General features: G+C 66.0%; 47 protein-coding genes and 1 other RNA gene (2 of these 48 running past the window's edge). 24 read left to right on the forward strand and 24 right to left on the reverse strand.

What is annotated here, in order from left to right; translation table 11 throughout:
* A protein-coding gene (gene tex / locus AB3147_RS07115) for an RNA-binding transcriptional accessory protein Tex (protein ID WP_367351636.1) crosses the window boundary here: on the reverse strand, positions 1–1,158 show its start. It extends 1,218 nt beyond the left edge of the window; only the first 1,158 of its 2,376 coding nucleotides appear in the window; its start codon is at positions 1,156–1,158; the stop codon falls past the left edge of the window.
* A 174-nt stretch (positions 1,159–1,332) separates the two neighbouring features.
* On the opposite strand from tex, the gene AB3147_RS07120 reads away from it, so the two are divergent.
* The gene (locus AB3147_RS07120; RefSeq protein WP_367351637.1) at positions 1,333–3,423 is read left to right on the forward strand and encodes an ATP-dependent DNA helicase; all 2,091 of its coding nucleotides are present in this window, start codon (positions 1,333–1,335) and stop codon (positions 3,421–3,423) included.
* A gap of 83 nt (positions 3,424–3,506) precedes the next feature.
* On the opposite strand, the gene AB3147_RS07125 is transcribed toward AB3147_RS07120, so the two are convergent.
* Positions 3,507–4,295 carry an outer membrane protein assembly factor BamD gene (locus AB3147_RS07125; RefSeq protein ID WP_175123345.1) on the reverse strand — a complete coding sequence of 263 codons (789 nt, stop codon included), beginning with the start codon at positions 4,293–4,295 and terminating at the stop codon, positions 3,507–3,509.
* 107 nt (positions 4,296–4,402) lie between these two features.
* Between AB3147_RS07125 and AB3147_RS07130 the strand changes: the two genes are divergently transcribed.
* The 10 genes from AB3147_RS07130 (at position 4,403) to AB3147_RS07175 (ending at position 13,805) form a co-directional block, all read left to right on the forward strand.
* A complete protein-coding gene (locus AB3147_RS07130) occupies positions 4,403–5,401 on the forward strand; it encodes an RluA family pseudouridine synthase (protein WP_367351638.1) in 999 nt (332 codons plus the stop codon).
* The gene (gene pgeF, locus AB3147_RS07135; protein ID WP_367351639.1) at positions 5,389–6,153 is read left to right on the forward strand and encodes a peptidoglycan editing factor PgeF; all 765 of its coding nucleotides are present in this window, start codon (positions 5,389–5,391) and stop codon (positions 6,151–6,153) included. Before AB3147_RS07130 ends, pgeF begins: the two co-directional genes overlap by 13 nt.
* A gap of 123 nt (positions 6,154–6,276) precedes the next feature.
* Positions 6,277–7,911 (forward strand): PHA/PHB synthase family protein, encoded by a 1,635-nt coding sequence (locus tag AB3147_RS07140; RefSeq protein ID WP_175122868.1) that lies wholly within the window; start codon positions 6,277–6,279, stop codon positions 7,909–7,911.
* Between the two features lie 79 nt (positions 7,912–7,990).
* Positions 7,991–8,728, forward strand: a complete 738-nt coding sequence (locus AB3147_RS07145; protein ID WP_175137390.1) for a 3-ketoacyl-ACP reductase — start codon at positions 7,991–7,993, stop codon at positions 8,726–8,728.
* A gap of 119 nt (positions 8,729–8,847) precedes the next feature.
* A complete protein-coding gene (phaR, locus tag AB3147_RS07150) occupies positions 8,848–9,414 on the forward strand; it encodes a polyhydroxyalkanoate synthesis repressor PhaR (RefSeq protein WP_175122867.1) in 567 nt (188 codons plus the stop codon).
* Between the two features lie 222 nt (positions 9,415–9,636).
* Positions 9,637–10,173: an iron transporter gene (locus tag AB3147_RS07155; RefSeq protein WP_056569437.1), complete on the forward strand. Its 537-nt coding sequence runs from the start codon at positions 9,637–9,639 to the stop codon at positions 10,171–10,173.
* 32 nt (positions 10,174–10,205) lie between these two features.
* Complete coding sequence (locus AB3147_RS07160) at positions 10,206–10,529, forward strand: cupredoxin domain-containing protein (protein ID WP_056322182.1); 324 nt, start codon at positions 10,206–10,208, stop codon at positions 10,527–10,529.
* 14 nt (positions 10,530–10,543) lie between these two features.
* Positions 10,544–11,392 carry an FTR1 family iron permease gene (locus tag AB3147_RS07165; RefSeq protein WP_367351640.1) on the forward strand — a complete coding sequence of 283 codons (849 nt, stop codon included), beginning with the start codon at positions 10,544–10,546 and terminating at the stop codon, positions 11,390–11,392.
* 41 nt (positions 11,393–11,433) lie between these two features.
* Positions 11,434–12,858, forward strand: a complete 1,425-nt coding sequence (locus tag AB3147_RS07170; RefSeq protein ID WP_367351641.1) for a 4Fe-4S binding protein — start codon at positions 11,434–11,436, stop codon at positions 12,856–12,858.
* A 74-nt stretch (positions 12,859–12,932) separates the two neighbouring features.
* The gene (locus tag AB3147_RS07175; protein ID WP_367351642.1) at positions 12,933–13,805 is read left to right on the forward strand and encodes a PhzF family phenazine biosynthesis protein; all 873 of its coding nucleotides are present in this window, start codon (positions 12,933–12,935) and stop codon (positions 13,803–13,805) included.
* Positions 13,806–13,911: 106 nt separating this feature from the next.
* On the opposite strand, the gene AB3147_RS07180 is transcribed toward AB3147_RS07175, so the two are convergent.
* The 5 genes from AB3147_RS07180 to cphA (AB3147_RS07200) form a co-directional block, all read right to left on the reverse strand.
* Entirely contained in the window at positions 13,912–14,250 is a 339-nt protein-coding gene (locus AB3147_RS07180; protein ID WP_056567736.1) for a BON domain-containing protein, read from the reverse strand.
* Positions 14,251–14,324: 74 nt separating this feature from the next.
* Complete coding sequence (locus AB3147_RS07185) at positions 14,325–14,489, reverse strand: DUF1328 domain-containing protein (RefSeq protein ID WP_006389411.1); 165 nt, start codon at positions 14,487–14,489, stop codon at positions 14,325–14,327.
* Positions 14,490–14,516: 27 nt separating this feature from the next.
* Entirely contained in the window at positions 14,517–14,717 is a 201-nt protein-coding gene (locus AB3147_RS07190) for a CsbD family protein (RefSeq protein ID WP_006218180.1), read from the reverse strand.
* A 552-nt stretch (positions 14,718–15,269) separates the two neighbouring features.
* A complete protein-coding gene (gene cphA, locus AB3147_RS07195) occupies positions 15,270–17,840 on the reverse strand; it encodes a cyanophycin synthetase (protein WP_239212483.1) in 2,571 nt (856 codons plus the stop codon).
* Between the two features lie 59 nt (positions 17,841–17,899).
* Positions 17,900–20,515, reverse strand: a complete 2,616-nt coding sequence (gene cphA, locus AB3147_RS07200; protein WP_279973191.1) for a cyanophycin synthetase — start codon at positions 20,513–20,515, stop codon at positions 17,900–17,902.
* Positions 20,516–20,774: 259 nt separating this feature from the next.
* Here cphA (AB3147_RS07200) and AB3147_RS07205 point away from each other — a divergent pair, with 259 nt between their 5' ends.
* Together AB3147_RS07205 and AB3147_RS07210 are read left to right on the forward strand one after the other, a co-directional pair.
* Positions 20,775–23,060 carry a cyanophycin metabolism-associated ABC transporter gene (locus AB3147_RS07205; protein WP_175122861.1) on the forward strand — a complete coding sequence of 762 codons (2,286 nt, stop codon included), beginning with the start codon at positions 20,775–20,777 and terminating at the stop codon, positions 23,058–23,060.
* Between the two features lie 21 nt (positions 23,061–23,081).
* The gene (locus AB3147_RS07210) at positions 23,082–23,552 is read left to right on the forward strand and encodes a cyanophycin metabolism-associated DUF1854 family protein (RefSeq protein WP_367351643.1); all 471 of its coding nucleotides are present in this window, start codon (positions 23,082–23,084) and stop codon (positions 23,550–23,552) included.
* Positions 23,553–23,579: 27 nt separating this feature from the next.
* Here the strand turns inward: AB3147_RS07210 and AB3147_RS07215 are convergent, their stop codons facing one another.
* On the reverse strand, positions 23,580–24,713 hold the full coding sequence (locus AB3147_RS07215; RefSeq protein WP_367351644.1) for a GNAT family N-acetyltransferase: 1,134 nt from the start codon (positions 24,711–24,713) through the stop codon (positions 23,580–23,582).
* A gap of 96 nt (positions 24,714–24,809) precedes the next feature.
* On the opposite strand from AB3147_RS07215, the gene AB3147_RS07220 reads away from it, so the two are divergent.
* From AB3147_RS07220 to AB3147_RS07240, 5 genes are all read left to right on the forward strand, one after another.
* Positions 24,810–25,634, forward strand: a complete 825-nt coding sequence (locus AB3147_RS07220) for a ferritin-like domain-containing protein (protein WP_367351645.1) — start codon at positions 24,810–24,812, stop codon at positions 25,632–25,634.
* 15 nt (positions 25,635–25,649) lie between these two features.
* Positions 25,650–26,366 carry an MOSC domain-containing protein gene (locus tag AB3147_RS07225; protein WP_367351646.1) on the forward strand — a complete coding sequence of 239 codons (717 nt, stop codon included), beginning with the start codon at positions 25,650–25,652 and terminating at the stop codon, positions 26,364–26,366.
* A gap of 5 nt (positions 26,367–26,371) precedes the next feature.
* On the forward strand, positions 26,372–27,616 hold the full coding sequence (locus AB3147_RS07230; protein ID WP_438861017.1) for a lytic murein transglycosylase: 1,245 nt from the start codon (positions 26,372–26,374) through the stop codon (positions 27,614–27,616).
* A 141-nt stretch (positions 27,617–27,757) separates the two neighbouring features.
* Positions 27,758–28,171 (forward strand): YidB family protein, encoded by a 414-nt coding sequence (locus AB3147_RS07235; protein WP_175122855.1) that lies wholly within the window; start codon positions 27,758–27,760, stop codon positions 28,169–28,171.
* Between the two features lie 132 nt (positions 28,172–28,303).
* Positions 28,304–29,176: a DUF4434 domain-containing protein gene (locus AB3147_RS07240; protein WP_367353522.1), complete on the forward strand. Its 873-nt coding sequence runs from the start codon at positions 28,304–28,306 to the stop codon at positions 29,174–29,176.
* Between the two features lie 64 nt (positions 29,177–29,240).
* On the opposite strand, the gene AB3147_RS07245 is transcribed toward AB3147_RS07240, so the two are convergent.
* The 11 genes from AB3147_RS07245 to wecB form a co-directional block, all read right to left on the reverse strand.
* Complete coding sequence (locus AB3147_RS07245) at positions 29,241–30,371, reverse strand: acyl-CoA dehydrogenase family protein (protein WP_367351648.1); 1,131 nt, start codon at positions 30,369–30,371, stop codon at positions 29,241–29,243.
* A 10-nt stretch (positions 30,372–30,381) separates the two neighbouring features.
* Complete coding sequence (locus AB3147_RS07250; protein ID WP_175122853.1) at positions 30,382–31,056, reverse strand: alginate O-acetyltransferase AlgF; 675 nt, start codon at positions 31,054–31,056, stop codon at positions 30,382–30,384.
* A complete protein-coding gene (locus tag AB3147_RS07255; protein ID WP_367351649.1) occupies positions 31,053–32,546 on the reverse strand; it encodes an AMP-binding protein in 1,494 nt (497 codons plus the stop codon). Before AB3147_RS07255 ends, AB3147_RS07250 begins: the two co-directional genes overlap by 4 nt.
* Positions 32,547–32,571: 25 nt before the next feature.
* Positions 32,572–32,811 (reverse strand): acyl carrier protein, encoded by a 240-nt coding sequence (locus AB3147_RS07260; protein WP_175122851.1) that lies wholly within the window; start codon positions 32,809–32,811, stop codon positions 32,572–32,574.
* 24 nt (positions 32,812–32,835) lie between these two features.
* Positions 32,836–34,416, reverse strand: a complete 1,581-nt coding sequence (locus AB3147_RS07265) for an MBOAT family O-acyltransferase (protein ID WP_367351650.1) — start codon at positions 34,414–34,416, stop codon at positions 32,836–32,838.
* A gap of 9 nt (positions 34,417–34,425) precedes the next feature.
* The gene (locus AB3147_RS07270) at positions 34,426–35,481 is read right to left on the reverse strand and encodes an alginate O-acetyltransferase AlgX-related protein (RefSeq protein ID WP_367353523.1); all 1,056 of its coding nucleotides are present in this window, start codon (positions 35,479–35,481) and stop codon (positions 34,426–34,428) included.
* Between the two features lie 88 nt (positions 35,482–35,569).
* Positions 35,570–36,586 carry an alginate O-acetyltransferase AlgX-related protein gene (locus AB3147_RS07275; RefSeq protein ID WP_367351651.1) on the reverse strand — a complete coding sequence of 339 codons (1,017 nt, stop codon included), beginning with the start codon at positions 36,584–36,586 and terminating at the stop codon, positions 35,570–35,572.
* A 34-nt stretch (positions 36,587–36,620) separates the two neighbouring features.
* Positions 36,621–39,365: an NfrA family protein gene (locus AB3147_RS07280; RefSeq protein ID WP_218345156.1), complete on the reverse strand. Its 2,745-nt coding sequence runs from the start codon at positions 39,363–39,365 to the stop codon at positions 36,621–36,623.
* The gene (locus AB3147_RS07285) at positions 39,362–41,056 is read right to left on the reverse strand and encodes a glycosyl transferase family protein (RefSeq protein ID WP_175122847.1); all 1,695 of its coding nucleotides are present in this window, start codon (positions 41,054–41,056) and stop codon (positions 39,362–39,364) included. The genes AB3147_RS07280 and AB3147_RS07285 overlap by 4 nt, the downstream gene beginning before the upstream one ends.
* 12 nt (positions 41,057–41,068) lie before the next feature.
* Positions 41,069–43,282: a cellulose biosynthesis cyclic di-GMP-binding regulatory protein BcsB gene (locus tag AB3147_RS07290; RefSeq protein WP_367351652.1), complete on the reverse strand. Its 2,214-nt coding sequence runs from the start codon at positions 43,280–43,282 to the stop codon at positions 41,069–41,071.
* A 35-nt stretch (positions 43,283–43,317) separates the two neighbouring features.
* Entirely contained in the window at positions 43,318–44,475 is a 1,158-nt protein-coding gene (wecB, locus tag AB3147_RS07295) for a non-hydrolyzing UDP-N-acetylglucosamine 2-epimerase (RefSeq protein ID WP_367351653.1), read from the reverse strand.
* 348 nt (positions 44,476–44,823) lie between these two features.
* Between wecB and AB3147_RS07300 the strand changes: the two genes are divergently transcribed.
* The 4 genes from AB3147_RS07300 to AB3147_RS07315 all read left to right on the forward strand — a co-directional run bounded on the left by AB3147_RS07300 (position 44,824) and on the right by AB3147_RS07315 (position 49,607).
* Complete coding sequence (locus AB3147_RS07300; RefSeq protein ID WP_218345153.1) at positions 44,824–45,417, forward strand: sigma-70 family RNA polymerase sigma factor; 594 nt, start codon at positions 44,824–44,826, stop codon at positions 45,415–45,417.
* A 31-nt stretch (positions 45,418–45,448) separates the two neighbouring features.
* On the forward strand, positions 45,449–46,459 hold the full coding sequence (locus tag AB3147_RS07305) for a FecR domain-containing protein (RefSeq protein WP_218345152.1): 1,011 nt from the start codon (positions 45,449–45,451) through the stop codon (positions 46,457–46,459).
* Positions 46,460–46,728: 269 nt separating this feature from the next.
* Complete coding sequence (locus AB3147_RS07310) at positions 46,729–49,182, forward strand: TonB-dependent siderophore receptor (RefSeq protein WP_367351654.1); 2,454 nt, start codon at positions 46,729–46,731, stop codon at positions 49,180–49,182.
* A gap of 170 nt (positions 49,183–49,352) precedes the next feature.
* Entirely contained in the window at positions 49,353–49,607 is a 255-nt protein-coding gene (locus AB3147_RS07315; protein ID WP_175137404.1) for a hypothetical protein, read from the forward strand.
* 75 nt (positions 49,608–49,682) lie between these two features.
* Here AB3147_RS07315 and ssrA read toward each other — a convergent pair.
* The 5 genes from ssrA to ompA all read right to left on the reverse strand — a co-directional run bounded on the left by ssrA (position 49,683) and on the right by ompA (position 53,889).
* Positions 49,683–50,071: a transfer-messenger RNA gene (ssrA, locus tag AB3147_RS07320) on the reverse strand.
* A 90-nt stretch (positions 50,072–50,161) separates the two neighbouring features.
* The gene (locus tag AB3147_RS07325) at positions 50,162–51,340 is read right to left on the reverse strand and encodes an MFS transporter (protein ID WP_367351655.1); all 1,179 of its coding nucleotides are present in this window, start codon (positions 51,338–51,340) and stop codon (positions 50,162–50,164) included.
* Positions 51,341–51,759: 419 nt separating this feature from the next.
* Positions 51,760–52,434: an HAD-IA family hydrolase gene (locus tag AB3147_RS07330; RefSeq protein WP_175122840.1), complete on the reverse strand. Its 675-nt coding sequence runs from the start codon at positions 52,432–52,434 to the stop codon at positions 51,760–51,762.
* On the reverse strand, positions 52,431–53,159 hold the full coding sequence (gene ubiG / locus AB3147_RS07335; protein ID WP_367351656.1) for a bifunctional 2-polyprenyl-6-hydroxyphenol methylase/3-demethylubiquinol 3-O-methyltransferase UbiG: 729 nt from the start codon (positions 53,157–53,159) through the stop codon (positions 52,431–52,433). The genes AB3147_RS07330 and ubiG overlap by 4 nt, the downstream gene beginning before the upstream one ends.
* Before the next feature lie 148 nt (positions 53,160–53,307).
* Positions 53,308–53,889 carry an outer membrane protein OmpA gene (ompA, locus tag AB3147_RS07340; RefSeq protein WP_056322232.1) on the reverse strand — a complete coding sequence of 194 codons (582 nt, stop codon included), beginning with the start codon at positions 53,887–53,889 and terminating at the stop codon, positions 53,308–53,310.
* Positions 53,890–54,301: 412 nt separating this feature from the next.
* Between ompA and gyrA the strand changes: the two genes are divergently transcribed.
* A complete protein-coding gene (gyrA, locus tag AB3147_RS07345; protein ID WP_367351657.1) occupies positions 54,302–56,962 on the forward strand; it encodes a DNA gyrase subunit A in 2,661 nt (886 codons plus the stop codon).
* Positions 56,962–57,671, forward strand: partial view of a 3-phosphoserine/phosphohydroxythreonine transaminase gene (gene serC / locus AB3147_RS07350; protein WP_367351658.1) — the 5' portion only. The gene runs 421 nt beyond the window's last position; only the first 710 of its 1,131 coding nucleotides appear in the window; its start codon is at positions 56,962–56,964; its stop codon lies beyond the right edge, outside the window. The genes gyrA and serC overlap by 1 nt, the downstream gene beginning before the upstream one ends.

Genomic DNA, 57,671 nt, shown 5'->3' on the forward strand with positions numbered 1-57,671 from the left:
CGTGCCTTCGCGGTCGCGGCGCGGCTCGAACGGGTACACGGTGGTGGTGTCGACGACCTTGCCGGTCTTGTCGATGACGGCGACCTTGCAGCCGGTGCGGATGCCAGGGTCCAGGCCGAGCACGGCCTTCGGACCGGCCGGCGCGGCCAGCAGCAGGTCTTTCAGGTTGGCGGCGAACACGCGAATGGCCTCGGCTTCGCCGCTTTCGCGCAGGCGGCCGATCAGTTCGCTTTCGAATGCGGTCAGGAGCTTGACGCGCCAGGTCCAGCGGCAGACTTCGCCCAGCCAGCGCGCGCGCGGCGTGGCGTCCAGTGCGAACAGGCCGTTGCCGAGCTTCAGGAAGTTGGCGATACGGGCCACGCACGGATGCGGCGTCTGGGCTTCGAGGTCGGCTTCCAGGCCAAGGCGCAGCTCGAGCACGCCTTGCTGGCGGCCGCGCAGCAGCGCCAGGATGCGGTGCGAGGGCAGGGTGCGCAGCGGCTCGTTGAAGTCGAACCAGTCGCGGAAGTTGGCGCCTTCGGTTTCCTTGCCCTCGATCATCTTGGAGTACACCAGGCCGGTGGACCACAGGTGCTCGCGCATGTCGGCCAGCAGGTCGGCGTTTTCGGCGTAGCGTTCGGCCAGGATGTCGCGCGCGCCATCGAGCGCCGCCTTGGCGTCGTTGATGGCGGCTTCAAGATTGAGGTATTGCGCGGCCAGCGCGGCGGGATCGCAGGCGGGATCGGCCAGGATGGCGTCGGCCAGCGGTTCGAGGCCGGCTTCGCGGGCGATCTGGGCGCGCGTGCGGCGCTTGGGCTTGTACGGCGCGTACAGGTCTTCCAGGCGCTGCTTGGTGTCGGCCGTGGCGATTTCCTGCTGCAGCTCGGGCGTCAGCTTGCCTTGCTGCGAAATGGATTCCAGGATGGCGCCGCGGCGTTCTTCGAGCTCGCGCAGGTAGCCCAGACGGACTTCCAGGTTGCGCAGCACGGTGTCGTCCAGGCCGCCGGTCGCTTCCTTGCGGTAGCGGGCGATGAAGGGCACGGTGGCGCCGTCATCCAGCAGTTCCACCGCCGCAGCGATCTGGGAGGCGCGGGCGCCCAACTCGGTGGCGAGTTGAGCGACGATGCGGGCGTTGTCGACGCCGGTGGCGACGTTCGTGATAGTGGAAGTTTCAGACATCTCTATACGACGGCAAAAAGGGAAAACGAGGGGCGGATTGTGCCATAAGCCGTTGTTACGGAACGTGGCCGAAGTGACTGATCCGTCCCTCTGCCAGGGGCATTGCGGCAGGCCGCAAGCAGGAAACCGGCGCGCCAGCGGGTATCATTTGGGGCCCTACATTAGGCTGCTGTAATGCTGGACCTGGACATATCCGAATTCTTTGACGAGGACGGGCCGCTGGCCACGGCCTTGCCCGGCTACAAGCCGCGTCCATCGCAGGTGGAACTGTCGCAGGCCATTGGCCAGGCCATCCAGGACCGCGCCACGCTCGTGGCCGAAGCCGGCACCGGCATCGGCAAGACCTGGGCCTATCTTGTACCCGCCTTCATCCAGGGCGGCAAGGTGCTCATTTCCACCGGCACACGCACGCTGCAAGACCAGCTTTTCGCGCGCGATCTGCCGCGGGTGCGCGCCGCGCTGGCTGCACCCGTCACGGCCGCGCTGCTCAAGGGCCGCGGCAACTATGTGTGCCACTACCACCTCGAACGCCTTCAGGGCGACGAGCGCGCGCTCAAGTCCCGCTCCGAAATCCAGCAGCTGCGCCAGATCCAGGTGTTCGCGGGCATCTCCAAAACGGGCGACCGCAGCGACCTCGCGCAGGTGCCCGAAGACGCCGACATCTGGCAACGCGTCACGTCCACCCGCGAGAACTGCCTGGGCCAGGAATGCCCGCGCATCCGCGATTGCTTTGTCGTAAAGGCGCGCCGCCAGGCGCAGGAAGCCGACGTCGTCGTGGTCAACCATGCGCTCTTCATGGCGGACCTGATGCTGCGCGAAGAGGGCGTCACGGACCTCCTGCCTGAAGCCGACACCGTCATCTTCGACGAAGCCCATCAATTGCCGGACACCGCCACGCGCTTTCTGGGCAGCAGCGTATCCACGCACCAGTTGATGGACTTCGGCCGCGCGCTGGAAGTCGCGGGGCTGGCCTATGCGCGTGAAGCCGCGAAATGGAGCGACGTCAGCCGTCACATCGAAACCGCCGCGCGCGAATTGCGGCTGGTCTGTGCGCCGCTCGACAAGATGCCGGGGCGCAAGGCCACATTCGAGGCCATCCCCAATACCGAGGAATTCGACGAGGCGCTGCTGTCGCTGCGCGAAGCCATCGACAGCGCCACCAAGGCGCTTGGCGCCATCGCCGGAAAGCATCCGGATCTGCTCGCCGCTGCCCGCATGGGTGCGGAAATTTCGGTCAAGCTCAAGCGCTGGGCCACGCCCGGGCGCAGCAGCGGCGCGCACGACGACGAAGGCTGGGGCCGCGACGATCAGGCCCCCGTGCAGAGCCCGCTGGGCGACGGTCCGTCCACGCCCGCGGCATTGCTTGAAGGCGCCGCGCAGGCCGAACAATGGACGGGCCCGGCCGTGCGCTGGGTCGAACACGGCCTGCATCACGTGCGGCTGCATTCGGCGCCGCTGTCCGTGGCGCAGGCGTTCTCCAAGTTCCGCAAGCCCGGCCAAGCCTGGATCATGACCTCGGCCACGCTGTCGATCAACGGCGAATTCACGCACTTCACCGGCCAGCTCGGGCTGGACACCGCCCGCACCGGCAAATGGGAGTCGCCGTTCGACTACCCCGAGCAGGCGCTGCTGTTCGTGCCGCGCGGCATGCCTGAACCGCAATCGCCGCAATTCCTGGATCGGTTCGTCCAGACGCTGATGCCGCTGCTTGAGGCCAGCCCGGGCGGCACCCTGGTGCTCTGTACGACGCTGCGCGCCGTCGACAAGGTTGCCAACCTGCTGGCCGACGCCTTCGACGACGCGGGTCATGACTGGCCGCTGCTCAAGCAGGGCGAGGGCACTCGCCGCGATCTGCTGGACCGCTTCTGCAAGCTCAAGCATCCGGTGCTGGTCGGCAGCGCCAGCTTCTGGGAAGGCATCGACCTGCCGGGCGACGTGCTGACGCTGGTGGCGATCGACAAGCTGCCGTTCGCGCCGCCGGACGATCCCGTCATTGAGGCCCGGCTGCGCGCCTGCAGGGCGCAGGGCGGCAACCCGTTTGCCGAATACCAGTTGCCCGAAGCCGCGATCTCGCTCAAGCAGGGCGCGGGCCGGCTTATCCGTACCGAATCCGATTGGGGCGTGCTGATGGTGGGCGACGCGCGGCTGGTGGAAAAGCCGTACGGCAAGCGCCTGTGGCGCGGCCTGCCGCCGTTTGCGCGCACACGCGAACTGGAAGAGGTGCTGGCGTTCTACCGGCGTAAACGCGGACCGGACGACGCGTAGCACGCCCCCCCCCCCGCGCGCCCAGCAGGCGAAAAAAAGCCCTTCAGAAACTGAAGGGCTTTTTGCTTCCCATGCAGGCGGAATCAGTTGAAGGGATTCCACCAGCTCCTGTCGGCCTTCAGGCCCTGGGTCCGGAACGCGCTGTTCGGGAAGTTCTTGTCGTAGACGCGCTGGGCATCGTTCTTCAGGTCGGTCATGTTCAGTTTGTCGTACGACTGAACCATCAGGTAGAGGGCCTCTTCGGTGGCGGGGGCGCCTTCGAAGTCGGTGATGACGGTCTGCGCGCGATTGGCGGCGGCCACGTAGGCGCCGCGTTCGTAGTAATAGCGGGCGACGTGGACTTCGTTCATGGCGATGGTGTTGACCAGCCACGCCACGCGCTTTTCGGCGTCGACGCTGTACTTGCTTTCGGGGTAGCGCTTGATCAGCTCGGTGAAGGCGTCATAGGACGCGCGCAGACCCTTGGGATCGCGCTCGGCCGGATCCTGGCCGGTGATGTTGCTCATGAAGGCGCTGGCCGGCGTGAAGTTGACCAGGCCCTTCAGGTAGAGCGCGTAATCGGTGCCGGGGTGATTGGGATAAAGCTGCTGGAAGCGGTCGATGGCGGCGAGCGCCTGCTCGTTTTCGCCGTCTTTCCAGTTGACGTAGGCCAGTTCAAGCAGCGCCTGCTGCGCGTAGACGCCGAACGGGTAGCGGCTTTCGATGGCGGTCAGGCGCTCGCGCGCTTCCTTCCAGCCGCCCGACGCCATTTCGGCCTTGGCGTCCGCGTAGAGTTGTTCTGCGCTCCAGTTGGTGGTCTTGTCGTATTTGCTGTCCGCCCCGCTGCAACCGGCGATGACGATGACGGCAAAAAGCGCGATGACCACGCGCAAAACCGACCCGCTGCGGGATGCGGGGTTCGAGGGAGCTGCAGGGTGGTGAATCACGAGAATCGTATCCTTGGTGTTAGCATGGCAGGCTGATTATATGATTTGTCTCCATGTCTGATACAGCCGCCCGCGCAGATCTTGTTTCCGACGATAGCGCCGACGAAAATCTCGACGAATCCGGCCGCGGGGAGCCGCAACTTGTAACCGTGCCGTCCGACACGCGCGCCGACCGGCTCGACAAGATTCTGGCCGGCCTCCTGCCCGACCATTCCCGCAACCGCCTGCAAGGCTGGATCGAATCCGGCAACGTCCTGGTCAACGGGGCGCCAGGCAAGATCCGCCAGACGGTCGGCCCCGGCGACGAACTCACCATCTGGGCCCAACCCGCGCCCGACGCGCTGGCCTTCACGCCCGAACCCGTTGAGTTCGGCGTGGTCGCCGAAAGCCCCGACTGGATCGTCGTCAACAAGCCGGCGGGTCTGGTCACCCACCCGGGGGCTGGCAACTGGAGCGGCACGCTGCTCAACGGCCTGCTGCATCGCTACCCGGAGCTTGCGCAGGTTGCCCGCGCGGGCATCGTGCACCGTCTGGACAAGGACACCTCCGGCCTGATGGTCGTGGCCCGCAACGACATCGCCCAGACCCATCTCGTGCGCCAGCTCCAGGCGCGCAGCATGGGCCGCGAATACGTGGCCCTGGCGCACGGCTGGGTTGCCGCCGCAGGCAAGGTCGACCGCGCCATCGGCCGCGATCCGCGTGTGCCGGTGCGCATGAGCGTCGAACGGCCCGTCGCGCCCAAGCCGGCCATCACCAATTACGCGCCGGCCCGGCGCGGCTCGGTGGAACCCGGCGGCCGTGTCACCGAAGTGGTATGCCGCCTGGAAACGGGACGAACCCACCAGATCCGAGTGCACATGGCCAGCCTGGGGCATCCGCTGCTGGCCGACATGATCTACGGCGGCAAGAACATTGCCGGGGCAGAGCGCCAGATGCTGCACGCCCGCGCGCTCCATTTCGACGATCCCGGCGGCAAGGGCGACGTCCACTTCGACGCGCCGGTGCCTGCCGACATGGCGCAGGTCCAGGAGAGCATTGCATGGAACGCCTGATTGCAGACCTGCCCGTCGTGACGGGACCCGACTGGAATGGCGTCAGCTACTTCTGCACGACCCGCGCCGGTGGCGTCGGCGTGGCGCCCCATGACACCCTCAATCTTGGCCTGCGGGCCGAAGACAACCCCGAGGCCGTGGCCGAGAATCGCCGCCGCGTGCGCGCGGCAGTGCCGGCCGACCCGCTGTGGCTGCGTCAGGTGCATGGCAGCGAGGTCGTGGACGCGGACGCGATCGACGTGCCGGCCGAGCCTGCCGTGGACGCCAGCGTCACGGCGCAGCCCGGGCGCGTCCTGGCCATCATGGTGGCCGATTGCCTGCCGGTGCTCATCGCCGACACAGAAGGCAAGGTGCTGGGCGCGGCGCATGCCGGCTGGCGCGGCCTGGCGGGCGGGGTCCTGGATCATACGCTGGACGCCATGCGCGCCAAGGCGCCGCAGGCGGCCGGTTGGCGTGCCTGGGTCGGACCCGGCATCGGCCCGCAGCATTTCGAAGTGGGGCAGGACGTGCTGGACGCCTTCACGGCGGACGACCCGGCCACGGCGCGCTTTTTCGCGCCACGTGCCGGCGCGGCCGGCAAGTGGCTGGCCGACCTCGCCGGATTGGCGGATTTCCGGCTGCGGCGCGCCGGGGTACAAGAGGTGTCCCTCAGCGGCGAATGCACGGTGACGCGCAAGGACCGGTACTTTTCCTATCGCCGCGACGGGGTGACGGGACGCATGGCAATGCTGGCCTGGTTGCATCCGGTTTGACGCCGCGCAAAGGCCGGCGCCGGCCTTGCGTCCCGCGGCAGCAGCCTCCTTGTATACCCGCATTGACAGCCCTGGACCCGGAATGCAACATCAATCGCGAAGTCTCGATAACAAGGTGTCGAAGTGAATGCCAATCTCTCCGCAGGTCCCATTCCGGTGAGCGTGGCACCGGAAGTCCTGGCTGACATCCAGGCAGAGTTCGCGCGCGAATGGCAACGCCTTTGCGACGATGCCCAGCGCGGCACGCTGGCGCCGCCGTCCGATCGCCGGTTCTCGGGCGATGCCTGGGCGGCGAACGCGTCGCATCTGTTGCTGGCGCATACCTATCTGCTGTCCGCCCGCGCCATGCAGCGCATGGTCGATGCCGCGCAGGTCAGCGAGCCCATGCGCGACCGCCTTCGATTCTCCATCATGCAGTGGGTCGACGCGCTGTCGCCCAGCAACTTCCTGGCATTGAATCCCGACGCGCAGCAATCCATCGTCGAAAGCGCGGGACGCGCGTTGAACGAAGGCCTTGCGAACCTGCTGGGCGACGTTCAGAAAGGCCGCATCACACAGACCGACGAGTCCCAATTCGAGATCGGCCGCAACGTGGCCACGACCCCCGGCGACGTGGTGTTCGAGAACAAGCTGTTCCAGCTCATCCAGTACGCGCCGTCGACCGGCACCGTGCACGAACGGCCACTGGTCATCGTGCCGCCGAACATCAACAAGTTCTACATCCTGGATCTGCAGCCCGAGAACTCGTTCGTGCGTCACGCGGTCGGGGAGGGCTACACGGTCTTCCTGATTTCCTGGCGCAATCCGGTGGCGGCCGATACCGACGGCGTGGACCGCGCCACCTGGTCCGACTACCTTGACGACGCGGTGCTGCAAGCGCTGCGCGTGGCCAGCGACATCACGAAGCAGCCGCAGGTCAATGCGCTGGGCTTCTGCGTGGGCGGCACGATGCTGGGCGCGGCGCTGGCGCTGGCCGAAGCGCGCGGCGAGCATCCCGTGGCTGCGCTGACGCTGCTCACCTCGATGCTCGATTTTCACGACACCGGTGTCCTGAACGTCTTCGTCGACGAAACCCACGCGCTCATGCGCGACCATCAACTGGGCAACGGCGGCCTGATGGCGGGCCGCGATCTCGCCACCACCTTCTCGTTCCTGCGCCCCAATGAGCTGGTCTGGAACTACGTGGTCGGCAATTACCTGAAGGGTCAGAAGCCCCCGGCCTTCGATCTGCTGTTCTGGAACGGCGACAGCACGAACCTGCCGGGGCCTTTCTTTTCCTGGTATTTCCGCAATACCTACCTTGAGAACAACCTCAAGGTGCCGGGCCGCGCGCAGGCCGCCGGCCTGCCGCTGGACCTGACGCGGTTGCGCATGCCGGTCTATATCTTCGGTTCGCGCGAAGACCACATCGTGCCGTGGGTCTCGGCTTATGCGTCCACGCAGGTGCTGCGCGGACCGCAGCGTTTCGTGCTGGGCGCATCCGGCCACATCGCGGGCGTGGTGAATCCGCCCGCCAAGAAGCGCCGCAGCTACTGGGTGGCCGATGCGCTCGAACAGGAAAGCCAACCGCTTCCCGGCGACCCCAACACGTGGTTTTCGCAGGCCGTGGAGCAACCCGGAAGCTGGTGGCCGGACTGGTCGGGCTGGCTGGCCGAGCATTCGGGCAAACAGGTCAAAGCAAGGACAAAGGCAGGCAATGCCAAGTACCGGCCGATCGAGCCGGCCCCTGGCAGATATGTAAAGGTCCGGGCGGCCTGATACCGCGTATCGCGGTCCGATCCCCGGGCAGGAAGATGTTTAATCAACGAGGCGTCCGTCGCACACAGGAGGAAGTCCAATGAGCGGAAAACTGGCTTACGTAACAGGCGGGATGGGCGGGATCGGCACCTCTATTTGCCAGCGCTTGGCCAAGGATGGCTTTCGCGTCGTGGCAGGTTGCGGCCCCAGCCGCAATTACCAGCAATGGCTGGATGAGCAAGCCGCGCAGGGGTTCACGTTCTACGCGTCGGTGGGCAACGTGTCCGATTGGGACTCCACCGTTGCCGCCTTCGAAAAGGTCACGGCTGACCTCGGGCCGGTGGACGTGCTGGTCAACAACGCGGGCATCACCCGCGACGGGCTGTTCCGCAAGATGACGGCCGACGATTGGCGCGCGGTCATCGACACGAACCTGAACAGCCTGTTCAACGTGACCAAGCAGGTCATCGACGGCATGGTCGAGCGCCAGTGGGGGCGCATCATCAACATCAGTTCGGTCAATGGCCAGAAGGGTCAGTTCGGCCAGACCAACTACTCCACGGCAAAGGCCGGCATCCACGGTTTCACGATGGCGCTGGCGCAGGAAGTGGCCAGCAAGGGCGTGACCGTCAACACGATCTCGCCGGGATACATTGGCACCGACATGGTCCGCGCCATCCGGCCGGACGTGCTGGAAAAAATCGTCGCCACGATTCCGGTGCGCCGTCTTGGCACGCCCGAGGAAATCGCGTCCATGACGTCGTGGCTGGCGTCGGATGAATCCGGCTTTTCGACCGGCGCGGACTTCTCGCTGAACGGCGGCCTGCACATGGGTTGACGTGACATGGGCCGCCCCGCGGCGGCCCACTGGCGCTGTACGGCTTCGGGCAGAGGGCCGTACGGCATTACACTCACATTATTCGAAGCCTAAAGAGATCGCCCGATCCGGGGACAACCATGACGCAAGCACAAACCGGCGCCAGCCTGCGCCTGATTAAAAAATACCCCAACCGTCGCTTATACGACACCCGGACCAGCACCTACATCACCCTGGCAGATGTCAAGCAACTGGTCCTGGCGAACGAGGAATTCCAGGTTGTCGATGCCAAGAGCAGCGAAGACCTGACGCGCAGCATCCTCCTGCAGATCATTCTTGAAGAGGAGAGCGGCGGCATGCCCATGTTCTCCTCGAACATGCTGTCGCAGATCATCCGTTTCTACGGCCACGCCATGCAAGGCATCATGGGCTCGTACCTGGAAAAGAACATCCAGGCATTCATGGAGATCCAGCAGCGCATGGCCGAGCAGTCCAAGGGCCTTTACGGCAGCCAGTTCGGGCCGGAAGCCTGGACGCAATTCATGAACGTGCAGACGCCGATGCTGCAGAACATGATGAACAACTACATCGACCAGAGCAAAAACCTGTTCGTGCAGATGCAGGACCAGATGCAGGATCAGACGCGCGCGATGTTCTCGACCTTCCCGTTCACGCCGGGCAGCACCCCGGGCGCGGGCCGCAAGTAACCACCGCCGGACGCAAGGCCTGACCGGTCCGCGTCAATGCAAAAAAGCCGTCTTGGCGCATGCCAAGGCGGCTTTTTGCTGATTGAGCCAACGCAATGATCCGGCACTTTTAGTGCGGCCAGGTTCAGGGTTGTGTCAGCAAAATCCACTAAATTAATGAAAACGGTTCTTGTTTGTGTTTTGAGAGCCGCTATTTTCATTTGTGTCTCAAGGATTATGCACATGATCAAGAAAGCCTTGGCGCTGGCCATTGTCGCGTTGAGCGTGTCCGCCGCCCATGCGGCCGAATACCCCATCGGCAAGCCTGTCGAAAAGGGCGGCATGGAAATCGGCGCGGTGTATCTGCAGCCGATCGAAATGGACCCGCCCGGCATGATGCGTCCGGCCAAGGATTCCGACGTGCACCTGGAGGCCGACATCCACGCCACGGCCGGCAACAAGACTGGTTTTCCTGAAGGCGAGTGGGTGCCGTATCTGGTCGTGAATTACGAGATCCAGAAGGTCGGCAGCCAGAACGTGCAGAAGGGCACGTTCATGCCGATGGTCGCCAACGATGGCCCGCACTATGGCGAAAACGTGAAGCTCGAGGGCCCGGGCAAATACAAGCTCAAGTACACCATCCTGCCGCCGACGGCGAACAAGATGAGCCACTTCGGCCGTCACGTCGACAAGGAAACGGGTGTGGGCGAATGGTTCGAGCCGTTCGACCTGGAATATGAATTCGTCTACGCCGGCACCGGCAAGAAGGGCGGTTACTGATCGTGCGCCGCCTGCTTCGCGTACTTGCCGCAATGCTCATCGGCCTGGCCGGCGTAGCCGGCATGGCGCCGGCGCAGGCGGACGAACTGCCCACGTTCACCTTGCGATTCAAGCCGGACGGCACGTTTGAGCCGGCCACGCTGGAAGTGCCCGCGGGCCGTTTCAAGATTGAACTCATCAACGAGAGCAACGAGCCGGTGGAATTCGAAAGCATTCCGCTGCGCAAGGAAAAAGTCCTGGGACCGGGGGTCAAGTCCTTCGTGGTCATCACCATTTCGCGTCCCGGCGAGTATCCCTTTTTTGACGACTTTCACCAGAGCGTGAAAGGCACCTTGGTCGTCAAGCCCAAGGAATAACGCGGCACCAAAGCATGGAACAGGTACTTTTCATCGTCTGGCGCGAAAGCGTCGAAGCCCTGCTCGTGGTGGGCATCCTTTACACATGGCTGCGCGCCACGCCGGAAGGCAAGCGCGGGCTGCCGTACCTGTGGGGCGGCGTGGCGGCGGGCCTGGCCCTGGCCGTCGCGCTGGCGCTGGTGCTGCTGGGCGTGTTGTCCTGGCTCAGCGATGAAGGCCAGGAATGGTTCCAGGCCATCATGTCGCTGGCCGCTTGCGCGCTGGTGGTGCAGATGGTCGTGTGGATGAAGAAGCACGGCCGCACGCTCAAGGGCGAACTCGAAAGCGGGGCGCGCGCCTCCGTGGCAAACGACAACTGGTGGGGCCTGCTCGTGCTGGTCGCCATCGCCGTCGCCCGCGAAGGCAGCGAGACCGTCGTGTTCCTGTACGGCACGGTGTCGGCAGGAGAGGGCGGCAGCGACATGCTGATGCTGGCCGTCGCCGGCGTGGCCGGTTTCGCGGTGGCGCTGCTGACGTTCTGGCTGCTGCAACTGGGCGGCAAGCTCATCACGTGGCGCCGCTTCTTCTTCGTGACCGAAATCCTGTTGCTGCTCCTGGCCGGCTCGTTGCTGGTGGGCGGCCTGGACCACCTGATTTCGCTGGATGTCCTGCCGACCATCGTGGACCCGGTCTGGGACAGCTCCTGGCTGTTGAGCGACAGCACGGGCATTGGCAAGGTGCTGGCCGACTTCGCGGGATACCGCGCATTGCCCGCGTTGTCCTCGCTGCTGTTGTGGGTGGCTTACTGGATCATCGTCTGGGCGCTGCTGCGCTGGGCGGGCGGACGGCCCGCGCCCGTGGCCGCTGCCCGCGGAGCATCCTGATTCCGGTGTTTTCTCCGGACTGATTTTCTTAAGGTTTGACCATGGCTGCTGCACTCGGGAGGGCAACCTCCCGCATCGCCGACTTCCTCCGTGACCATGCCCCGCTGTTGCGCAAGCTGCAGTGGGGCATTGTCGCGTTGTACGCGTTCCTCCTCATCGTGCCGGCGTTGCTGCCGCTGCCCGACAACGCGGCCTCGGTGTTCAACAACCTGACCGTCGTGGCGCAGTTTGCGTTCTGGGGCGTGTGGTGGCCGTTCGTCCTGATCTCGATGCCGATCCTGGGACGCGCATGGTGCGGCTGGCTGTGTCCCGAAGGGATGCTGACCGAATGGGCCAGCGAGCGCGGCCAGGGCCGCGCCATTCCGAAGTGGATGCGCTGGGGCGGCTGGCCGTTCGTGGCCTTCGCGCTGACGACCATCTACGGTCAGCTGGTCAGCGTCTATCAGTACCCCTTGGCGGTGCTGGCCGTCCTGGGCGGGTCCACCGTGGCGGCCATGATCGTCGGCTGGCGCTACGGGCGCAGCAAGCGGGTGTGGTGCAAGTATCTGTGCCCGGTCAATGGCGTGTTCAACCTGCTGGCCAAGCTGGCGCCCTGGCACTTCAAGGTCGACGAGGAAAAGTGGCGCCATCCCGTCATCCGCATCGAGCCCATCAACTGTGCGCCGCTGGTGCCGCTGCGCCACATGAAGGGCGCGGGCGATTGCCACGTCTGTGGACGGTGCAGTGGCTATCGCGGCGCCATTGCACTGACACCCCGCTCGCCTGAGGAAGAGATCGTGCACGTGGCCGATGGCGATCCGTGGCAGACGGCATTGCTGTGTTTCGGCTTGATGGGCATTGCGATCGGCGCGTTTCTCTGGAGCGCCAGCCCGTGGTTCGTGACGGCCAAGCAATGGGCCGCGACCTGGCTGGTCGAGCACGACATCCTGTGGCCGCTGATGGACAACGCGCCGTGGTTCATCCTGACGCACTACCCGGACGTGAACGACAGCTTCTCGTGGCTGGACGGCGCCGGCATTCTGCTCTTTGTCGTCGGCGCCACGATATGCGTGGGCGGCGCGGCCTTCCTGTCGTTGTGGCTCGCCGACCGCATTGCGCCCGCCGCACCCGTGCCGCCGGCGCCCGTCAATTCCCATGCTGCCCATGCGCCCGTATCGCGCTGGGGGCGGGCCGGCCTGCACAAGCTGGCGCAGGCGCTGATTCCGTCGGCTGGCATTGGCGTGTTTTTGGGCCTGTCCGCCACGACGATCACGCTGCTCAAGCATGAAGGCGTGCAGGCGGCATGGGCGACGCCGGTCCGGTTCACGCTGCTGACCCTGGCGGTGCTGTGGACGCTGCGTCTTTACGCGCGCCTCCTGAATGCGCGTCCGGTCGGCATGGCGCGCAAGGTTGGCGCGGGTTTTGTGCTGGCCGCGGGCCTCGTGCCGTTCTGCATGGCGTGGGTGCTGTTCTTCGCCGTTTGGTAAGCGTTTGACGGGGCCGCTGCGATACAGTGGGGGCTTATCCGGCGTCGCCGGCATTTTCCTCACTGCTATCCGCCATGGCTTCCTACGCATTTCGTCTACTCAACGTTTTCGCCTCTTCCACATTCAGCGGCAATCAGCTCTGTGTGTTTGAAGACGCGCGCGGCATGGATGATGCCACCATGCTCAATCTTGCGGCGCAATTCAATCTGTCCGAGACCACGTTCATCCTGCCTTCGGATCAGGCCGACGCGCGGGTGCGCGTCTTTACACCGGGCTTTGAAATGAAGTTCGCCGGGCATCCGGCCATTGGCACCGCGCAGGTCGTGCGCGACCTGCGGCAGACCGGCGACGCGTTGACGCTGGAATTTCAGGCGGGTGTCGTGCCGCTTACTGCCAGTGGCGACGCGTGGACCTTCACCGCGCCGTGTCCGGGCGGGGTGCGCACCGCCGGTCCCAAGTTGGATCCCGCCGGCATCGCCGGGCTGGTGGGCCTGGGCGAAAACGACCTGCTGGCCGACCCGATCTGGGTGGATACCGGCGCGGACCAGTTGCTCGTGCCGCTTGCCAGCGTGGACGCAGTGCGCCGGGCCAAGCCGGACGCGTCGCTGCTCAGCCGCTGGCAGACCAGCAGCCTCGAACGCAAGTCGCTCTATCTGTTTGCGTTTGACGAAGGCAATGTCCAGGCGGGCCGACAGGTCGTCGTGGCCCGCTACTTTTACGCCACGCCGGGCGGTGCGATCAACGAAGATCCCGGCACCGGTTCGGCTTGCGCCAATCTCGGCGGCTGGCTCCTGCATCGCAAGGCCGCGCTGCCCGCCAGCGTGCTGGTGGAGCAGGGCGACCAGACCGGCCGCCCCTGCCGCCTGCAGCTGGATGTCTCGACCGACGGCTGCATCCAGGTGGGCGGACGCGCGCTGGAAATCGGCCGCGGCGCCGTCACGCTGTAGCAGAGCGCAAATCCCAAAGCGAGCATGTAAAAGCCAAACGTGAAAACGGCGCCTGCTTGCACAGGCGCCGTTTTCAAATCAGGCGTCGATCAGATCGATGCCTTGATTACTTGCGGTTCTTGGCCGGATCAACCTTGATGTTGTTCTTGACCTGCTTCACGCCTTCAACGCCACGGGCGACCTTGGCGGCGTGATCCGCTTCGGCAGCGGTGCCCACGGTGCCGGTCAGCGTGGCTTCGCCGTTGTTGGTTTCGACGGCGATTTCCAGGGCGCTCAGCTGCTTGTCGGCAACAAAGGCGGCCTTGACCTTGGTGGTCACGGTGGCGTCGGACGCGTATTCACCCACGGACTGTTTCGGCTTGCCGTCATCGGCGGCAAAAGCCATGGAAGTGAAGACAGCGCCCGTACCCAGTGCGGCGGCGGCGATCAGCTTGCGAATTTCCATAGTAATGCTCCTTTTTATTGGTGTTCAGCGTGTTCGTGACGCTATGACGATCTACTAAAGCTCAGATGCGGGTTCTATTTCTTGCGGAAGGCGCCGCCCAGAATGGACAGGAGAGCCAGGACCAGAAAGACGAAGAACAGGATCTTGGCAATCCCCGCGGCGCCGGCGGCGATGCCGCCGAACCCCAGGACAGCCGCGATGATCGCGATAACGAAGAAAACTACGGCGTAATGCAACATGTCAGCTTCTCCTGGTGGTTATGGGAATCAGGGATTGCGGTCGAAGAAGTCGCGGACTTCCTTTTGCGCCTCATCCTTGGTCTTGCCGTAGCGTTCCTGGATCAGACCAGCCAGACGCTCGGCGTTGCCTTCGGTGCGGGTCAGTTCGTCGTCGGTGAGTTCACCCCAAGCCGCCTTGGCCTTGCCCGTCAGTTGCTTCCACTTTCCGGCGATGATGTCGTTGTTCATGGTGACCTCTCTCTGGTTTCGTGCGGCGGCAGGTTCATGGCCTATGAAGCTGCCGGAACGCGGTGTGTTGGGAACTGATCAGCTAGGTTCTAAGCTACGAGTCGCCCCCTGGGGCTGTCAAACCACGCTGTGGAGAAATGTAACTGCGCCGCCTCTGAAAATGCCCCGGGTTTGAGACGAGAAAACGCGTTCCGGGCGCACGAAGGCCGAGTTACATTTGAGCAACCATTTGACCCCTTTTGTGCGTGGCTAGTAACCGATCCGCTCTCGAGACCCACTGCTGGCGCGGCTGGCCGGGCAGGGCGCATGCCGGTATAGTCCACACGGAACCGGCTGGCGGTTCGCCACGTAAAGGGAGAAAAGCTCGCATGACGAAACGACTTTGCAGCGCCATCTTGCTGGCGCTTGGCGCCATGGCGGCCGTGGGGTGCACGCACGTGACGGACCGGTATCAGGCCTCGGCGCCCATCGCATCCGCCCACGGCTGATGGCATCGCAAGACGAAAAAAAACGGGGCGCCTGAGCGCCCCGTCCGCATTTGCGCCGAGCCGTTCAGGGCTGGGCGATGCGCTTGGCGATGTGGTCCAGCGCTTCTTCCACCTGATCGACCAGGATCAGGCACAGATCGCCCGAATTCAGGCGCGCCAGCGCCGTGTCGATCGCCACGAACTCACCATGGATCTCGTCGATCTGCGTGGTGCGGCTGGCGCCCACCAGACCCTGCTGCAGCAGCGCCAGCACTTCGCCGTCCGCGCGGCCGCGTTGGCACTGGTCCTGGTAGAGCAGCACGTCGTCGAAGGCGGCGCCCAGGATCTCGGTCTGCATGCGGATGTCTTCGTCGCGGCGGTCGCCCGCGCCACTGATGACGACCGAGCGGCGCTTGGCCGGCATGGCGTCCACGGCACGCACCAGCGCCTGGATGGCGTCGGGGTTGTGGCCATAGTCGGCGATCACCGTGGCGCCGCGGTAGTCGAACACGTTGAAGCGGCCAGGAGCCGTCTGCGCGTCGTTGACGAACGTGGCCAGACCGCGGCGCACGACATCCCAGCCCAGGTCCAGCGCCCACGCCGCCGCAATCGACGCCATCGCGTTTTCGACCTGGAAGGTGATCGTGCCATTGCGGGTCAGCGGGATCTCGGCCAGCGGGAAACGCACCTCATCGGCACCTTGCGCCGCGACGATGGCATCGCCATCGCGGTAGACCGAACGCAGGCCCTGCGCGCGGTGCGTGGCCAGCACGGGATGATTGCGGTCTTCGGCGAAGTAGGTGATCGAACCCGGGCAGCTCGCGGCCATCTCGGCCACGATGGGATCGGCCGCGTTCAGCACCGCCATGCCCGACGGATGCACGTGCTGCACGATGACGCGCTTGACCACGGCCAGGTCCTCGACCGTGCTGATGTAGCCGAGCCCCAGGTGGTCGCCCATGCCGATGTTGGTGACGATGGCGACGTTGCAGCGGTCAAACGCCAGGCCTTCGCGCAGGATGCCGCCGCGCGCGGTTTCAAACACCGCGGCGTCCACGTCCGGGTGCATCAGCACGCTGCGCGCGCTGCGCGGGCCGCTGCAGTCGCCGGTGTCGATGCGCAGGTTGTCGACGTACACGCCGTCGGAGTTCGTCATGCCCACGCGGTTGCCGGCCGCGCCCAGCAGGTGCGCGGTCAGGCGGACCGTGGTGGTCTTGCCGTTGGTGCCCGCGACGGCCACGACTGGAATGCGGCCGTCGTCGCCGTCCGCGAACATGTTGGCGATGATGGCTTCGCCCACCGCGCGGCCCTTGCCGAACGAGGGGTTCAGGTGCATGCGCAGGCCAGGCGCGGCGTTGACTTCCACGACGCCACCGTGCTGCTCTTCAAGCGGGTATTGCACCGTTTCGGCCACCACGTCCACGCCGCAGATGTCCAGGCCGATCATGCGGGCCGCGGACACCGCGCGCGCCGCCATTTCAGGGTGGACCTCGTCGGTGACGTCGGTGGCGGAGCCGCCGGTGCTCAGGTTGGCGTTGTTGCGCAGGAAGATCAGCGTGCCGGAGGGCGGCACGGAATCGGCGTCAAAGCCTTGTTTTTTCAGCGTCGCCAGGGCGATGTCGTCGAAACGGATCTTGGTCAGCGAGGTGGCATGGCCGTCGCCGCGCAACGGGTCGGCGTTGACCTGGTCCACCAGTTGGCGGATGGTCTGCTGCCCGTCGCCCGTGACTTGCGGCGGATCGCGGCGCGACGCCGCGACCAGCGCGCCGCCCACCACGAGCAGGCGGAAATCGTGGCCTGGAATGTAGCGTTCGACGATGACCTCGGAGCTGATCTCTTCGGCCACTTCAAAGGCCTGGATCACGCGCTCGCGGGTTTCGATGTTGACCGCGACGCCACGGCCCTGGCTGCCGTCGCGCGGCTTGACCACGACCGGGCCGCCCAGTTCCTGCGCCGCTTCCCAGGCCTCTTCGGCGGTGGTCACCGAACGGCCCATCGGCACCGGCACCCCCGCGGCGTCCAGCAGCATCTTGGTCAGGTCCTTGTCCTGCGCGATGGATTCGGAGATGGCGCTGGTCAGGTCGGTTTCGGCGGCCTGGATGCGGCGCTGCTTGCTGCCCCAGCCAAACTGGACCATGCTGCCTTGCGTGAGGCGGCGGTAGGGGATGTTGCGCGCGGTGGCGGCGTTCACGATGGAGCCGGTGCTCGGCCCCAGGCGCACGTCTTCGTCCAGCTCGCGCAGACGCTTCAGGGCGTCGGCAATGTCGAACGGCGTGTCGTCGAGCGCGGCGCGCACGAGGTCCTGCGCCAGTTCCATCGCCAGCTTGCCGACTTCTTCTTCGCTGTACTCGACCACGACCTGGAACACGCCCGGTTCGATGGTGGAGGCGGTGCGGCCGAACGTGACGGGGCAGCCGGCGTGCGCCTGCATCGTCAGCGCGACGATCTGCAGCACGTGGGCGATGGACACCGCGCCCTGGTGACCTTCGGGGCGCAGCAGGCCGGTTTGCGGCAGCCGCGCGCGCAGGCGGGCTTCGAACTCGGGCAGGTTGTCGATGGAGCATTCGGCATCGCCGCAGGACACGATGGCCTCGATGGCGGTGTTCTTGCTCCACAGATTGGGGCCGCGCAATGCTCGGATTCGGGAGACTTCCATGGCAGGGTTTCCTGTCGTCTGACGCGCGTCAGCCGGGGGCGGCCGCGCGCCTAATAAGGTCAGTTTTGTTGGATCCAGCGGCGGACCAGATCGATGGTCGGGCCGGAGAACGCCTCGTCGGACTGCAGCAGGGCGAAGTCGCCGGCGCCGATGCCGTCCAGCACGCTGGCAATGGCCTTGCCGTGGTCGGGCTCGTCCTGGATGTCCTTGACGCGGCTGCCTTGCGCCAGGCCCTGGCGCAACAGCGCGCGCGCTTCGCCTTCGGGGCGCTTGCTGCGCACGGTCGCGTCGTCATACAGAACCACGCGGTCGAAGGCGTCGCCAAGGAGCTTGCCCTGTTCGATCAGGTCCGCGTCGCGGCGGTCTGCGCCGGCCGAGTAGACGGCAGCGCGCCGGGCGGACGGGAACTGGTCGATGGCCGTGAGCAGCGGACGCAGCCCCGAGGCGTTGTGCACGTCGTCCACCACGACCGTGGCGCCATTGCGCTCGAACAGCGTGAACTGCCACGGCGCGTCGGCCTGATCGATGTCGAAGGTCTCGATGCCGGCGCGGATCAGTTCCACCGGAATGTCCAGCGCCCACGCCGAACCCACGGCTGCCAGCACGTTTTCAACCTGGAAGGCCACGCGGCCGCCATGTGTCAGCGGGATGGCCGCGACGTCGGCCAGGCGTTCTTCCTGGCTGCCCTGCGCCAGCACGATGCTGCCGTCGCGCACGAACACCGCGCGTCCGTCCTGGGCCAGGTGCTGGACGATGGCGGGCAGGGCGGGATCGATGCCGAAGAAGATCACGCCGCCGTCGCAGAGCTCGGCCATTTCGACCACGCGCGGATCGCGCGCGTTCAGCACGGCCACGCCATCGGGCAGGACCACGTCCACCTGCGTGCGGAACACGTTGAACAGGCGTTCCGTTTCATTGATGTCGAAGTCGCCGAGATGATCGCCGTCGTCGATGTTGGTGACCACGCCGACCTGGCAGCGGTCGTAGGCCAGGCCCTGGCCAAGGATCACGCCGCTGTCGTTCTCGATGACGGCGGCGTCCACGTTGCGGTTCATGAGCAGGCGCGTGCCCGACGCGAAGTCGGCGCGGTCGCCCTTTTGCACGAGGCGGCGGTCCAGGTAAAGGCCTTCGCTGCACGCAAGGCCGGTGCGCTTGCCGGACAGGTGCAGCAAGCGCGCCACCAGGCGGGCGACGACGGTCTTGCCGTTGGTGCCGGTCACGCCGACGATGGGAATGCGGCCCGCGTCGCCCTCGGGGAAGAGGTGGTCGACGATCGCGCGGCCCACGGGACGCGGCGTGCCGTCGGCGGGCTTCAGGTGCATCAGCAGGCCCGGTCCGGCGTTGACTTCGACGATGGCGCCGCGCTGTTCATCCAGCGGGCGCGTGATGTCTTCGGCCACGAGGTCCACGCCGGCGATGTCCAGGCCGACGATGCGCGCGGCCAGCGTCACGGTGGCGGCCACGCTGGGGTGGACGCGATCGGTCACGTCGAACGCGACGTTGCCGCTGCGCTGCACCAGCACGCGCTGGCCTTCGGGCGGCACGCTGTCTTCCGACAGGCCCTGGCGCGCGATCTCCAGCCGGGCGGCGGAATCCAGGCGCACGGGATTGAGCGGATGGTTCTCGGTCCGGCCGCGGCGCGGGTCGGTATTGATCTGGCTGTCGATGAGTTCGGTGATGGTCGACTTGCCGTCGCCCGTCACCCACGCCGGTTCGCCGGCGGCCGCCGCGACCATGCGGTTGCCCACCACCAGCAGGCGGTGTTCGTTGCCCAGCACGAAGCGTTCGACGATGACGCCGCTGCCTTCGTCCACGGCGACGCGATAGGCGGAAACCACTTCCTCGCGCGTCGTCAGATTGGTGAAGACGCCGCGGCCATGGTTGCCGTCGTAGGGCTTGACCACCACGGGCAGGCCGATGTCCTCGGCGGCGTCCCACGCGTCTTCCTCGCTTTCAACGAGGCGCCCTTCGGGCACCGGCACGCCGCAGGTCGACAGCAGTTCCTTGGTCAGGTCCTTGTCGCGCGAAATGCCTTCGGCAATGGCGCTGGTGCGATCGGTTTCGGCCGTCCAGATGCGGCGCTGCGCCGAGCCGTAGCCGAATTGGACGAGGTTGCCCTCAAAAAGACGGATATACGGAATATCGCGATCATCGGCCGCATCGACGATGCAGGCCGTGCTGGGGCCGAGGCAGTGGCGGTCGACCAGGCTGCGCAGCTTGGCCACGGTGGCGGGCACGTCGAACGGCCGGTCCTCGATGGCGGCCATGACGAGGTCGCGCGCTTCGTTCAATGCAGTGCGGGTGACCTGTTCCTGCCAGGCGCGCACGACGACCTTGTAGACGCCGCGCTTGGAGGTTTCGCGGGCCTTGCCGAAGCCGCCGCGCAAGCCGGCCAGGTTCTGCAATTCAAGCGTGACGTGTTCAAGAATGTGGCCGGGCCACGTGCCTTCTTTAAGGCGGGCAAGAAAACCGCCCCGCACGCCGGGGCTGCATCGATGTTCGATCAGCGTCGGCAGCCATTCCGTCAGGCGCTCATAAAATCCGGGAATCGTGTTGGAGGGGTAATCCTCCAGTTCGCCGATATCCACCCATGCTTCAAGGACCGGACGATACGTCCAAATGTTCGGGCCGCGCAAAGCCACGACATCGATAAATTCAATGTCTTTCTTTTTCATGTTTTAATTCGCTCGAGAAGCAGGTTGGCACGCGCGGACGCCCCTATGCAAGACCGCGATTTTATTGGGGTTGCGCCTTAAGAATAATGCCAACGAGTGGGGGATCCCAGATGTTCCTAATTAGAAAAATCGGCTGATACTATACGACGCCTTCATGGCGTGAACTCGTTGTGTTGTAAGGAAGGGACACGTTTGCCGCCGATGGCGTCAAACCGGTTGCCGCCTAGTAGGGCAGAGTCCTGGCCCGGTATGCGTTCCAATGAAAAAACCACACCTGCTTTCCGGCCTTGCCGACGCATTTCCTGCCCGCTGGCGGGATGAAATCCGCACCGAAGTGGCGGATGACGAAACCCTTCTGGCCTGGGTCGAAATAGACCTCGATCAGCGTTTGAAATTCCAGCCGGGTCTGGTCGCCGTGACCGATAAACGGCTGATCGCCCGCCTTCCCGACGATTCCGGTTGGGAATCCTGGCCATACGGCCCTCAATTGAAGCTATCCCTTAGCGATCATGCCGGCGCCGCCGTGCTGGAGCTGCACGACGACACCGGCCGTCTGGGCGTCTGGCGATTCACGCTGGCTTGCAATCCCGCGGCGCTGCGGCTGTTGGCCCAGTTTGAAACGCAGCAGTCGATTCGTCTGTCGGGCAAGCCGGCCGAAGCGCTGGAAGAACGCACCTGCACGATCTGTAATAACGTCATTCCCGCGGGCGAGGAAGAATGCCCGACGTGCAATCAGGAACAGGCCGCGCCGTCGACCACCTGGGCGCTCTTGCGGCTGTGGCGTTTTGCGCGGCCTTACCGCGGTCCGCTGTTTGCCGGGTTTCTGCTGACGCTGCTCGGCACCGCGGCCACGCTGGTGCCGCCGTACCTGACGATGCCGTTGATGGACGATGTGCTGATCCCGTTCCAGAACGGTGCGCCCATTGATTACAGCCTCGTGCGGCTTTATCTGGGCGGCCTGTTGGGATCGGCCATTCTGGCGTGGGGGCTGGGTTGGGCGCGCACGTATATTCTGGCGTGGGTCAGCGAACGCATCGGCGCGGATCTGCGCACCACCACTTACGCGCACCTGCAGCAACTGTCGCTTGAGTATTTCGGCGGCAAGCGCACCGGCGATCTGATTTCGCGCATTGGTAGCGAAACCGACCGCATCTGCGTATTCCTGTCGCTGCACCTGCTGGACTTCGCCACCGACATTCTCATGATCGCCATGACGGCGGTCATTCTGATCAGCATCAATCCGTGGCTTGCGCTGGTCACGCTGGTGCCGCTGCCGTTCATCATCTGGATGATCCACGCGGTGCGCGACCGCTTGCGGCACGGCTTCGAAAAGGTCGACCGCATCTGGTCCGAGATCACGAACGTGCTGGCCGACACCATTCCCGGCATTCGCGTGGTCAAGGCATTTGCGCAGGAAAAGCGCGAGGTCGCGCGTTTCCGCGAAGCCAACAACCGCAACCTGGAAGTGAACGATCGCGTCAACACGACGTGGTCGCTGTTCTCGCCGACGGTCACGCTGCTGACTGAAGTTGGCCTGTTGGTGGTGTGGATCTTCGGCATCTGGCAGGTGTCGCAAAAGCAGATCACCGTGGGTGTGCTGGCCGCGTTCCTGGCGTATATCGGGCGCTTCTACATGCGCCTGGATTCCATGAGCCGCATCGTGTCGGTCACGCAGAAGGCTGCCGCTGGCGCCAAGCGTATCTTCGACATCCTGGACCACGTGTCCAGCGTGCCGGAACCCCAAAACCCCGCCAAGCTGCCGCATATCAACGGCCGCATCGAACTGCGCGACGTGGGCTTTCGCTACGGCAACCGCCAGGTCATCCGCGGGTTGAATCTGACGATCGCCCCGGGCGAAATGATCGGGCTCGTGGGCCACAGCGGTTCGGGCAAGAGCACGCTGATCAACCTGATCTGCCGTTTCTACGACGTATCCGAAGGCGCCGTGATGGTGGATGGCGCGGACATCCGTTCGGTCCGCGTGGCCGACTACCGGCGCAATATCGGGCTGGTGCTGCAGGAGCCGTTCCTGTTCTTTGGCACCATTGCCGAGAACATCGCTTACGGCAGGCCGGACGCCACGCGCGACGAGATCGTGGCTGCGGCGCGCGCCGCGCATGCGCACGAATTCATCCTGCGCCTGCCGCACGGCTACGACTCGCTGGTGGGCGAGCGCGGCCAGGCCTTGTCCGGCGGCGAACGCCAGCGCATCTCGATTGCGCGCGCCCTGTTGATCGACCCGCGCATCCTGATTCTTGATGAAGCGACGTCGTCGGTGGACACCACGACCGAGAAAGAAATTCAGAAGGCCCTGGACAACCTGGTCCGCGGCCGCACCACCATCGCGATTGCGCACCGCCTGAGCACGCTGCGCAAGGCCGACCGGCTGGTGGTCCTGGACCGCGGCCAGATCGTGGAGCAGGGGCCGCACGAAGAACTGATGGCCCGCGAGGGCGCCTACTATCGCCTGTATCAGGCGCAGGCGCGCCAGGCGGAAGCCGACGCCCAGGCGTCGGGCAGCGAAGACATGGCCGCCGTGGCCTGATGCGGAAACGGAACTCTCGCCATGACCTTGCCGTTCTTTCAATTGCGCCGCAATGCCTTCGGACGCCTGGAGTTCCAGTCGGCCGACGGCGAATCGCACGAAGGTGTCATCCCGGTGCGCGCCTTCCCGATCAGCGAGGCCGGCCGCGGCCTGTCGCTGGTGACCAGCGACGGGCACGAGCTGCTGTGGATCGAACATCTGTCCGACGTCCCCGTCGAGCCGCGTGCGCTGATCGAAGAAGAACTCGCCAGCCGCGAGTTCATGCCCGAAATCCGCAAGCTGTCCAGCGTGTCCACCTACGCCACGCCCAGCGTCTGGAAGGTGGATACCGACCGCGGTCCAACGTCGTTCACGCTACGCGGCGAAGAAGACATCCGCCGCCTGTCCGCCCAGACGCTGCTGATCGCCGACAACCACGGCATCTTCTATCTGGTGCGCGACATCCAGTCGCTGGACAAGCACAGCCGCAAGTTGCTGGACCGCTTTCTCTGACGGCAAGGCGGTCGTACAACGCCGGTGTCAGACACCCCGCCCCTTGAACGGCGTGTGCGATTCCAGTTCCCCCAGATAGTCCGTCACCGCGGCGGTTTCCTCATCCAGGAAGTTCTGGATCGCCTCGGCGAACCCCGGATGCGCCACCCAGTGCGCTGACCACGTCGGCGTGGGCAGCAAACCGCGCGCCAGCTTGTGTTCGCCCTGCGCGCCGCCCTCGAAGCGCGCAATGCCATGCGCGATGCAATAGGCGATGGACTGCATGTAGCAGGTCTCGAAGTGCAGCCCCGGTACGTATTCCGTCGCGCCCCAATACCGGCCATATAACGCGTCGCCGCCCGCCAGGTTGAGCGCCGACGCGACCGGCACGCCGTCGCGTTCGGCCAGGATCAACACGAAAGCATCGGGCTGGTCGCGGTATGCCTGTTCGAAGAACTCGCGGCTCAGATAGGGCGGGTTGCCGTGGTCGAAGTAAGTGCGGCAATAGCAGCCGTAGAAGAATTCCAGTTCCTCCGCGCCGATCTCGGCGCCGCGCAGCCAGCGGAAGGTGAGGCCCGCGGCGGCGACCTTCTTGCGGTCCTGGCGGATCTTCTTGCGCTTGTCATGGCTCATGGTGGCCAGGAATGCGTCGAAGTCGGCGTAGCCCGCGTTGGTCCAGTGGAACTGTACGCTCTCGCGGATCATGAAGCCCGCCTCGCGCAGCGCGCGCACGTCGGCGTCGGCCGGAAACAGCAGGTGCAACGACGACACGTTGACCTCTTCGGCAAACGCCACCAGGCCGCGCACCAGCGTTGCGCGGTCTTCGTCGTTGGCGGCCAGCAGCCGCGGGCCGGTGACCGGCGTGAACGGAATGGCCGACAACAGCTTGGGGTAGTAGCGCATGCCGTGCCGCTGGAAGGCGTCGGCCCACGCGTAATCGAACACGTACTCGCCGCGCGAATGCGACTTCAGGTAAAGCGGCACCGCGCCTGCCAGCACATCGTCGCGCCACAGCGCCATGAAATGCGGCGCCCAACCCGTCTGTCGCGACGCGCAGCCCGTGTCGTGCAGGGCAAGCAGAAAGGCGTGCCGCAGAAAGGGTTGGTCTCCGGCCAGCGCGTCCCATTGCCGGGCGTCGATGCGGGACAGATCGGTTTCCAAGGTAAGGCGCAGGGGATCCATCCGCGAATGATAAAGTCTTCGGCAGCGCATGGCGTGCAAGCCATGGCAACGACAGGGATTTGAGGCGTCCACGCGGCGCCCGGGAAGGACGGCAATATGGACAGCAGCAAGACTGCCCCCGGCGGGCAGGATGACGATGCGCACGGCATGCGCGAGCAGGCGCTGGCGGCGCTTGCCGCCACGGCATGGCCCGACAAGCTGGCGCGCGTGCGCGCCATCGCCGACGACGCCCGGCTGGATTGCGAGCGCGTTCTTGCGCCCGTCTCGGGACTGCCCGGCCGCCCCGCAAGGCCCGAACTGGTCGCGCCGGGCGAGGTCAGACAGCGGTCCATGGCCACGCCGGAAGGCAGGGCAGCGCTCCTGCACGCGCTGGCCCACATCGAATTCAACGCCGTGAACCTTGCGCTGGACATCATGTGGCGGTTTGCAGGCATGCCCGAGGCGTTCTACCGCGACTGGCTGCGCGTGGCGCGCGAAGAAGCGCTGCATTTCGACCTGCTGCGTCAGCGCCTGGACACCCTGGGCTATGCCTACGGCGACTTTCCCGCGCACAACGGATTGTGGGATATGGCCGAGCGCACGCAGGACGACCTGCTGGCGCGCCTGGCCCTCGTGCCACGCACGCTGGAAGCGCGCGGCCTGGATGCGTCGCCGATGATCCGCAACAAGCTGGCGGGCGCGGGCGACGCGCAAAGCGCCGCCATCGTCGACATCATCCTGCGCGACGAGATCGGCCACGTCGCCATCGGCAACCACTGGTACAAGCAGCAGTGCGCGCAGGCGGGCAAGGAGCCGGTGGCCTGCTATGCCGAACTGGCGGCGCGCTATCAGGCGCCGCGCCTGCGCGGCCCTTTCAACCTGGAGGCGCGGCGCGCCGCCGGATTCGACGACGACGAGCTTGCCGCGCTGCAGGCCGGCTGAAGGGACGACGGGAAAATGGACATCACAATCGACGCGCTGCTGACGGGCGCGGTGCGGCCGCTGGGCGATTCGGGGCGCGACAGCGGCATCGACAAGCACCCGGTCGCCGAGCGGCGCTGGCTCGGTCTGGAAGGACTGGACGGCGACGCGCAGGCGGACCGGCGCTTTCACGGCGGGCCGGAGAAGGCGCTGCACCACTACGCGCGCGACCACTATCCCGCCTGGCTGCAGACGCTGGGCGAACGCGCGGTGCTGCGCGCACCGGGCGCCTTCGGCGAAAACCTTTCCACCACCGGCCTGACCGAAAGCGACGTGTGCGTGGGCGACGTCTATCGCGCGGGCACCGCGTTGATCCAGGTATCGCAGGCGCGCCAGCCGTGCTGGAAGCTGGATCACCGTTTCCAGCACAAGGGCATGGCCGCGCAGGTGCAGGCCAGCGGCATGACGGGCTGGTATTACCGCGTGCTGCAAACCGGCTGGCTGGCGCCCGGCGACTCGCTGACGCTGCAAAAGCGCCAGCATCCGCAGTGGTCGCTGGCGCGCGTGCAGGACATCCTGAACCGACGCGTGCTGGACCCTGACGTGTTGCATGCGCTGGCGGCGCTGCCCGAGCTGTCGCCCAACTGGCGCGCGCTCTTTGAAAAGCGCGTGCGCGCCGGCGAAGTCGAAGACTGGACGCGGCGCCTGCAAGGCGATGCCGCCATCGCACCTCCCAAGGAATCCCAAGCATGAAATCCCTGTTGCGCCGCTCGCGGTCGAACACTGCTGTAACTCGCGCGTTGACCGCCGCCGCGATCACGACCGCCGCGCTGATCCTGCCCGCGCCTGCGGCGCTGGCCGCCGGCGACTTTGCCGCCTGCCTGTCGCAGTTGCGCGCGCCCGCCTTGAAGGCCGGCGTGTCGGCGGCGACGTTCGACACGCACACGGCAAACCTCTCACCCGACATGGCGGTGATCGACCTGCTGGACGCGCAGCCGGAGTTCAAGACGCCCATCTGGGACTACATGGCGGGCCTGGTGGACGACGAACGCGTGGCAGATGGAAAGGCCGGCATGGCGCGGTGGCAGGCCGAACTGGACCGGGCGTCGCAGCGTTACGGCGTGGACCCGGCCACGATTGCCGCGGTGTGGGGCGTGGAAAGCAACTTCGGCCGCACGCTGGGCGGACGGCCGCTGCTGACGTCCTTGTCGACGTTGTCGTGCTATGGCCGGCGCCAGGCGTATTTCCGGGGCGAATTCTTCTCCACGCTGAAGATCATCCAGGACGAACACATCGCACCAGAGCGCCTGGTTGGCTCGTGGGCCGGCGCGTTTGGCCAGACGCAGTTCATGCCGTCGACCTATCTGCGGCTGGCGGTGGACTTTGACGGCGACGGCAGGCGCGATCTGGTCGACAGCGTGCCGGACGCGCTGGCGTCCACGGCGAATTTCCTGAAGCGCGCGGGCTGGAATCCGGCGCTGGCGTGGGGCTACGAGGTCAGGTTGCCCGCGAAGCTGGACACGTCCGGCGCGGGCCGCAAGAACAAGCGGCCCATGTCGTCGTGGGTGAAACAGGGCGTGACGCGCGCCGATGGACAGGCGCTGCCAGGCGGCGATACGCCGGCCGGTCTGCTGCTGCCGGCGGGCCGCAACGGTCCGGCGTTTCTGGTGACGCGCAATTTCGATGCCCTGTATTCCTACAACGCCGCCGAAAGTTATGCGCTGGCCATTGCGCATCTGTCCGACCGCCTGCGCGGCGGCGGCCCGCTGACCCAGGCCTGGCCCACGGATGATCCCGGGCTGTCGCGCGCCGAAAGGCGCGAACTGCAGCGCCTGCTGATCGCGCGGGGCTATGAACTGGGCGAGCCCGACGGCATGATCGGCGCTCGCACGCGCCAGGCCTTGCAGGCCGCCCAACGCGAACTCGGCCTGCCGCCAGACGGACGCGCCGGCCAGAAGGCACTTAAGGCGCTCAGGACGTCGACAGCCACGCCGAAGGGATGAACCGAAAGCCCTATCCAAAAGCATGAGCCGCCCGCGCGATTTACAACTTTTGCAAAGTCGTCGCGGGCGGCAACAGCATTGCCGCGCACCGCGCTTTTCATCGGCCTATACTGATTTCCCGACTTTTTCAGGAGCGCGGCAATGAGTCTATTGGACACTTTGGCCTCGATGGCCGGCGGTGGTCAGCAGGGCGGTTCGGCCTCGCTGCTGCCCGCGCTGATCGAGCAACTGAACAAATACCCGGGCGGTCTGACCGGTCTGATCGCCAGTTTTCAGAAGGGCGGGCTGGGCGAAGTGGTGGCGTCCTGGGTGGGCACGGGGCAGAATCTGCCCGTCAGCCCTGACCAGCTCGGTTCCGTGCTGGATCCCGGCGTCGTGAACGAACTGGCGGCCAAGACGGGGCAGGACACCACTTCCGTGCTGGATTCGCTGTCGGCCCTGCTGCCGCAACTGGTCGACAAGGCCACGCCGGAAGGCGCGGTGCAGCCCGGCCAGCCATTCAACCCCGCCGATCTGCTGGGCTCGCTGTCCGGCATGTTCGGCAACCGCGGATAAAGGCTGGGCAGTCCCCTGATACCCCCGCAGCTCAAATCCCCCCTGCGCCGGCGCCTCTTTCAGGCGCTGGCGTTAAGCGCCCTGGCGCCGCTGGCGGCATGTTCGCCGCCGCTTTCCCTGAACGCCACCTTCCTGCAGCTCTGGCGCAGCCACGCGGACCTGACGCCCGAAGACTGGCGCCAGCGGCTGCGCAGCTTCCGGCGGCTGGGCTGCCGCGAGATCTTCCTGCAATGGACCGGACTGGAAGGCGGGCGGCCGGACGACTGGATGGCCCCCGGGGCGCTTCTTGCGACCCTGTTCGACGAAGCCGCGCACCAGGGCATTGGCATCCACGTGGGCCTGCCGTACGACCAGCGCTGGTGGGACGTGCTGGCCCGCGCCGACACGCCCGCGCTGGCCGCCTTTCTGGACCAGACGCGCGAACGCGGCGCCGCGTACATGCGGGAGTCCGGCTGGAATCAGCGGCGCGCGTTCCGCGGATGGTATCTGCCGTACGAACTGGAACAGTACAACTGGGCGTCCGCCGAACGGCAGGCGCTGCTGGTGCCATGGCTGGACGCGTTGTCGCGCGCGGCGCAAGAGACCAGCAGCAGCGTGCCGTGCATCTCGACGTATCACAGCCGCCTGCCGGGCGACGGGTCATTGGTGAAGTTGTGGAGCCATGTTCTGGACCACGTGGGCATACACCCCATGATCCAGGACGGCGTCGGCGTGGCCGGGTTGGAGAACCTGCGGGCGCTGGAACCGCTGCACGACATGCTGCTGGCGCGCCACGCGTCTTTCGACCTGATCCTGGAACTGTTCGAGGAACTGCCGTCGGGCGCCACCGATGGCTCGACCTTCAAGGCGCGGTCCGCCGATTTTGAGCGGGTGCGTGAGCAGTGGGAGGTGGCGCGCGGCTACGGCGCCAAGCGCATCGTGGCCTTTGCGCTGGACCCGTGGGTCATCGACGACACGCCGGAGGCGCGCGCGCTGATGCAGGCGTGGATGGACGCCCGGCTCTGAAGGTTGCTTTGGCTGCGCGGCCCTGCAGTGCGCCTCTGGGATGCGCGGCGTCAGGCGCGCCGCGTCAGTTGAAGCTGCGGCCGATGATTTCCAGCATGACTTCGTTGGTGCCGCCGAAGATGCGCAATGCGCGCGCGTCGGCCCACGCGCGGCCGATGCCGTATTCCGCCATGTAGCCGTAGCCGCCATAAAGCTGCAGCAGATCGTCCAGAATGCGGCCCTGCATTTCCGTCGCATTGAGCTTGGCGATGGCCGCCGTCGTTGCATCCAGCTCGCCTTCCATCATGCGCGCCAGGCAATCGTCCAGGAAGACGCGCAGCATGGTGCTCTGCGCGCGCGCATTCGCCAGCTTGAAGCGCGTGTTTTGGTAGTCGATCACGCGGCGCCCGAACACTTTGCGATCGCGCGTGTACTGCGCCGCCTGATCCAGCATGCCTTCCTGCGACGCCGCTGCGCGCAGCGCGATCGCCAGGCGTTCGCGCGCCAGCTCGCGCGTCATGATCTCGAACGCATTGTTCAGCGGACCCAACAGGCAGTCGGCAGGCAGGCGCACGTCGTTGAAAAACAGTTCGCAGGTGTCCTGGCTGTGCTGGCCGATCTTGTGCAGGGGCGCGCCCTTCGTGTAACCCGGCAGGTTTTCCTCGACGCAGAACAGCGACAGCCCGCGCGCACCCAGATCGGGATCGGTGCTGGCCAGTACGATGGCCAGGCCCGCGTTCACGCCGTTGGTGATGAAGGTCTTCTGACCATTGAGCACGAAGTGTTCGCCATCGCGCCGCGCGCGCGTGCGCACGGCCTTCAGGTCACTGCCTGCGTCTGGCTCGGTCAGCGCGATGGCGCCGATGGTCTCGCCGCGCGTCATGGCGGGCAGCCAGCGCTGTTTCTGCGCGTCGGTGCCGACGTTCAGCAGATACGGCGCGACCATGTCGGAGTGGATCGAAAAGCCGATGCCCAGGAAATTGGCGCGGGCCAGCTCCTCGATCACCACGGCCGAATGCCCGAAGTCGCCGCCCGCGCCATAAGGATCCGGCAGCGCGCAATTGAGCAGCCCCTCGTCGCCGGCCCGCCGCCACAGCGCCCGCGGGGTCACGCCGGCGTCTTCCCATTCGGCATAGCGGGGCGCGATCTCGCTCTCGATGAAGCGCTTGACCTGGTCGCGGAAAAGTTCGTGGTCGTCCCGGAAAACGCGGCGCATGATGGCCTCCCTATTTCTTGTACGCGTCCGTGCCGCTGGTCTGGCCACGCAGCACGGGGGCCTCGGGCGTCCCGGTCAGAAACAGGCTGTAGTGGTCGCCCGGCTGCAAGGCCGGCAGCGGCAGCGCCTGCGACGCGGCCGTGCCGCAGCCGGCGGCCAGCGTCGCGCTGACCGGATTGATCGCGCGCGCGGCGGACGCGCCGGGCTCGACGTCCTTGAACAGAACCGGGCCCGACGGACTGACGGACAACTGCCCGGCGGGGCAATCCGTCGCCAGGTTGTAGAAGCGCAGCTCGGCCTTCAGCGCGTCCTGCGCGCCGGCGTTGTCGTCGATGACGCTGAACGACAGCCTGCCGCCGTCACGCCGCGGCACCAGCGTGCTGAACGTATCGGGCGCCACCTGCAGCGTGCCGGCAAGCTTGCCGTCGATGCGCACGTCGAAGGGCTGATTGCCCTTCACGATGGCGTAGGTGGTGGCCTGCCGGTCCGGTCCGATCTCCTGGACCGGACCTTGGGCGACCTGCGCCTGCAGCGGGTTCACGTGCGGATTGACCACCCGCACGAACGAGGAACCCGCCGGCGGGCGGGCGGCATACAGTTGCGCCAGCACGCCTTCGGCGGCGGCGCTGGCGGAGCAGGCCGCCAGCGTCAGGGCGAGGGCGAGACGAAAAGTTGTGCGAGTCATGTTTGCGGCTCCGGTTTCTTGCTGAGGCGCGTTTCAAGATACAGGCGTTCGAGCTGCTTGCGGTCCGCCTTGTCCGTGCTGGTGGTGGGAAAGTGCGGGCAGGCCACCAGTTCTGACGGAATCATGTACGGCGGCAAACGCCGGCCCAGCGTGACCTTCCAGTCTGTCAGATCAGCGGGCAGCGGCTGCAAGCCGGCGGCAGGGGAGTGCGTACGCTGGCCGTTTGCGGCGGGTTCGACAAAGCCGATCAGCCTGACGATAGCGCCGTCGGGCCGCCGCAGCGCCACCGTGGCGCCGGCACGCACGCCAGGCAGGGCGGCGATGGCCGCGTCGATCTCCGCCAGTTCGATGCGATAACCATGCAGCTTGATCTGATCGTCGATGCGGCCGCGGAAGGTGACGAGCCCCTGCGCGTCGATCTCGCCCAGGTCGCCGCTGCGATACCCGCGCTTGCCGTGGCGCGTGAACATGCGCGTGGCGTTCAGGTCGGGGCGGTTCAGGTAGCCGCGCATGACGTGGTCGCCCGCGATGCTGATCTCGCCGTTTTCGATGAAGACCTCGGCATAGGGCTTGGCGCGGCCAATGGGAAATGGATTGGGCGCCGCCGCGCGCAACGCCGGGTCGATCTCAACCCAGGTGGTCGAGCACGTCGCTTCGGTCGGGCCGTAGGAGTTGACAATGCGCGCCTGCGGAAAGCGCTGCCACAGTTCTTCGGCCAGTGCGGGCGTCAGCGATTCGGCGCCGAACACGAAGACGCGCAGATCGGGCAGGTGGGCGTGGTTGAACTCAGGGTTGAACAATTGCTGCCGCACGAAGGAAGGCGTGGAGGCCCAGACGCTGATGCGGCTGCTGGCCAGATACTGCACAAAGGCGTCACGCTGCGCGATGGTCTCGCGCGGGCACAGCACGCAGGTGCCGCCCAGCGTCAGCGCGCCCACCCAGTTGAACAGCGAAAAGTCGAAGCTGAACAGCATCTGGTCCATGAAGACCGGCGCCGCGCCCAGCGCGAGGCAGTCGCGGATCCATCCGGCAAAGAGGCCGATGCTTTCGCGGCCGATCTGCACGCCTTTCGGATCGCCGGTGCTGCCCGACGTGAACATGATGTAGGCCAGACTTTTCTCTTCCAGCGGCACGGCCTCACCGCCCGTGGAAACGAATTGCGCGGCCTGCGCGTCGTAGCGCAGGTCCGCGCGCACCAGTTCGCCGATGCGTGCGATACGCTCGGGCGGGTTGATGACATCCACCGGCACGAAGGGCACGCCCAACCGCAGGCAGCCCAGTATCGCCACCAGAAACGCCGTCTCCTTGTGGCCGGAAATCACCAGCGGCGTATCGGGTCGCGCGCCCGCGTCCCGCGCTTCCTGTACCCAGGCCTCGGTGGCGGCACGCAGCGCGCGCCACGACGTGGCCCCGCGCGCGTCCACGACCGCGATCGCGTCGGCGTCAGTCTGCGTGTCCGCGAAATCGAATGTGGTGAAGTCGAAGCGCATGGTCCTGCCCTCCCGTGGCTGCGCGTCAGGCGCCGCGGCGTTCCGCGATGAAGGCGGCCAGCGTATGCACCGATTCCAGATGCACGTCGATCTCGGTGGGCGGGATCTTGCAGCCGAATTCGCGCTCGACCGCCAGCGCCACGTCGACAGCGGCCAGCGAGTCGACCAGCCCCGATTCGATCAGCAGCGTATCGGGATCCACCTGCGTGAGGATGATGTCTTCGACGAGTTGCGCCACTTTGGCTTCGATAGCGTTGATGTCCATGTCTTGCTCCGCGACCCCGTGGGATCAGAATTGGAAATAGAGAAACCGGGCTTCCTTGTGCAGGTTCACCAGGCAGAAGGCCAGCAGCACGAGCATGACCGCCAGCCACGCGACGTTGGGACGCCAGCGCATGAACGTCTGCGGGGCCTCGCTCGGCTTGAACAGGGCGGGCGACCAGCGGCCCAGTATCTGGTGCGAATTGGGCGCGAACCACGCGATGCCCAGCAGCACGACGGCATAGATGAGCTGCATGTGGTGGCCGGCGATGACGCGCCAGGCGTCGCCAAAGGCCAGACCGGCGACATGCGCGGACATATCCAGCGGCTCGATGCCGCGCGCGCCCGTCATGCCCTGCACCAGCAGCATCGCGTCGCCCACGCCGTGGGCGCGGAAGAACGCCTGCGCCACCAGCACCGCGACAAACGTGATCAGCACGCACAGCGCGCGCGTGGCGGCATTCGTGTTGCGCGCGGCGGCGGGCTTGCGGCCCACGACGAAGATGCGCCAGGCATGGTTCACCGACAAATACATGGCGTGCAGCAGCCCGAACACCACGAACTGAAAGCCGGCGCCGTGCCACACGCCCGCCAGCGTCATCGTGAACAGCGTGGGCAGCGCGATGCTGCCGGCAAAGCCGCCCAGCGTCTTCAGCCCGGCCGAGCCCACCGGCAGGTTGCGGTTCGTGCGCCACTTGTTCACCGCCACCGCCACCGGGTAATACAGATATGCGGTGATGTAGCGCGTCAGCGTCATGTGCCAGCGCGCCCAGAATTCGATGATGTTGCCTGCCTTGTAGGGCGAGTTGAAATTCAGCGGGAAGCGGATGCCGAACATCTTCGCCAGGCCCAGCGCCATGTCCGAATAGCCCGAGAAATCAAAGTAAAGCTGGAGCGCATAGCAAAGGCTTGCGCCCCATGATCCGAAGAACTGCAGCTCACCCGGCGCCGCGAACCCCGCGTCGGCGTACGGCGCGATGCCATCGGCCAGCAGCACCTTCTTGGCCAGCCCGATCACGAACAGGATCGCGCCCACCGACAGGTTCTCGGCCTTGAAGCGGTAATTCTCCGGCTGCGCGAACTGCGGCATCATTTCCTTGTGATGCAGGATCGGGCCGGCGATCAGGTGCGGAAAGAACGTCACGAACAGCACGTAGCTCAGCAGGCTGCGCTCTTTCACGACCCCCGCCTTGCAGTCCAGCAGATAACCGATCTGCGTGAACGTAAAGAACGAAATACCCAGCGGCAGAATGATGTCGTCCGCGGTTGCCGCCGTCATGCCCAGATCGTTCAGGAAGTTCAGCAGCGTCACGAAGTACTTGTAGTGAAACAGCAGCGCCAGGTCGGCGCCCACGCCCAGTCCCACGATCAGGCCCTGCAGCCGGGGGCGCGCGGCATTGTGCAGGATCAACTGGCTGACCAGGTAATTGAAGGCGATGGAGCCGGCCAGCAGCACGACGAACTGCGGATTCCACCAGCCGTAGAAGACCAGCGAGGTCAGGCACAGCCACAGGGCCGCCAGCCGCACGTTCAGCCTTCCCAGCGCGTAGTACACCGCCAGCGTCACGGGCAGGAAGATGAACAGGAACAGGTAGGAGTTGAATAGCATCTTGGTTCGCTACGGGATGCGCGCCAGCAGGGCTTGTTCGTCCGCGGTCAGCGGCAGCGACAGGGCGTTTTCCGAGAACTCCCAGATCACGAGCTTCAGGCTGGCGGGCCATTGCGCGCGCTGTCCCAGCGCCATCGTCAGCGCGCCCGAGAACTGTCCGCCGTCCAGACTCATGTTCCAGACCTCTCGGCCCAGGCCCATGCCCAGGCGCTCCCCGAACTGGCTGCGGCGGCCGTTGGAGGTGCCCGCCAGCAGCACCTCTACCGGGGGCGGCTCGTCCAGGAGGCCGCCGCTGCGCACGGGTTCGATCTTTGCCTCCGACACCTGCTCCAGATCCGGCCGCCATCCGGCCGGCGCCTGCTCCAGGCCTGCCAGCACGATCAGGTCGCCCATGCGCGGCTGGGGCGCAGAGGCCGGTTCCGTCTTGAACGCCTGCGTCCCCTTGCCGTTCAAAAGCGGCAACGCCGCTTCGGCCACGCGCGCGGCTGCCGCCTGCGCACCTTGCGCATTCATGTGCACGTCCGTACGGAAAAAGCGGGGCGCGGGGGCCGCCATCAGCGCGTCGCGCAGGTCGACGAAGGGCACGCCGTCCGCGCGCAGCGCCGCCTGCCAGGTGTCCAGCGTCTGGCGCATCGGTTGCGACACGGGCAGGCCGCAAAGCTGGGCGGACTCGATGCGCGACTTGTCCGGCACCGCGACCACCAGCACCTGCACCTGCTTGGCGCGCAGTTCGCGCACCCAATGCCGCATCAGGCGCAGGCGTTTGTCGAAGACGTGCACGCCGGGCGGCGGCCGCAATCCGTCGCGGTAGAACAGCCAGCCAGGGCAGCCCATCGCGACCTGCTCGCCCAGGTCGCCGAACAATCGATAGCGCAGCGCGGCATTCCAGGTGTCGACGTCGGCCTGGCGCGGCAACGCCAGCGCCTTGTTCAACGCGGCGCCCGCCGAGCCATCCAGCCACGCTGACGGTGACATCGCGACGGCGCCGACGCGCGCCTGCGCCAACCGCCACCCGCCCCAGCCCAGGCCGACGGCCAGCAGCACGGCGACCACCCAGGCGGTCAGCCGATGGTTGGCGTCCGGGCGGTCGCCGCCGGGACTTCCGGTGCCCCGGCCTCCGGCGGCGTGCGACTTGTCCGGCGTACTCACGTGCCTACTTCCCGATAGCCGCTTTCATGCGCGAACGCCAGGTGTCGGCGCTCATGATGGACGCGTTGTCCCACAGGCCGCGGGCCTCCGGTCCCTGCGCGTAGGTGGGTTCGAACATCTGCCAGACCAGCACCTGCGGCTTGTTCTGCTTGAAGGCGGGCGATTCCAGATACTCCAGCAGCATCACCCAGTGACCCACGTTGCCGGGCTTCCAGTTGACGGAAACCGGACGGTCCAGCGCGTTGGACAGCTTCTGCGGAAACCCGAAGTAGGGCTGCACCATGCTGTGGCCGGTGACGTGCACGGGCGCCGGCGTGTCGTCCACGAGGCTCTGGCTATCGGATTGGCGCCGCACCGTGAAGGTCTCGCGGCCCGCCTGCTTGCGCTGGTCCGGCGTGAGGAAAAGCTCGGCCAGGTCGCCATAGCGGCGCTCGTTGACCACGCTGCCCAGCGCCATGCCGGTGCCGGGCTTGCCGGCCAGCGTCTTCACGTCCTGCTTGATGCGCTGCGCCAGCGCATCGGCGGTGGCATCCGCGGCAGCCTGCGTCCAGTGCTGGTCGGTGCGGTAAAAGACTTCCTGGCCGCTGCTCTTGACCCGCTGCAGCACGGCCTCGTCGTCGATGGTCGCGACGCCGGCCTGCTTTAGCTTGTCCTGGATGGTCTGATAACGCTTCTTAACGTCGGCGCTGAGCGCTTTGCCGTCCGGCAGCTTGTCCTGATAGAAAAGCGTCTTGTCCGGCAGCACCAGCACCTCAAGCTGGATGCCCTTGGCCGCCAGCGCGTCACGCGTCTCGCGCACCAACTGCGTGGACGCGTCGATGCCGCGCACATCCACCTGCGTCAGGCTGCCCCAGCCAGGAAAGAGCCAGTTGTCCTTACCCTGAATCACGATGGACGAGGCCTGCTGCGCCTGCGCCGCGGTGGCGCACGCCGCCATCAGGGCGGCCGATGCCAGCGCGCGGGCCAGCGGGCCGGAAAGGCCCGGCAGGGTGCGTTTCGGAAGACGGGTTGCGGTGTGCATGGGTGAACTCCTTGTATTGCGGATCGGCGTGCCGTCAGTACGACAGGGTCAGGTTGATGAACAGGCCTTTGGCCCGATCGGCCTGCCCGCCGCCGATGTTGAAGCGGTATTGCGTCGTCAGATCCAGGTAGGACATGGGTGCGGTGTAGTGGCCTTCGCGGAACCAGTAGCGCAGGTTGAAGCCGGGGCCGGCGCCCATGGACCACGAGGTGGTGTCGCCCAGCAGCCGGTAGGAATCCGAACCATCGATGTCAAAGCCGGTGACACGGTTCTTGTTCCACAGCCAGTCCGCGCCGATGACCGCATAGGGAAAGAACACCAGCCGTTCGCTGATGGCGTCCACGCGATAGCTGCGGCCCACGCGCAGTTCGCCGGCGCCGAACGCCTGGTCGCGTTTCAGCCGGCCCGACGACTTCTCGCCGTCGACGCCCGTCGCGTTGTCGCGCAGCCAGAACTTGGCCGGCATGTCCTGCCAGGAATAGCCGGCCTGCACATAGCCTTCCATCGTGAACCAGTCGGGGCGGTCGATGCGCAGCGTCGTGCCTTCGTACAGGCCGTAGGTCACATACGCGAGCCAGCCGCCGCTGCCGGCGTCCGTCTGGTAATGCGCGGTCTGGTTGTCGCGGTTCAGGGCGCAGCGCAGGGCCGCCGGGTCCGGACTGAACGTGCCCCGGCGCGTGGCGCTGCCCAGATTGAACTGGCGTTCCAGCCCGAACGTCACGCCCACTTCGGTGGACGGCGTAAAGCGCATGCCCAGCGAGCCGATCGTGGTGGGGATGCCGGATATGCCCTGGTTGGTGGCGCTGTCGATGTCGACGGTTCCGCCGCACGGGTCGGACACCGTCTGGCTCGCGGTACGGCCGCCCTTGTCGTACAGCGTGTTCGACAGGCGTCCGTACAGTTCAAAGGTCCGCGTCGAGGAATTCAGGAAGTCCGACGGCCGCCAGAAGATCTCGGCGGTGCTGAACACGGCGTCGCCTGGCACGGTGATGGCCGCGCCGCCCAATCCCGAGGATGCAGGCCGTGCCCCGCGGTAGCCCGCGGAAAAGTACCCGCCCCATTCGCGCGACAGCCCGCCGACGGCGTTGCGCGTGTCAAAGCGCTGCTGCGGCGTGAGCTCGAGTTTGCCGGCGTCGTTCTCGTCGATCGCCTCCTTCAGGCGATCCACCGCGCCGCGCTTGTCCCCGACGCCGGCCAGCGCATAGCCTTCATCCAGGATCACGGTCGGCGGCGCCTTGCCGGTGGCGCGCGCCGCCTGGAAGTCCTGCAGCGCCAGCTTGGGCTGACGCATGCGCTGGTGCAGGTAGCCGCGCTGCATCAGCAGCGTAGGGTCGTCGGGCTGCGCGGCCAGCGCGGCGCTCATGCGCGTGTTGGCCTCGGCCAGTTGCGCGGCGTTCCCGGCCGCCAGCGTGGTGGTCAGCAGGCGCTGGTACTCCTTGTTGGCGGGATCCTGCTCGGCCGCCTTGCGCGCCTGGCTGATGGCTTCCTGGTAATCCTCGCGCGCGTACGCGGCATAGGCCAGTGACGCAGGGCCGCCGCTGCCTGCGGCATCGGACGGCAGCAGTTCGCACGAGGTGCCGTAGGGCGTGTCGCGGCAGTCCTGCACCGGCGCGGGATAGTTCGCCAGCGTCAGCGTGGCGGGGATGGCCGGGCGGGCGCTCGCGCGCTTGATGCGCTGCGCCGCGGCTTCATCCTTGCTGCCCAGCGGCTCAACCAGCGCCAGCGCGCGCGCGTTTTCGCCCGCGGCCAGGGCGGCGTCGGCCGCGATCAGGCGCACGTTGCGCCGCTGTTCGTCGTCCAGCCAGTCCTGCTTGAGCGCCGCATCGAAATCCGCGTCCGCCTCCTGCGTCATGCCCTGACGCTGCCGCAGGTAGCCACGCATCAGTAGCGCAACGGTGTTCTCATCGTCCTGCCGCATGGCGTCCGTGGCGGCTTCCTCGGCGGCGGCGAGCTGGTTGTCCAGCATGAGGGCCGTGATGAGGAGCAGGCGATGGCTGGGACTTTCGGGCGCCAGCGCGACGGCCTGCCGCGCCAGAGGCACGGCGTCGCCGGGGCGGTTGGCGATCAGCGCCTGATAGCCTTCCTCGGCCGGCTTGACTGCCATCCGGCGCTTGAGCGTCTGCTGCCGCGCGGCCAGGTCGTTGCCGTTTGGCGCGCCCAGCGACACGGCCTTGGCCGCGGCAGCTTCGGCCTCGGCGTACTTGCCCTGCGCTTCCAGCGCATCGAGCCACAGCATGGCCCATGCGCCCTGTTTGGGATCAATCCGGAACGCGCGTTCGGCGCCGCGCTCGGCTGCGGGATAGTCCGCGCGGTTGTAATCGGCATAGGCGCGGGTGGCGATGGGAAAGCCGCGCTGGTAGGCACTGCTGGCCCGGGGCGTGGCAGGCGAGGCCGCGGGCTGGGTGCCAGGCCGGGTGGCGGCGGCAGGGCGCAGGTTGGCGCGCGCTTGGCGCAGGGCCGGCGAGTCCAGCCCGCTGGCGATGGCGTCGGCTGCGGCCTTGTCGGCTTCGGCAAGCTTGCCCTGCTTTTGCAGCGCGTAGATCAGCAAGAGGCGCAGGCGCTCCACGTCCGGGCGCAGCACGATGGCCGATTCCGCCTGCTGCTGCGCCAGCGCGTAGTTGCCGGCGTCGTAGTTCTTGTAGCCCTCGTCGGCAAACTGCCACGCCGCGCCTTCCAGCGGCGCTTCGGCCCCAGGCTGCGTTTGCGCCCCAACAGGCGCTGCGGCCCAGGCGCAGGCGAGGGCCGCGGACAGAACGAGCGAGCGAGGAAAGGACATCATGGGGGTGAAGGTTTGGTGGCGGGCGCGGCCGGGGGCTCGCCTTGTCCGGCCTGTTGGAATTGGATGGCTTCGGTCAGCGTGCCTTCGTCCAGCCAGCCCTGTTCCGTCAGGATCTGGCCCAGCGGCTTTTTCTCGCGCGCCTGGATTTCCAGGGCCTGCTCCAGCGTGGTCTGGTCGATGGCCTGCCACGACAGCAGCAGCTCGCCCAGGCGCTGGCGCTGCTGCGCCAACTGATCCGTGGACGGGAAGTCGTGCATTGTCTTGTCCCACGCCAGCCGCTTGCCCGTGATCAGATGGCCGATGAACAGACGCCACGCCCGGGCCGCCGCCATGGCGTTGATGAAATTGCCGACGATCATCCGCGGAATCGACAGCAGCGCGTGCTCCCAGCCATACATGCGGCCGACGAAGTAAGCGCGCTGCACCACGCGCAGCAGCAGGGCGACGGCATTGGCCCACATCAGCGTCACCAGCCAGCCGCCGGGCCGGAAGTACGACGGGTAGTACACCGTCCACCAGCCAAACAGGTCGGCCAGATAGAAGACGAAGAAATTGGCCAGCAGCACATAGGCCAGGATGGCGATGAAGGACGTCACCAGTCCCTTGCGATCGCGAAAGAGCAGATACTTGGTCGCGAGTGACCCCGTCCAACCCACCTGCTGCCAGCCCTGTAGCCCGATGCCCAGCGTCCAGCGCGCCTTTTGCCGGTACGCGGTGCGGAAGGTGTTGGGAAAGTACTCTCGCACGCCCAGCGGCATGCGCAGATGTGCGACCTGTTCCTTGCCCAGGCCGAACCACGATTGGCGCCGCGTCACGTACTCGACCGGGAACTTGCCGAAGATCTGGCGCATGCCGCGCTGGGCCAGACGCGCGCCGATGTCGTAGTCCTCGGTCAGCGTGTCGGTGTTGAACGGCTGATTGTTCGTCTCGGCCGCCAGCTCCACCAGCGCGCGGCGCGAAAAGCACGTACCCACGCCCGCCGACGGCACCATCTTCGACAGGCTCTCGCGCACCACCAGGTCCTTGGTGTGCCATTCGGCAAACTCGTCCATGTAGGTGCCGGCCACCAGCTCGTACCAATGGCGTTCCAGCGACGTCACCGGCAGCTGGATGAAGTCGATGCGCGGCAGCAGGTAGTTGTAGTACTTCAGCTCCAGCGGATGCAGCACGTCTTCGCTGTCATGCAGGATCACGCCGGCAAAGGGCACGGGCTGCTTGGCGTCCTGCGCGAAGATCGCCTGCACGATCCAGTTCAGGCAATCGGCCTTGCAGGTCGGACCATCATGCGGCACCTCCACACGGACCAGCTGCCGGTAGCGCCGCCGCATCCGTTCCACTTCGTTGATCGTGCGCTCGTCGTTCTGGTAGGTGCCGGCAAAGATCATGTAGTTCTTGTATTCCAGCGTCGACACCATCGTCTCGAGCATGGACGCGATCACGTCGTACTCCAGCCAGGCCGGCACCATGATCGCAAGCGGCTGCTCTTCCTTGGCGCGAAGCTGCGCGGCGGTCAGCGGCGTGTAGCGGCGCTTGATGGTCAGCGACCGCCACAGCTCGCGCACCCAGTACCAGCCGTCGATGAACAGGTCATCCAGGCTGGACAGGAGGATGATCACGCCGACGACGGCGGTCACAACCTCCAGTCCGCGGTAGTAATCCGCGATCAGGTAGGGCCAGTAGAGCGAGGACATGACGCCGTGGCCTTAATGGGGATCCTTGCGTTTCCTGCGGGCGACGCGCATGGCGAAGATCAGGAAAAGCAGCAGCACCAGCAGGCTGATGCTGATGGCCGGCACGCTCCACGAGATGTAGCGCCGCCATTCGAAGAAGGCGCTTTCCCCCGCGCCCGGCGGGTGGCTCGCGTCGGGGTTGGCGCTGTCGATCCACGCAACAGGCCCCGCCGCGCCGATGATCGCGATGTTGCCGCGATTCAGCACAAACGGCGCATCGGTCATGCCGGGCTGCTCGCCCAGCGTGTGCCACAGCACGCCCTCCTGGCCGCCCGCGCTGACGACTTCCGCGGTGCTCAGTTGCGTCAGCCCCGAGATGTCCAGCAACGTCGTGTCCTTGCCGGCCACCTTGAGCTGCTTGCGTTCATTGACCTGAACGGCGGGCTTGGCGCCGTCGACCGGCAACTCCATCGCCAGGAACGCGCGGGCCGGTTTGACGGCCTGGCCGGCGGGCGACACCGACAACTCGGCACGCGTGGCCGACACGCCGCTGGCCGCGGCGATGCCGATGACGCGCTTGATGTTGTCGGGCGCGTCGGCCAGATAGCTGTCCGGAATCAGCACCTGCGGTGACCCCGCCATCAGCGGCAAGAGTCCCACGAACGTGCCGTCGGGCTGCGCCTTGCCGGGCTTCACGTAGCTGGTCGGCAGCACGTTCACGGGATAGCCCTGCGGAATCTCGTTGCAGTCCACCGACACGGGCTGGCGCTGGAAGGTCACGCGCACCGCGTTCGTCACGCCCAGCGCATAGCCGGGCACCCGCGCCGTCAGCCGCTCGGGCCGGCCGTCGGCCTCCAGCTGCTTGGCGCCCAACAGGATGCCGTTCCAGAAGATGGACGCCACCGGGCGCGTGGACGAGGCCCCGGGCGCGGCCGCCACGTCCATGATCAGTTCATCCGGCACGCGGCCGTCGGTGGTTACGGCGGCCAGCGGAAACGACGCGTTCCAGTCCGCGCGCGCCACCACGTCAAAGCTCGCCGACGAGCCGCCCAGCGTCGACAGGCGCACGCCGCCATCCTGCATGGACTGCGGGGGGAGGGCGGTCTGCACCTGCACCTGGAGGCTTGCCAGGATGCGGCGCCAGGACGTGTCGAAAACGCCGGCGCCTTGCGCGCCCGCGTCGGCCGCGACGGCGATCACCGCCTGGCGGCCCAGCGACACCAGGCGGATCTCCTTGGACGCCAGGCCGGCGCCAGCCAGCGGCATGCGCTGCTGGCGCCACGCCTTGAAGGCGTCCGCCGCATCGGGATCGGACGCAAGCTGCGCCTGCAACGCGTCCAGCGCTTCGTTGTACTTCGTGCTGAGCGCGGCATCGGCAATCACCACGTCTCCGGCGACGGCCGGCGCGCCCATCACCAGCAGGGCGCCGATCTCGGCGGGGTTGGCGAGCTTGTGCGTTTCCTTGCCGGTCAGCGCGGCAAACGCCGGCACCTGTCCCAGTCCGGCCGGGGCCTGCAGACCGCGCGTGTCGACCGCTTCGCCCACCGCCGGGAAGGCCCGGACCGCCACGCGCTTGCCGCTGCGCTCCATTGCCACGCCCAGGCGCCAGGCGCTGTCGAAGGCCTGCTGGCCCAGCTTGCGGCTGGCGACCATCAACACGGGCTTGCCCGGCAGCGAGCCCCAGGCGTCGTCAAGGCTGTTGATTGCCGACGCGTCATAGCGGTAGCTCAGCCGCGTCTGCGGCGAGATCGTCAGGGCATTGCCCGTGGCGCGGTTGCTTTCGCAGTGGCGCAGCGCGATGTCGGATTGCCAGTCCACGCCCAAGCGCAAGAAACCCGACTCTCGCGTGCGACGTTCGACGGCGAGCGTCCGGCTGGCCGAGCCTTCGCCATCGGCGACGCGCTGCGCCGTTTGCGGCACGCCATCCAGCCACAGCACCATGCTGGTCCGGCCCGGCTCGCCCTTGGTGTAGCGCGCGTCGAAATCCAGCCGCGCGTCCGTGACCGGCACACCACGCGGCACCGGCAGATAGAACTCCTGCCGTGCATCGCTGTTGGACAGTACGACGGGCTCGTTGATGCCCAGGTCTTCCAGCGTGGTGCTGCGCGTCACCATGTCGTCGCTCTGCAGCCGGCGCAGCGCGTCGCCGGCCGGACTGGCCAGCGCGGCCAGCGGCGCCAGCAGCCCCGCCGCGAGCAGGGCGCGGCACAACGTACGGACATCGGAGGCTTGTAAGGAGGAGGGCATGAAAGCTCCAGGCAAGATAGGCATCGCGGCAGAAGTCAGAGGGAGGAGTGGGCGGCAGCGTGGGGAGCGAATTCCGAAACGGCGCGGCCGCAGAGCGCATCGACAATGCGCTGGCTGGCCTTGCCGTCGCCGTACGGATTGATCCGCCGCGAGAAGGCGCTGTGCAGCGCGGGGTCATCAAGCAGGCGGTGCACTTCGGTGACGATGCGGCGCGTATCGGTGCCCACCAGCGCCACCGTGCCGGCCCGCACCGCTTCGGGCCGCTCGGTGACGTCGCGCATCACCAGCACCGGCTTGCCCAGATAGGGCGCCTCTTCCTGGACCCCGCCCGAATCAGTCAGGATCAGGTGCGCGCGCTGCATGAACCACACGAAATCCAGGTAATCCAGCGGGTCGATCAAATGCACGTTGGCCAGCCCGGACAGCTCTGCCATCACCACGCCACGCACCTGGGGGTTCAGGTGGACGGGGTACACGATCTGCAGGTCGGCGCGCCGCGCCAGATCGGCCAGCGCCGCGCAAATGTTGCGAAAGCCCTCGCCAAAGCTCTCACGCCGGTGACCCGTCACCAGCAGCAGCCGGCGGTTCGGGTCCAGCCATGCGTAGCGGGTCTGCAGCATGCGGCTCAGCGCGCTGCCGGCGGTCAGCTTGGCGCAGGTCATCGCCAGGGCGTCGATCACCGTGTTGCCGGTCACCGTGATGCGGCCCGCCAGGTTTTCGCGCAACAGATTGCCGCGCGACTCCGCGGTGGGCGCGAACAGCAGGTCGCCGATTGCGTCGACGACGCGGCGGTTCATTTCCTCGGGAAACGGCATTGCCAGGTTGCCGGTGCGCAGCCCGGCCTCGACGTGACCGATGCGCACGCGGCGATGGAACGAGGCCAGCGCACACGCCGACGCGGTACTCGTGTCGCCATGCACCAGCACGCAGTCTGGCTTCTCCGCTTCCAGCACGCCATCCACGCGGCTGATCAACCGGGCGTACAGGCCATTCAACGTCTGGTTGGGCACCATGATGTCCAGGTCGTGCTGCGCCTTCAATTCGAAGAGCGCCAGCACTTGATCCAGCATTTCCCGATGCTGCCCGGTTACGCAGACCACGCTCTGGATCTGCGGCTCGTTTTGCAACGCGGTAACCAGCGGAGCCATCTTGATGGCTTCGGGACGCGTGCCAAAAATCGACAGGACTTTCATGGCGGTGTGGCCCCCAGCGCCAGTGGCATTTTCTTGCGGCTATTTTGTCTTGAAAGCATTCGTAATATGTGTCGGAATATGTCGAGCTGTCCTGGCATCAGGCGCGTGGTAAAGCCCCGCTTCGCGCGATCGCATCACAGGGGAGATGCAGGTTTCATCCGGAATTTGGGGTCAATTCATCTGTGGCCGTTACAACTGCCAAGATAAAGCACGAAACAATAAATTTCCGTTATGAACGCCGGGCTTCAAACGCGCCGATTCGCGCCAACGAAAATGCCGCGTTGCAAAATGGGGCCGTTGTGCGGATAATCACGAGTAATTCTTATTTAGATTTCCGGGCGTCCCAGGATGGCCGGAGGTCCTTCTACCGCCGTGGCCAGCGACGCGCCGTCCTCACAAATCGAATCCCTGTACACCCACCATCACGGATGGCTTCATGGGTGGTTGCGCCGGCGCCTGGGCAATTCGTGTGACGCGGCCGACCTGGCGCACGACGCTTTTGTGCGCCTTATCCAGAAGCCGCGCCGCTTCGACAGCGCTCCCGAGGCTCGGGCGTATTTGCGAGCCATGGCCAACGGCATGTGCGTGGACCTGTGGCGGCGCCGCCAGATCGAGCAGATGTGGCTGGAAGAGCTGGCCGCGCGGCCCGAGGCCGTGGCCCCGTCGGCTGAACATCAGGTCATCGTCATCCAGGCGCTGCTGGAAATCGACGGCATGCTGCGCAGCATGCCGGTTAAAGCCGCCAATGCTTTCGTCATGGCGGTCGCGTGCGAGATGTCCGACAAGGAAGTGGCGCAGGAGCTGGGTGTGTCCACCCGAATGGTTCGCAAGTATGTCGCCCAGGCCATGCTGCACTGCCTGATGCTGGAGGCTCGGTCGGTGGCCATCGAACCGCCGATCCATGTGAATTCGGCCGCGCCCGTGGGGACCGGTTCGGCATGACAGGCTGGGATTTCCGCGTTCGAGGCGCAACATGACCTCCGTGCAATCCGCCGTCGAGCCCACGCACCAGGCGCTTGAGCAGGCTGCCGAATGGTTTGCGCTGCTGCGCTCCGGCGAGGCCACGCCCGACGAGCGCCGGCGCTGGCAGTCCTGGCTTGAACGCGCGCAGGAAAACCGGACCGCCTGGGGCTACGTCGAGCGCATCAGCAGCCAGTTCCAACCCGTCCAGTCCAGCCCCGGCCGCGACGCCGCCGCCAAGGGCTATTGCATGGCCAATAGCCGCATGGCGCGGCGGCGTCAGATGTTGTTCGGCCTGGCGGCGCTGGCCGGCACGGGCCTGTCCGGACTGGCGGCGTGGCGCCTCACGCCGCTTCCCGGCGTGGTGCTGGCCTGGGCGGCCGATCACCGCAGCGCCACCGGCGAGGTCCGGCAGATCGAACTGGCCGACGGTTCCGTCGTCTGGCTCGGCACCGGCAGCGCCTTCGACGAGGATTACAGCGGCGGCCTGCGCCGGCTTCGCCTCTTGGCAGGCGAAATACTGATACAGACCGCGGCCGATCCCGCACGCCCGTTTGTCGTCGATACCCCGCAGGGCAGGGTGCGCGCCCTCGGCACGCGATTCACGGTGCGGCTCGACGGCGACGAGACGCTGGTGGCCGTCTACAAGGGCGCCGTCGAAGCGCGCACCGCCGTCACGGGCAGCACGCGCGTTATCCAGACGGGCGAGCAGACGCGCTTCACGGATGCAATGCTGGCCGTCACGCAATCCGCCGACCCCGCGCGCGAGGCCTGGTCGCGCGGCATCCTGGTCACCAACAACACGCCGCTGGCGGATGTCGCCAGCGAGCTGCAGCGCTATCGCGGCGGCGTGCTGCGCGTGGCGCCCGAGATCGCCAACCTGCCGGTCATCGGCAGCTATCCGGCCACCGACCCCGATCGGGCGCTGGCCATGCTGGAAGGCGTTCTGCCCATCCGCATCCAGCGGACCTTGCCGTGGTGGGTCAGCATCCAGCCGCGCGGTGGTCCGGTCGGCAGCCGCTGACGCGATCCTCACCCTTTCCCGCCGCCCGCCCGTCCGCGATTCATCGCGATTCGCACGGCATCGCAACAATTTTTCTCCCACCCGGTTCCGCTTTTGAGGTTCTCGTTCGATTCCCCTAATGAGAGCGAATTCAATCGCACGGCTCGTCGATAAACCTCATCGGAACCCAGTTCGTCATGCCCCGTCATTCAGTCCTTGCCGCTAAGCGGCCGCCCCACTCATTCCGCCGCTTGGCGGGCCGATCCCGCCTGACCCGCACGGCGCGTCTCGTGCAATGGGCGATCGCGGGTGGCGTGGCGGTCTTGGCCGTCGACGCGCCGGACGCCTATGCGCAGACCGCGGCGGCTCAACAATCCGCCGCAGCCGCGACGCGGCATTACGACATTCCCGCTGGCCCGTTGAGCACGGTGCTCGCCCGCTTTGCCAGCGAGTCAGGCGTGCTGGTCGCCGGCGCCGGCGAACTCGCGCAGGGCAAGCAAAGCCCGGGCGTGTCGGGCGACCTGGACCCGCGCGCCGCGTTGAATGCCTTGCTGGCGGGCACCGGCCTGGCCGCATCGCCGGCAGAGGGCGGCAGTTATGTGCTGCACCGCGCGGCGCCCGCCGGCGGTGTGGCCACGCTGGCGCCCGTCACCGTCCAAGCCGACGGCTTTGGCGCCACGGAGGGTTCGAACAGCTACGCCATGACCGGCCCCTTGTCCTTCGCCACCGGCCTGCCGCTCACGCAGCGCGAGACGCCGCAGACCATCAGCGTCATGACGCGCCAGCGCATCGAGGACGAGGGCGTCGACAGCATCGAGGCGCTGCTGGACCGCACGCCGGGCATCTCGGTGCAGAACATCGGCACAGGACGGTTCTCGATTCTTTCGCGCGGCTACAACATCGATAACTATCAGTTTGATGGCGTCCTGACCGCGACCGACATCGTGTCGCAGAACATCCCGCAGAGCCAGACGGACCTGGCCATCTATGACCGCGTCGAGGTCCTGCGCGGCGCAACGGGGCTGATGACGGGGGCGGGCGATCCCTCGGGCACCGTCAACCTCATCCGCAAGAAGCCCACGCGCGAATTCCAGGGCTATGCCAGCGTGGGCGCAGGCACCTGGGGCCGTGGCCGCGGCGAACTGGACGTGGGCGGGCCCATCAACGACGCCGGCACCTTGCGCGGCCGCTTCGTCGCTGCGCACGAGCAGGGCAACACGCATATCGACTATTACAAGGAAAACAAGTCGGTTTTCTACGGCGTGCTGGAGGCCGACCTTACGCCGAACACAATGCTCACGGCGGGCATCGACTACCAGAACAACGATCCGCGCGGACAGTCGTCGACCGGACTGCCGCTCTTTTACGCTGACGGTCAGCAGACCGATTTCAAGGCGTCCGACAACGCCGGGGCACGCTGGAACACCGACGAGCTCAAGGTCTACAACGCCTTCCTCAACCTCGAGCACAAGTTCGTCAACGACTGGAAGCTCAAGTTTTCGGGCAACTACCTTCACGGCAAGCGCGAATTTTCGTCGGCCGACGCCAGTTGGGGTTTCGTCGAGCGCAATACGGGCGACGGCGTGCAGTTCTATGGCGGCCTGGGCAGCGCCCGCCAGCGCCAGACCGGCTTCGACGTGCAGGCGGCCGGACCATTCGAATTGTGGGGAAGGCAGCACGAGTTCGTCGTGGGAATGAATTGGGCGGAGTTCAATAACTATCACGAGCCGGCCGACGACGACATCGAAGGCCGTGACGTCAACATTTACACCTGGGGCAACGACACTGCAGGGCCTACCGCGTCAGGCCAGAAACTCATGGATTACGACGGCTGGCAAAAGCAGCAGGGCGTCTATTCCGCGTTGCGCCTGAAGCCCACAGACGACCTCGCCGTCATCGTGGGCGCGCGCGTCAGCAACTACCGCTACAAGCTCTCGCAGATCTACACGTCGCCCGCGCTGGCGCGAAACAACAAGATCACGGAAATGAGCGAAAGCGGCGTTGTCACGCCCTACGCCGGCATCGTCTACGACCTGAACGACCAGCATTCCGTCTATGCCAGCTACACCAGCATCTTCAAGCCGCAAAGCGCCCGCGATCGCAATGGCAACGTGCTGGACCCGCGCACCGGCGACAACTACGAAATCGGCTTGAAGAGCGACTACTTTGGCGGCCGCCTCACCAGCGCCATCGCGCTCTATCAGATCCGCCAGGACAACCTTGCCGAAGTCGACGAAGGCCAGTTCGTGCCCGGCACCGTGCGGGAACCGGCGTACCGCGCCGTCAGCGGCGCCAAAACGTCGGGCCTGGATATCGAGTTCAACGGCGAATTGGCCCCCGGCTGGCAAGCCGCGCTCAGCTACAGCTACAGCATCACCAAAGACGGCGAGGGCGGGACTATCCGAACCATCTTCCCGCGCCACATGGCCAAGCTGTGGACCACCTACCGCCTGCCCGGCGACTGGCACCGCCTGACCGTGGGCGGCGGCGTCAACTGGCAAAGCCGCATCTACTACAGCGCCACCACCTGGTCCCTGCCGGGCGTCACCCTCAAGGGCGAGCAGCCCGCCTACGCCGTCGCCAACCTGATGGCGCGCTACGACTTCAACCGCCAGCTCTCGGCCACGCTGAACCTGAACAACGTGTTCGACAAGAAGTACCTGCAGGGGCTGGACACCACCTTCTACACCGGGATCTACGCGCCTACCCGCCACGCCATGCTGACGTTGAAGTATCAGTTCTGACCTGGGAGGCCGCGCCCGCGCCCGACCTGCTTCGGTTGGAGGGGGGAAGGCTGACGTGGGCGGCCAGGCGACCCGAGCTGCCTGACGCGGCCACCCTAATGCGAGTAAGGTACGGGAAAGGCCGTTTTGCCTGGCACGCCGGCCTGTGCCGCCAGCAGGAACCGAACACCATGAAGATTCATCACGCAGCGCTGCGCCTGCTGCTCGCCGGGGCGGCCATTGCAGCCCTCGCCGCCTGCGCAGAGACCCCGCAGCAACCGCGAAACAACGTGGACTACCGCAGCCGGCCGCTGGATTCGCCGGCGGGTTCCAATAACAACGTCAACCCGTCCGGCCAGCGCCTGACGATTCAATCGGGCGAGGGCGAACGCCTGAATCTCCCCTGGTTCATCGAAGGAGCCCAGGACTGGGTCAACCGGCAGTGACCCAGACGAAAAAAATCCTCAAGGGTCTGCACCCTTGAGGATTTTTGGTTTCAGCTGACGTTGCTGAACGGAATTTGGTGGAGCCGGGGGGAATTGAACCCCCGTCCGCAAGCCCTCCGCAACCAGTTCTACATGCGTAGTCGATTTATTTGGTTTTAACTTTGGACTTAGCCAACCGACAGGCCGGACCAAAGCGATTCACGTAATTTAAATCTGAGCCGTGTGACCCCAGCGCAGACCGATTCCTTGTGAATGTCGCTGCTGCGGTTCGAGGGTTACCCCCCTAGGAAGTTGCCTTCCTCCGCCTGACCCAAGGACAGATCAGTGCAGCGGCTCACCGCTTAAGCGGCGAGAGCGAAACGCTCGTCGTTGGCGTTTGTAGTGTTCCAGTGGTTTAACGAGCGTACTGGTGCTCGGCATGCCCTGAGTTGTTTCGCGACCCACGTCGAATCCGGATCGGCCCCAAGACCTTCCATTGTACTGCAAATGCAAGCGCCTGCCATCCTGTAAACCCAAGCGGTGTCAAGCGTGGCGGGGGCGAGACAAGCTTGGCGTCAGGCCGCGTTGGCGCACGCCGCCTTGGATTGCCGCCGGCCCCGGGACGCCGCCATCATCAGCGCGGCCAGCCCGACGGCAACCGCCACGATGACGGCCGCGGCGCCGCCCAGCGTCGCCAGGCCGTAGTGGTCGATCACATGTCCGCCAACCACCGCGCCCAGGCCGATGCCGATGTTCGCGCCGGAGATGTTCAGCGACGCGGCAAACGCGGGCGCCTCGGGGGCGGACTTCATCAGCCGTACGTGGCAGACGATGAAAAGTGCGGCCTGGGCGATTCCCCAGATGCCCAGCGCGACAGCCAGTAGACCGTGCGACTGCATGACCGGCGCGACGAACGCCAGGCCAACCGCCATCAGCGACGAGAACAGCGCCGTGGCGCCGAGCGGGCTGCGGTCCACCAGGCGTCCCCCCAGCGTGTTGCCCACCAGCCCGACGGCGCCAAACGCCATCATCGTCCAGCCGACGGTCTTGCCGTCGAAGCCGCCCAGCCGCTCCAGCATGTCCGCCAGATAGGTATAGGCCGTGAACATGCCGGTGAACACCAGCAGCGAGAGCGCCACGTGACTCACCACGATGGGTTTGCGCAGGATGCGTAGTTGCGTGACGAGGCGCACGCTGTCGGCGCGGATGCGCGTGCTGGGGAAGGTCAGCAGCAGCAGCAGGGCCTTGGCAAACGCCACCACAGACAGCACCCAGAACGCGGCGCGCCATCCGAACGCGTCCGAGATCAGCACACCGATCGGAATGCCGAACACCGTGGCGGCCACGATGCCGAACGCCACCGTCGAAATGGCGCGTCCGGCGCGCGCGGGGCCCACCAGTTCCACGGCGGTCGCGCTGGCCAGCGACCAGAACACCGGCAGGGCCAGCGCCGGCACAAAGCGCGCGATCGCCATGATCCAGATGTTGGGCGCCACGGCGGCCAGCGCGTTGGACAGGCCAAACAGCACCAGCACCCCGATGAACAGGCGCTTGCGCTCCATGTTGGCCATCAGGGCGGTGAGCAGGGGGCCGGTCGCCGCGACCGTGAAGGCAAACAGCGTCACCAGCAGGCCTGCCTGGGAAACGGTCACGTCCAGATCGCGGGCAAGCCCGGGCAGCAGCCCCACGATCAGGAACTCGGTGGTCAGGATGGTGAAGCCGGCGGCGGAAAGTAGCAGGATGGGCAAAAGCATAGGCATTCCTTGGACGCGAGGCCGGATGGCGCCGCGCGGGCAGGGAGTTGAAGGCAAGGTCAAAAGGTCGGGCGTGCGCCGCGTCAACGTAGCGGGCACGGTGCGGCGGGACGCGGAGGTCCGCCAGCACGGAGATGTCGTCGCCGCCTGCGAGAGGCTGCAACGCCGGCATGAGCCGGAAACGGAGCGATCCGGACAACCCGGATCGCGATGCACGGTTCACACTTTAGGGGAGATCGCCGGGCGGATAAACCCCCGGCATCCGGATAGATTGTTCGGCCTGCTGCACTAATTCGACAGAACAATCGCCGGCAGCTGCGGCGTCATCAGCGGGGATGCCGCGTTGGAAGGTGCGTCATCACCGAAGGCGGGGCGTGACCGAAGGCGGGGCGGACGGGCAAACGACCCAGCCCCGGCATTTAGCGCAAGTCGCGGGGCAGCAGCGGCTCGATGGCGGACCAGAGTTCCTCTGGCGAATTCGCGCAGGTTTCCGCCTGCCAGGCAATGACGTTGTCGTCTTCGCCGACGTAGCCATAGGCCGCGGCCACGGCGGGCATGCCCGCCGCGTGGGCGGCCTGGATATCGCGCAGGTCATCGCCGACGTAGACGCAGCGGTCGGTCTCAAAACCCGCTTCGCGCGCGGCGTGTTGCAAGGGCAGGGGATGCGGCTTGGCGTGGGCGGTGGTGTCGCCGCAAACCAGCACGGCGCTGTCGCGCGTCAGGTCCAGGAATTCGACGATGGGCAGGGTCAGGTAGGTGACCTTGTTGGTGACGATGCCCCAGGACATGCCACGGTTGCGGATGTCGGCCAGCAGGTCTTCGATCCCGGGGAACAGCTTGCTGTGCACCGTCGAGCTGGCGGCGTAGTCTTCCAGAAACTGCAGGCGGGTGGGCTCATAGTCTGCGTCGCCCGGTTGCAGGTTCAGCGCCACGCGCAACAGTCCGCGCGCGCCCTGAGATGCCACGGGACGCAGCGCCTCGTACGCCATCGGCTCCAGGCCGCGGCGGGTGCGCTGACGGTTCGCGGCGGCTGCCAGGTCGGGGGCGGTGTCGGCCAGGGTGCCGTCGAAATCGAACAGGATCAGGGCGCTCATTTACGGGTTGCCATCAGATAGTTGACCGAGGTGTCGGAAGTCAGCGAGTAGATCTGGGTGATCGGGTTGTATTCCATGCCGCGCATGCTCACCGGTTCCAGGGCGGCGCCGCGCGCCGCCGCCGACAGCTCGCTGGGCTTGATGAACTGGTCGTAGGTGTGGGTGCCGCGGGGCAGGAGGCGCAGGACGTACTCCGCGCCGATGATCGCGAACACGAACGACTTGGCGTTGCGGTTCAACGTGGAAAAGAACACCCAGCCGCCGGGTTTCACCAGCGTCGAGCAGGCGCGCACGATCGAGGCCGGATCCGGCACGTGCTCCAGCATTTCCATGCAGGTCACCACGTCATACTGGCCTGGCTGCTCGGCAGCCAGTTCCTCGACGGGCACCTTGCGGTATTCCACCTTCACGCCCGATTCCAGGCCATGCAGGCGCGCGATCTTCAGGGACTTGTCGGCCAGGTCGACGCCGGTTACGTCGGCGCCGCTCCGGGCCATCGCTTCCGACAGGATGCCGCCGCCGCAACCTACGTCCAGCACCTTGCGGCCGGCCAGGCTGCCGGCGCATTCCTGAATCCACTCCAGCCGCAGCGGATTGATGGCATGCAGCGGCTTGAACTCGCTTTCGGGGTCCCACCAGCGGCTGGCCAAGGCGCTGAACTTGTCGATTTCGGCCTGATCGGCGTTGACGGAGGCTTGCGCGGTGTCGTGAGTTTGCGTGTTCATGGGCGGTCCGGCGTAAGGCTGCTCTATATATAGAGGGGTCCAGCGCGCTAGGCGAGGAAGGGGCTTGCCGATGCACCAGAGGGGTGCATCGCAGGCGAAAAAAAGGGCCTCGCTGTGCGAGGCCCCCTTATTGTAGCTAGTCCGGCAATTACTTGCGGCTACCCACGATTTCGATCTCAACGCGACGGTTCTGGGCGCGGCCTTCCTTCGTCTTGTTGGAAGCGATCGGCTGCAGTTCGCCCTTGCCTTCCGTGTAGATACGGTTGGGGTCGATGCCCAGGCTGACCAGGTAAGCCTTGACCGAAGCGGCGCGGCGCTCGGACAGCTTCTGGTTGTACTGTTCGGTACCGATCGAGTCGGTGTGGCCGACGGCGATGATCGTTTCCAGATCGATGGTGCTGGCTTGCTGAGCGACTTGCTGCAGCAGTTGGCGACCTTCGGGCTTCAGGGTCGACTTGTCGAAGTCGAAGAACGTGTCAGCATTGAACACGACCTTTGCCGCCATCGGGGCCGGCTTCGCCTTCTGTTGGGCAACCGGGACGCCGTCGCAACCGGGGATGCCGGTGGCCGGGGTCCAGAAGGCATCGCGCCAGCACAGTTCGTTCGTGCCGTTCTTCCAAACGTTACCGAACGGGTTGCGCCAGTTGTCCACGGTTTGCGCGGAAGCTACACCAGAGGCCGTGACGGCGGCGAAGGCGAGCGCCAGAGCGAATTTGGAGGGTTTGTTCATGTTTCTCCTCGTTGAGCTTGAAGCTGGATAAGTGACTCGCAGCGAACCCCCGCCGCATATCAGGAAAACGGGGCCAGTATAGCAACGCCAAGAGCTGGTTCAAAGGAATAGCTACTGGGTTTCCTGCGTGCTGGAAACAATCTTAAGGCATTTGGGGGGCTTTGGCTTCCCTGGACAGGCGCATTAATGCTGGATATGACGTTTTCGGCACTCCTGCCGTTTCCCATGTTGGTTTTTGACAACAGGGCCGCAGGGCGCGGGTGGGCGTGGCCGGGCGGCGTTTCTGATCGGTCCGTCGCGGCCCGCTTGCGGCGCCTCAGGACGGCCCATCGGACCGGTCCCCCAATCGAATGATAGAATTTCCTGTTTACCCGGCCCGGGTTCCTCCTTACACGATTCTGTCGTTATATATATGGATTCCTTTGCCAAGGAGACGCTTCCGGTATCGCTGGAAGAAGAGATGCGCCGCAGTTACCTCGATTACGCGATGAGCGTGATCGTCGGTCGGGCGCTACCGGATGTGCGGGACGGCTTGAAGCCTGTCCACCGGCGCGTGCTCTACGCGATGCACGAGCTGAACAACGACTGGAACCGCGCCTATAAGAAGTCAGCGCGTATCGTCGGGGACGTCATCGGTAAGTACCACCCCCACGGCGACCAGTCCGTGTACGACACCATTGTCCGCATGGCGCAGGATTTCTCCATGCGCTACATGCTGGTCGACGGCCAGGGCAACTTCGGTTCCATCGACGGCGACAACGCCGCGGCGATGCGTTACACCGAAATCCGCCTGGCCAAGATCGCCCACGAACTCCTGGCCGACATCGACCAGGAAACCGTCGACTTCGGACCCAACTACGACGGCAGCGAACAGGAACCCCTGCTGCTGCCGTCGCGCCTGCCCAACCTGCTGGTCAACGGCAGCTCCGGCATCGCGGTGGGCATGGCGACCAACATTCCGCCGCACAACCTCCAGGAAGTGGTCGACGGCTGCCTGTACTGCCTGCGCAATCCGGCGTGCACGGTCGATGAGCTGATCGAGCTCATCCCGGCGCCGGACTTCCCCACGGGCGGCATCATCTATGGCATGTCCGGCGTGCGCGAAGGCTATCGCACGGGTCGCGGCCGCGTCATCATGCGCGCCAAGACGCACTTCGAAGACATGGAGAAGGGCAATCGCCAGGCGATCGTGATCGACGCGATTCCCTACCAGGTCAACAAGAAGACGCTGCAGGAACGCATCGCAGAGCTGGTCAACGACAAGAAGATCGAAGGCATCTCCGACATCCGCGACGAGTCGGACAAGGACGGCATGCGCCTTGTCATCGAGCTCAAGCGCGGCGAAGTGCCCGAGGTCGTGCTGAACAACCTCTACAAGAACACCCAGCTGCAGGACACCTTCGGGATGAACCTGGTGGCGCTGGTCGACGGCCAGCCCCGCCTGCTCAACCTGAAGCAGATGATCGACTACTTCCTGCAGCATCGCCGGGAAGTGGTCACGCGCCGCACGGTTTTCCAGTTGCGCAAGGCCCGCGAGCGCGGCCACGTGCTGGAAGGCCTGGCGGTGGCGCTGGCAAACATCGACGATTTCATCGCGATCATCAAGGCGGCCCCGACTCCTCCTGTCGCCCGTCAGGAACTGATGGCGAAGTCCTGGGATTCGTCGCTGGTGCGCGAAATGCTGTCGCGCGCCGACGGCGACACGCCGGGCGGCCGCGCGGCTTTCCGTCCGGACGATCTGGGCGTCGAGTTCGGTCTTCAGGGCGACGGCCTGTATCGCCTGAGCGATACGCAGGCCCAGGAAATCCTGAACATGCGCCTGCAACGCCTGACCGGGCTGGAGCAGGACAAGATTGTTGGCGAGTACAAGGACATCATGTCCACCATCGCCGACCTGCTGGACATTCTGGCCCGTCCCGAGCGCATCACGACGATCATCAGCGAAGAGCTGCAGGCCATCAAGGCCGAGTTCTCGACCGGCGCCAAGGATTCGCGCCGTTCGGAAATCGAACTGAACGCGACGGAACTCGATACCGAAGACCTGATCACGCCGACCGACATGGTCGTGACGCTGTCGCACGGCGGCTACATCAAGAGCCAGCCGCTGTCCGAGTACCGCTCGCAAAAGCGTGGCGGGCGCGGCAAGCAGGCCACGGCCATGAAGGAAAACGACTGGATCGACCAGCTCTTCATCGCCAACACGCACGACTTCCTGCTGTGCTTCTCGAATCGCGGCCGTGTGTACTGGCTGAAGGTCTGGGAAGTGCCGCAAGGCACGCGTAACTCGCGCGGCAAGCCGATCGTCAACATGTTCCCGCTGGCCGACGGCGAGAAGATCACGGTGGTGCTGCCGGTCAAGGAATTCAGCGAAGACCACTATGTCTTCATGGCGACCTCGCGCGGCACGGTCAAGAAGACCCCGCTGTCCGACTTCTCCAACCCGCGCAAGGCCGGCATCATCGCCGTCGACCTTGACGATGGCGACTACCTGATTGGCGCGGATCTCACCGACGGCAAGCACGACGTCATGCTGTTCTCGGACGCCGGCAAGGCCGTGCGCTTCGACGAAAACGACGTGCGTCCGATGGGCCGTAACGCCCGCGGCGTGCGCGGCATGATGCTCGAGGACACGCAGACGGTCATCGCGCTGCTGGTCGCCGGCGACGAAACGCAGACGGTGCTGACCGCCACGGAAAACGGCTATGGCAAGCGCACGCCGATCGCGGAGTACACGCGCCATGGCCGCGGCACGAAGGGCATGATCGCCATCCAGACCACCTCGCGTAACGGCAAGGTGGTGGGCGCGGTGCTGGTCACGCCTACCGATGAGATCATGCTAATCACCACCGGCGGCGTCCTGGTGCGCACCCGTGTCGCGGAAATCCGCGAAATGGGCCGTGCGACTCAGGGCGTCACGCTGATCAACGTCGATGACGGCAGCACGCTGTCCGGCGTGCGCCGTGTCGTCGAAAGCGACGCGGACGATGACGGCGAAATGGACGAAGACGGCCAGCAAACCGGTGGCGACGACAGCAACGACGCAGCAGATTCGACGGAACCTACGGAGCAATAATGGCCCGCCCCTGGAACTTCTCGGCCGGCCCCTCGGTCTTGCCCGAGGTGGTGCTGCAGCAAGCCGCTGCAGAAATGCTGGACTGGCACGGCAGCGGCATGTCCGTGATGGAAATGAGCCATCGCGGCAAGCATTTCGTGCAGATCTGCGATGAAGCAGAGTCCGATCTGCGCGACTTGCTGGGCCTGCCGGCCGATTACGCCGTCATGTTCATGCAAGGCGGCGGTTCCGGGGAAAACGCCATCGTTCCCATGAATCTCATGGGACGCCGCGGCGCGCCAGCCGCGGATTTCGTCGTGACGGGCCATTGGTCCAAGCGTTCGTACAAGGAAGCCGGCCGCTACGGCAGCACGCACATCGCGGCCAGTTCCGATCACGCCACCCAGATCGACGGCCGCGAACAGGCGCCGCTGACCTGGGTGCCGCCTGCCGATACGTGGCAGGTGCGCAAGGAATCGGCCTATCTGCACCTGTGCAGCAACGAAACCATTGGCGGTGTCGAATTCCTGGACTGGCCCGACACCGCTGACCTCGGCGCACCCGACGTGCCCCTGGTCATCGACGCCTCTTCGCACTTCCTGTCGCGCCCGATGGACGTGTCGCGCTGCGGCATGATGTACGCCGGCGCGCAGAAAAACGCTGGCCCGGCCGGCGTCACCATGGTCATCGCGCGCCGCGACCTGATTGGCCAGGCCTTGCCGATCTGCCC

This window comes from Achromobacter animicus, assembly GCF_040775605.1.
GTDB classification, from domain to species: Bacteria; Pseudomonadota; Gammaproteobacteria; order Burkholderiales; family Burkholderiaceae_B; genus Achromobacter; species Achromobacter animicus.

Coding starts and splice junctions, on each gene's coding strand:
- AB3147_RS07275 (WP_367351651.1), bottom strand. CDS start 36,586: ATGCACACCGCAACCCGTCTTCCGAAACGCACCCTGCCGGGCCTTTCC.
- AB3147_RS07165 (WP_367351640.1), top strand. CDS start 10,544: ATGGAACAGGTACTTTTCATCGTCTGGCGCGAAAGCGTCGAAGCCCTG.
- phaR (WP_175122867.1), top strand. CDS start 8,848: ATGACGCAAGCACAAACCGGCGCCAGCCTGCGCCTGATTAAAAAATAC.
- AB3147_RS07315 (WP_175137404.1), top strand. CDS start 49,353: ATGAAGATTCATCACGCAGCGCTGCGCCTGCTGCTCGCCGGGGCGGCC.
- AB3147_RS07185 (WP_006389411.1), bottom strand. CDS start 14,489: ATGTTGCATTACGCCGTAGTTTTCTTCGTTATCGCGATCATCGCGGCT.
- AB3147_RS07255 (WP_367351649.1), bottom strand. CDS start 32,546: ATGCGCTTCGACTTCACCACATTCGATTTCGCGGACACGCAGACTGAC.
- AB3147_RS07220 (WP_367351645.1), top strand. CDS start 24,810: ATGGACAGCAGCAAGACTGCCCCCGGCGGGCAGGATGACGATGCGCAC.
- AB3147_RS07145 (WP_175137390.1), top strand. CDS start 7,991: ATGAGCGGAAAACTGGCTTACGTAACAGGCGGGATGGGCGGGATCGGC.
- ompA (WP_056322232.1), bottom strand. CDS start 53,889: ATGAACAAACCCTCCAAATTCGCTCTGGCGCTCGCCTTCGCCGCCGTC.
- gyrA (WP_367351657.1), top strand. CDS start 54,302: ATGGATTCCTTTGCCAAGGAGACGCTTCCGGTATCGCTGGAAGAAGAG.
- cphA (WP_239212483.1), bottom strand. CDS start 17,840: ATGGAAGTCTCCCGAATCCGAGCATTGCGCGGCCCCAATCTGTGGAGC.
- AB3147_RS07245 (WP_367351648.1), bottom strand. CDS start 30,371: ATGCGCCGCGTTTTCCGGGACGACCACGAACTTTTCCGCGACCAGGTC.
- AB3147_RS07305 (WP_218345152.1), top strand. CDS start 45,449: ATGACCTCCGTGCAATCCGCCGTCGAGCCCACGCACCAGGCGCTTGAG.
- AB3147_RS07285 (WP_175122847.1), bottom strand. CDS start 41,056: ATGTCCTCGCTCTACTGGCCCTACCTGATCGCGGATTACTACCGCGGA.
- ubiG (WP_367351656.1), bottom strand. CDS start 53,159: ATGAACACGCAAACTCACGACACCGCGCAAGCCTCCGTCAACGCCGAT.
- AB3147_RS07155 (WP_056569437.1), top strand. CDS start 9,637: ATGATCAAGAAAGCCTTGGCGCTGGCCATTGTCGCGTTGAGCGTGTCC.
- AB3147_RS07215 (WP_367351644.1), bottom strand. CDS start 24,713: ATGGATCCCCTGCGCCTTACCTTGGAAACCGATCTGTCCCGCATCGAC.
- AB3147_RS07120 (WP_367351637.1), top strand. CDS start 1,333: ATGCTGGACCTGGACATATCCGAATTCTTTGACGAGGACGGGCCGCTG.
- AB3147_RS07260 (WP_175122851.1), bottom strand. CDS start 32,811: ATGGACATCAACGCTATCGAAGCCAAAGTGGCGCAACTCGTCGAAGAC.
- AB3147_RS07280 (WP_218345156.1), bottom strand. CDS start 39,365: ATGATGTCCTTTCCTCGCTCGCTCGTTCTGTCCGCGGCCCTCGCCTGC.
- AB3147_RS07205 (WP_175122861.1), top strand. CDS start 20,775: ATGAAAAAACCACACCTGCTTTCCGGCCTTGCCGACGCATTTCCTGCC.
- AB3147_RS07225 (WP_367351646.1), top strand. CDS start 25,650: ATGGACATCACAATCGACGCGCTGCTGACGGGCGCGGTGCGGCCGCTG.
- AB3147_RS07300 (WP_218345153.1), top strand. CDS start 44,824: ATGGCCGGAGGTCCTTCTACCGCCGTGGCCAGCGACGCGCCGTCCTCA.
- AB3147_RS07130 (WP_367351638.1), top strand. CDS start 4,403: ATGTCTGATACAGCCGCCCGCGCAGATCTTGTTTCCGACGATAGCGCC.
- AB3147_RS07235 (WP_175122855.1), top strand. CDS start 27,758: ATGAGTCTATTGGACACTTTGGCCTCGATGGCCGGCGGTGGTCAGCAG.
- AB3147_RS07180 (WP_056567736.1), bottom strand. CDS start 14,250: ATGGAAATTCGCAAGCTGATCGCCGCCGCCGCACTGGGTACGGGCGCT.
- wecB (WP_367351653.1), bottom strand. CDS start 44,475: ATGAAAGTCCTGTCGATTTTTGGCACGCGTCCCGAAGCCATCAAGATG.
- AB3147_RS07265 (WP_367351650.1), bottom strand. CDS start 34,416: ATGCTATTCAACTCCTACCTGTTCCTGTTCATCTTCCTGCCCGTGACG.
- AB3147_RS07290 (WP_367351652.1), bottom strand. CDS start 43,282: ATGCCCTCCTCCTTACAAGCCTCCGATGTCCGTACGTTGTGCCGCGCC.
- pgeF (WP_367351639.1), top strand. CDS start 5,389: ATGGAACGCCTGATTGCAGACCTGCCCGTCGTGACGGGACCCGACTGG.
- AB3147_RS07330 (WP_175122840.1), bottom strand. CDS start 52,434: ATGAGCGCCCTGATCCTGTTCGATTTCGACGGCACCCTGGCCGACACC.
- AB3147_RS07325 (WP_367351655.1), bottom strand. CDS start 51,340: ATGCTTTTGCCCATCCTGCTACTTTCCGCCGCCGGCTTCACCATCCTG.
- AB3147_RS07210 (WP_367351643.1), top strand. CDS start 23,082: ATGACCTTGCCGTTCTTTCAATTGCGCCGCAATGCCTTCGGACGCCTG.
- AB3147_RS07250 (WP_175122853.1), bottom strand. CDS start 31,056: ATGACTCGCACAACTTTTCGTCTCGCCCTCGCCCTGACGCTGGCGGCC.
- AB3147_RS07175 (WP_367351642.1), top strand. CDS start 12,933: ATGGCTTCCTACGCATTTCGTCTACTCAACGTTTTCGCCTCTTCCACA.
- AB3147_RS07190 (WP_006218180.1), bottom strand. CDS start 14,717: ATGAACAACGACATCATCGCCGGAAAGTGGAAGCAACTGACGGGCAAG.
- cphA (WP_279973191.1), bottom strand. CDS start 20,515: ATGAAAAAGAAAGACATTGAATTTATCGATGTCGTGGCTTTGCGCGGC.
- AB3147_RS07160 (WP_056322182.1), top strand. CDS start 10,206: ATGCTCATCGGCCTGGCCGGCGTAGCCGGCATGGCGCCGGCGCAGGCG.
- AB3147_RS07170 (WP_367351641.1), top strand. CDS start 11,434: ATGGCTGCTGCACTCGGGAGGGCAACCTCCCGCATCGCCGACTTCCTC.